The sequence below is a fragment of the Haloterrigena gelatinilytica genome (assembly GCF_013342145.1).
Classification (GTDB): Archaea; Halobacteriota; Halobacteria; order Halobacteriales; family Natrialbaceae; genus Haloterrigena; species Haloterrigena gelatinilytica.
The window spans coordinates 722977-779752 of sequence record NZ_JABUQZ010000001.1 but is presented as its reverse complement, the minus strand read 5'-3'; the positions used below and the strand labels follow the sequence as shown (position 1 = coordinate 779752).

53 protein-coding genes (1 of these 53 cut by a window edge) are annotated in these 56776 nt (G+C 67.2%); 34 read left to right on the top strand and 19 right to left on the bottom strand.

Translation table 11 applies throughout. The features are described from left to right. From HTZ84_RS03835 to HTZ84_RS03825, 3 genes are all read right to left on the bottom strand, one after another. A protein-coding gene (locus tag HTZ84_RS03835) for a GNAT family N-acetyltransferase (protein ID WP_174679468.1) crosses the window boundary here: on the bottom strand, positions 1-410 show its 5' portion. 115 nt of this gene lie to the left of the window's left edge; the window shows 410 of its 525 coding nt (coding positions 1-410); it begins with the start codon at positions 408-410; the stop codon falls past the left edge of the window. 124 nt (positions 411-534) lie between these two features. Further along, entirely contained in the window at positions 535-981 is a 447-nt protein-coding gene (locus tag HTZ84_RS03830) for a DoxX family membrane protein (RefSeq protein ID WP_174679467.1), read from the bottom strand. A 173-nt stretch (positions 982-1154) separates the two neighbouring features. Further along, positions 1155-1847 (bottom strand): MBL fold metallo-hydrolase, encoded by a 693-nt coding sequence (locus tag HTZ84_RS03825; protein ID WP_174679466.1) that lies wholly within the window; start codon positions 1845-1847, stop codon positions 1155-1157. Between the two features lie 140 nt (positions 1848-1987). Here HTZ84_RS03825 and HTZ84_RS03820 point away from each other — a divergent pair, with 140 nt between their 5' ends. Continuing rightward, positions 1988-2983 (top strand): terpene synthase family protein, encoded by a 996-nt coding sequence (locus tag HTZ84_RS03820; RefSeq protein ID WP_174679465.1) that lies wholly within the window; start codon positions 1988-1990, stop codon positions 2981-2983. Positions 2984-3034: 51 nt separating this feature from the next. Here the strand turns inward: HTZ84_RS03820 and HTZ84_RS03815 are convergent, their stop codons facing one another. Together HTZ84_RS03815 and HTZ84_RS03810 are read right to left on the bottom strand one after the other, a co-directional pair. After that, positions 3035-4240, bottom strand: coding sequence for a cystathionine gamma-synthase (locus tag HTZ84_RS03815; protein WP_174679464.1), 1206 nt, complete (start codon positions 4238-4240; stop codon positions 3035-3037). Between the two features lie 90 nt (positions 4241-4330). Next, positions 4331-5020 carry a helix-turn-helix domain-containing protein gene (locus HTZ84_RS03810; protein ID WP_012943548.1) on the bottom strand — a complete coding sequence of 230 codons (690 nt, stop codon included), beginning with the start codon at positions 5018-5020 and terminating at the stop codon, positions 4331-4333. Positions 5021-5242: 222 nt separating this feature from the next. Between HTZ84_RS03810 and HTZ84_RS03805 the strand changes: the two genes are divergently transcribed. The 9 genes from HTZ84_RS03805 to HTZ84_RS03765 all read left to right on the top strand — a co-directional run bounded on the left by HTZ84_RS03805 (position 5243) and on the right by HTZ84_RS03765 (position 12885). Beyond that, positions 5243-5551 carry a 50S ribosomal protein L21e gene (locus HTZ84_RS03805; RefSeq protein WP_012943549.1) on the top strand — a complete coding sequence of 103 codons (309 nt, stop codon included), beginning with the start codon at positions 5243-5245 and terminating at the stop codon, positions 5549-5551. Between the two features lie 6 nt (positions 5552-5557). Then, on the top strand, positions 5558-5914 hold the full coding sequence (locus HTZ84_RS03800; RefSeq protein WP_174679463.1) for an RNA polymerase Rpb4 family protein: 357 nt from the start codon (positions 5558-5560) through the stop codon (positions 5912-5914). Positions 5915-5960: 46 nt separating this feature from the next. Next, positions 5961-6557, top strand: a complete 597-nt coding sequence (locus tag HTZ84_RS03795) for a DUF655 domain-containing protein (RefSeq protein ID WP_174679462.1) — start codon at positions 5961-5963, stop codon at positions 6555-6557. Between the two features lie 459 nt (positions 6558-7016). Continuing rightward, positions 7017-7874: a 16S ribosomal RNA methyltransferase A gene (locus HTZ84_RS03790; protein WP_174679461.1), complete on the top strand. Its 858-nt coding sequence runs from the start codon at positions 7017-7019 to the stop codon at positions 7872-7874. Positions 7875-7971: 97 nt separating this feature from the next. Next, positions 7972-9174: a mechanosensitive ion channel family protein gene (locus HTZ84_RS03785; RefSeq protein WP_174679460.1), complete on the top strand. Its 1203-nt coding sequence runs from the start codon at positions 7972-7974 to the stop codon at positions 9172-9174. Further along, positions 9175-9756, top strand: a complete 582-nt coding sequence (locus HTZ84_RS03780; RefSeq protein WP_174679459.1) for a HemK2/MTQ2 family protein methyltransferase — start codon at positions 9175-9177, stop codon at positions 9754-9756. A 199-nt stretch (positions 9757-9955) separates the two neighbouring features. Beyond that, on the top strand, positions 9956-10957 hold the full coding sequence (locus HTZ84_RS03775; protein ID WP_174679458.1) for a 5-methyltetrahydropteroyltriglutamate--homocysteine methyltransferase: 1002 nt from the start codon (positions 9956-9958) through the stop codon (positions 10955-10957). Next, a complete protein-coding gene (locus HTZ84_RS03770; RefSeq protein WP_174679457.1) occupies positions 10954-12030 on the top strand; it encodes a methionine synthase in 1077 nt (358 codons plus the stop codon). The genes HTZ84_RS03775 and HTZ84_RS03770 overlap by 4 nt, the downstream gene beginning before the upstream one ends. A gap of 237 nt (positions 12031-12267) precedes the next feature. Beyond that, positions 12268-12885 carry a nitroreductase family protein gene (locus tag HTZ84_RS03765; RefSeq protein ID WP_174679456.1) on the top strand — a complete coding sequence of 206 codons (618 nt, stop codon included), beginning with the start codon at positions 12268-12270 and terminating at the stop codon, positions 12883-12885. Between the two features lie 150 nt (positions 12886-13035). Here HTZ84_RS03765 and HTZ84_RS03760 read toward each other — a convergent pair whose 3' ends face one another. Continuing rightward, complete coding sequence (locus HTZ84_RS03760) at positions 13036-13632, bottom strand: hypothetical protein (protein WP_174679455.1); 597 nt, start codon at positions 13630-13632, stop codon at positions 13036-13038. A gap of 188 nt (positions 13633-13820) precedes the next feature. Between HTZ84_RS03760 and HTZ84_RS03755 the strand changes: the two genes are divergently transcribed. The 6 genes from HTZ84_RS03755 (at position 13821) to HTZ84_RS03730 (ending at position 20923) form a co-directional block, all read left to right on the top strand. Then, entirely contained in the window at positions 13821-16385 is a 2565-nt protein-coding gene (locus HTZ84_RS03755; RefSeq protein ID WP_254611705.1) for a glycoside hydrolase family 3 protein, read from the top strand. 192 nt (positions 16386-16577) lie between these two features. Further along, positions 16578-17708 carry a Gfo/Idh/MocA family protein gene (locus HTZ84_RS03750; RefSeq protein ID WP_174679454.1) on the top strand — a complete coding sequence of 377 codons (1131 nt, stop codon included), beginning with the start codon at positions 16578-16580 and terminating at the stop codon, positions 17706-17708. Between the two features lie 157 nt (positions 17709-17865). Next, positions 17866-18309: an SHOCT domain-containing protein gene (locus tag HTZ84_RS03745; RefSeq protein ID WP_174679453.1), complete on the top strand. Its 444-nt coding sequence runs from the start codon at positions 17866-17868 to the stop codon at positions 18307-18309. Between the two features lie 83 nt (positions 18310-18392). Further along, positions 18393-19397, top strand: a complete 1005-nt coding sequence (locus HTZ84_RS03740) for a zinc-binding dehydrogenase (RefSeq protein ID WP_174679452.1) — start codon at positions 18393-18395, stop codon at positions 19395-19397. 111 nt (positions 19398-19508) lie between these two features. Then, positions 19509-20246 carry a creatininase family protein gene (locus tag HTZ84_RS03735; RefSeq protein ID WP_174679451.1) on the top strand — a complete coding sequence of 246 codons (738 nt, stop codon included), beginning with the start codon at positions 19509-19511 and terminating at the stop codon, positions 20244-20246. Then, positions 20243-20923, top strand: a complete 681-nt coding sequence (locus tag HTZ84_RS03730; RefSeq protein WP_174679450.1) for a class I SAM-dependent methyltransferase — start codon at positions 20243-20245, stop codon at positions 20921-20923. The genes HTZ84_RS03735 and HTZ84_RS03730 overlap by 4 nt, the downstream gene beginning before the upstream one ends. Positions 20924-20962: 39 nt before the next feature. On the opposite strand, the gene HTZ84_RS03725 is transcribed toward HTZ84_RS03730, so the two are convergent. The 5 genes from HTZ84_RS03725 to HTZ84_RS03705 all read right to left on the bottom strand — a co-directional run bounded on the left by HTZ84_RS03725 (position 20963) and on the right by HTZ84_RS03705 (position 27488). Then, positions 20963-22516 carry an ABC transporter substrate-binding protein gene (locus HTZ84_RS03725; RefSeq protein WP_174679449.1) on the bottom strand — a complete coding sequence of 518 codons (1554 nt, stop codon included), beginning with the start codon at positions 22514-22516 and terminating at the stop codon, positions 20963-20965. Between the two features lie 39 nt (positions 22517-22555). After that, positions 22556-24790 carry a dipeptide ABC transporter ATP-binding protein gene (locus HTZ84_RS03720; protein WP_174679448.1) on the bottom strand — a complete coding sequence of 745 codons (2235 nt, stop codon included), beginning with the start codon at positions 24788-24790 and terminating at the stop codon, positions 22556-22558. Between the two features lie 2 nt (positions 24791-24792). Continuing rightward, the gene (nikC, locus tag HTZ84_RS03715; protein ID WP_174679447.1) at positions 24793-25722 is read right to left on the bottom strand and encodes a nickel transporter permease; all 930 of its coding nucleotides are present in this window, start codon (positions 25720-25722) and stop codon (positions 24793-24795) included. Next, a complete protein-coding gene (gene nikB / locus HTZ84_RS03710; RefSeq protein WP_174679446.1) occupies positions 25719-26672 on the bottom strand; it encodes a nickel ABC transporter permease in 954 nt (317 codons plus the stop codon). The genes nikC and nikB overlap by 4 nt, the downstream gene beginning before the upstream one ends. 567 nt (positions 26673-27239) lie before the next feature. Beyond that, entirely contained in the window at positions 27240-27488 is a 249-nt protein-coding gene (locus HTZ84_RS03705; protein WP_174679445.1) for a hypothetical protein, read from the bottom strand. 107 nt (positions 27489-27595) lie between these two features. Between HTZ84_RS03705 and HTZ84_RS03700 the strand changes: the two genes are divergently transcribed. The 4 genes from HTZ84_RS03700 (at position 27596) to HTZ84_RS03685 (ending at position 31259) form a co-directional block, all read left to right on the top strand. Then, positions 27596-28828 carry an HD domain-containing protein gene (locus HTZ84_RS03700; protein ID WP_174679444.1) on the top strand — a complete coding sequence of 411 codons (1233 nt, stop codon included), beginning with the start codon at positions 27596-27598 and terminating at the stop codon, positions 28826-28828. Positions 28829-28947: 119 nt separating this feature from the next. Next, entirely contained in the window at positions 28948-29961 is a 1014-nt protein-coding gene (locus HTZ84_RS03695) for a zinc-binding dehydrogenase (RefSeq protein ID WP_174679443.1), read from the top strand. A 198-nt stretch (positions 29962-30159) separates the two neighbouring features. Then, positions 30160-30930, top strand: a complete 771-nt coding sequence (locus HTZ84_RS03690; RefSeq protein WP_174679442.1) for an NAD-dependent epimerase/dehydratase family protein — start codon at positions 30160-30162, stop codon at positions 30928-30930. 107 nt (positions 30931-31037) lie between these two features. Beyond that, complete coding sequence (locus tag HTZ84_RS03685; protein ID WP_049914498.1) at positions 31038-31259, top strand: DUF7535 family protein; 222 nt, start codon at positions 31038-31040, stop codon at positions 31257-31259. Between the two features lie 82 nt (positions 31260-31341). On the opposite strand, the gene HTZ84_RS03680 is transcribed toward HTZ84_RS03685, so the two are convergent. Then, on the bottom strand, positions 31342-32349 hold the full coding sequence (locus HTZ84_RS03680) for a glutathione S-transferase family protein (RefSeq protein WP_174679441.1): 1008 nt from the start codon (positions 32347-32349) through the stop codon (positions 31342-31344). A 184-nt stretch (positions 32350-32533) separates the two neighbouring features. On the opposite strand from HTZ84_RS03680, the gene HTZ84_RS03675 reads away from it, so the two are divergent. The 3 genes from HTZ84_RS03675 to HTZ84_RS03665 all read left to right on the top strand — a co-directional run bounded on the left by HTZ84_RS03675 (position 32534) and on the right by HTZ84_RS03665 (position 35542). Continuing rightward, a complete protein-coding gene (locus HTZ84_RS03675; protein WP_174679440.1) occupies positions 32534-34105 on the top strand; it encodes a Na+/H+ antiporter NhaC family protein in 1572 nt (523 codons plus the stop codon). Next, a complete protein-coding gene (locus HTZ84_RS03670) occupies positions 34102-34374 on the top strand; it encodes a DUF7513 family protein (RefSeq protein WP_174679439.1) in 273 nt (90 codons plus the stop codon). Before HTZ84_RS03675 ends, HTZ84_RS03670 begins: the two co-directional genes overlap by 4 nt. 76 nt (positions 34375-34450) lie before the next feature. Beyond that, the gene (locus tag HTZ84_RS03665) at positions 34451-35542 is read left to right on the top strand and encodes a DNA methyltransferase (protein WP_174679438.1); all 1092 of its coding nucleotides are present in this window, start codon (positions 34451-34453) and stop codon (positions 35540-35542) included. A gap of 249 nt (positions 35543-35791) precedes the next feature. Here the strand turns inward: HTZ84_RS03665 and HTZ84_RS03660 are convergent, their stop codons facing one another. Then, complete coding sequence (locus HTZ84_RS03660) at positions 35792-36454, bottom strand: potassium channel family protein (protein WP_174679437.1); 663 nt, start codon at positions 36452-36454, stop codon at positions 35792-35794. Positions 36455-36710: 256 nt separating this feature from the next. Between HTZ84_RS03660 and HTZ84_RS03655 the strand changes: the two genes are divergently transcribed. After that, positions 36711-38072, top strand: a complete 1362-nt coding sequence (locus HTZ84_RS03655; protein WP_174679436.1) for a GntP family permease — start codon at positions 36711-36713, stop codon at positions 38070-38072. Positions 38073-38128: 56 nt separating this feature from the next. Here HTZ84_RS03655 and HTZ84_RS03650 read toward each other — a convergent pair whose 3' ends face one another. Then, positions 38129-39496, bottom strand: a complete 1368-nt coding sequence (locus tag HTZ84_RS03650; RefSeq protein WP_174679435.1) for a glycerate kinase type-2 family protein — start codon at positions 39494-39496, stop codon at positions 38129-38131. 260 nt (positions 39497-39756) lie between these two features. On the opposite strand from HTZ84_RS03650, the gene HTZ84_RS03645 reads away from it, so the two are divergent. Together HTZ84_RS03645 and HTZ84_RS03640 are read left to right on the top strand one after the other, a co-directional pair. After that, the gene (locus tag HTZ84_RS03645; protein ID WP_174679434.1) at positions 39757-41169 is read left to right on the top strand and encodes an NCS2 family permease; all 1413 of its coding nucleotides are present in this window, start codon (positions 39757-39759) and stop codon (positions 41167-41169) included. An 81-nt stretch (positions 41170-41250) separates the two neighbouring features. After that, complete coding sequence (locus tag HTZ84_RS03640; protein ID WP_174679433.1) at positions 41251-41508, top strand: glutaredoxin family protein; 258 nt, start codon at positions 41251-41253, stop codon at positions 41506-41508. A gap of 165 nt (positions 41509-41673) precedes the next feature. Here the strand turns inward: HTZ84_RS03640 and HTZ84_RS03635 are convergent, their stop codons facing one another. Both HTZ84_RS03635 and HTZ84_RS03630 read right to left on the bottom strand, forming a co-directional pair. Beyond that, the gene (locus tag HTZ84_RS03635; RefSeq protein ID WP_174679432.1) at positions 41674-41877 is read right to left on the bottom strand and encodes a hypothetical protein; all 204 of its coding nucleotides are present in this window, start codon (positions 41875-41877) and stop codon (positions 41674-41676) included. A 103-nt stretch (positions 41878-41980) separates the two neighbouring features. Further along, the gene (locus tag HTZ84_RS03630; protein WP_174679431.1) at positions 41981-42952 is read right to left on the bottom strand and encodes a transcriptional regulator; all 972 of its coding nucleotides are present in this window, start codon (positions 42950-42952) and stop codon (positions 41981-41983) included. A 214-nt stretch (positions 42953-43166) separates the two neighbouring features. Here HTZ84_RS03630 and HTZ84_RS03625 point away from each other — a divergent pair, with 214 nt between their 5' ends. After that, the gene (locus HTZ84_RS03625; protein ID WP_174679430.1) at positions 43167-44459 is read left to right on the top strand and encodes a tRNA(Ile)(2)-agmatinylcytidine synthase; all 1293 of its coding nucleotides are present in this window, start codon (positions 43167-43169) and stop codon (positions 44457-44459) included. 9 nt (positions 44460-44468) lie between these two features. Here HTZ84_RS03625 and HTZ84_RS03620 read toward each other — a convergent pair whose 3' ends face one another. Continuing rightward, positions 44469-44750 carry a zinc ribbon domain-containing protein gene (locus tag HTZ84_RS03620; protein ID WP_174679429.1) on the bottom strand — a complete coding sequence of 94 codons (282 nt, stop codon included), beginning with the start codon at positions 44748-44750 and terminating at the stop codon, positions 44469-44471. Positions 44751-44944: 194 nt separating this feature from the next. Between HTZ84_RS03620 and HTZ84_RS03615 the strand changes: the two genes are divergently transcribed. Together HTZ84_RS03615 and HTZ84_RS03610 are read left to right on the top strand one after the other, a co-directional pair. Beyond that, the gene (locus HTZ84_RS03615) at positions 44945-46156 is read left to right on the top strand and encodes an outer membrane protein assembly factor BamB family protein (RefSeq protein WP_174679428.1); all 1212 of its coding nucleotides are present in this window, start codon (positions 44945-44947) and stop codon (positions 46154-46156) included. Then, complete coding sequence (locus tag HTZ84_RS03610) at positions 46153-46581, top strand: hypothetical protein (RefSeq protein ID WP_174679427.1); 429 nt, start codon at positions 46153-46155, stop codon at positions 46579-46581. Before HTZ84_RS03615 ends, HTZ84_RS03610 begins: the two co-directional genes overlap by 4 nt. A 37-nt stretch (positions 46582-46618) precedes the next feature. On the opposite strand, the gene HTZ84_RS03605 is transcribed toward HTZ84_RS03610, so the two are convergent. Next, complete coding sequence (locus HTZ84_RS03605; RefSeq protein WP_174679426.1) at positions 46619-47602, bottom strand: arsenic resistance protein; 984 nt, start codon at positions 47600-47602, stop codon at positions 46619-46621. Positions 47603-47798: 196 nt separating this feature from the next. Next, a complete protein-coding gene (locus tag HTZ84_RS03600) occupies positions 47799-48002 on the bottom strand; it encodes a VNG_1110C family protein (protein ID WP_174679425.1) in 204 nt (67 codons plus the stop codon). 237 nt (positions 48003-48239) lie between these two features. On the opposite strand from HTZ84_RS03600, the gene HTZ84_RS03595 reads away from it, so the two are divergent. From HTZ84_RS03595 to HTZ84_RS03575, 5 genes are all read left to right on the top strand, one after another. Continuing rightward, on the top strand, positions 48240-49349 hold the full coding sequence (locus HTZ84_RS03595; RefSeq protein WP_174679424.1) for an OBG GTPase family GTP-binding protein: 1110 nt from the start codon (positions 48240-48242) through the stop codon (positions 49347-49349). Between the two features lie 111 nt (positions 49350-49460). Next, entirely contained in the window at positions 49461-50657 is a 1197-nt protein-coding gene (locus tag HTZ84_RS03590; protein ID WP_174679423.1) for an MFS transporter, read from the top strand. 126 nt (positions 50658-50783) lie between these two features. After that, positions 50784-52454 (top strand): Na+/H+ antiporter NhaC family protein, encoded by a 1671-nt coding sequence (locus HTZ84_RS03585; RefSeq protein WP_174679422.1) that lies wholly within the window; start codon positions 50784-50786, stop codon positions 52452-52454. A gap of 48 nt (positions 52455-52502) precedes the next feature. Next, a complete protein-coding gene (locus tag HTZ84_RS03580; protein ID WP_174679421.1) occupies positions 52503-53297 on the top strand; it encodes a VOC family protein in 795 nt (264 codons plus the stop codon). A gap of 593 nt (positions 53298-53890) precedes the next feature. Then, the gene (locus tag HTZ84_RS03575; RefSeq protein WP_174682521.1) at positions 53891-56416 is read left to right on the top strand and encodes a BGTF surface domain-containing protein; all 2526 of its coding nucleotides are present in this window, start codon (positions 53891-53893) and stop codon (positions 56414-56416) included. The last annotated feature ends 360 nt before the right edge of the window (positions 56417-56776 follow it).

Below are 56776 nucleotides of genomic sequence, written 5' to 3'. Positions count from 1 at the left end.
GCGGCGGTCTGTGTCGGCCTCGTATCGAGGACGATCTGCGTCGCTCCCCGCTCGCGAGCGCGTCGCTCGAGTTCCGTCGCGACCCGCCGACCGTAGCCGCGGCGCTGATAGCCCGGATCGACGCGCATCCGGGTTAGTTCGACCGTCGACTCCGGGAGGTCGGGGAGGACCTGGGCGACGAAGTCCGTCCCGTCGACCGGCCGGAACGCGCCCATGGCGACGATTCGCCCCTCGCGCTCGCCGACGAGGAACTCGCCGCCGCTCTCGAAGTACGTCTCGGTGACGGTCTCGAGGTCCTCGTCCGGAACGTCCGCGACGTAGGCCCCGACGTCTCGCATGGCCGTTTCGTGTAGCTCCCGGATCCGATCGGCGTCCGCCGGTTCGAATCGGCGAACGCGGAGGGCGGACATCTATCGCTCCCGCCGCGACGGACGGAACGCGCGATCGACGGTGCGGCTCACGGATTGTTATCACCTCTCCAACGTGAAAAAGGGTGGATACTCGAGGCGTATCGCGTATGCGCGGGCGACGGGACTACGTCTCTCGCTGGCCGACCTCGAGGAACGCGAGGGCCGCGCCCAGCAGCGCGGTGTTCTTCAGGAAGTGGGTCAGCTCCTGTTGTTGCTGTTGGGGATCGTCCTCGTTCCAGAAGTCGTGCATGATCGGCGTCGTCCCGATCAGGAAGCTGGCGATCGCCGCGGCGCCGGCCGCCGGGGCCCGCCAGAGGGCGACGCTGATGCCGCCCAGCAGGAGACTCCCGCTGACCGAGGGCACCGTCACGCCGGGCAGCGGCGCGTCCTTGGCGTCGGCGTAGTCGATCCGCCCCTCGAGTTGCCGGAGATTGTCGACGGCCGTGAACGCGAGGACGCCGCCGAAGAGGACCCGCCCGAGGCGGAACAGCGGCCGCGCGGTTACGTCCGAGTCCGACGCCGATTGAGAGTCGCCGTCGCTCTGCTGTTCGGATTGGGGGAGAATGCTCATTGCCGATTCGAAACGCGGTCGCGAACGGGTTAGGTGCACTCGTAGCAACTGCAGGCGTCGGTCTCGCCGTCTCCGCCCGGCCCCGCACATGTTGTCCGCGCCATTTGCGGACGACCGACTGTGACAACCGCCGGTCGCGTCGGTCGTCCCGTACCTGCGGGCGGCGACGTCCGTCAGTCCTCGAGTCCGCGCTCGGAGAGTTCTCGGATCCGTTCGCTCCCGCTGTCGACGTAGCCGCCGTGGTAGCAGACCACGTGCTCGATCTCGCGGTCGGCCAGTTCTCCAACCGATTCGAGGGCGCGATCCGTGTCGGGGGTGAACTCGGGCTTCGGGCCCGACAGCGAGCCATCATCTCCGTCCGCGACGAGGGCGTCGCCGGCGATCAACAGACCGTCCTCCGGGAAGTGCAGGGAAATATGTCCGGGCGCGTGGCCCGGCGTCTCGAGGACCTCCATCGGGCCGGCGAGGGTCGGAATCCGGACGCCGCCGGCGAGTTCCAGATCGACGTCGGCGGGGGGATAGCGATCGCCGTCGCCCTTGATCGGGTCCCGTTCCCCGGCGATGTACGGCGCCTCCTCGCGGTGGGTCGCGACGACCGCGTCGACGGCCTCGAGCAACTCGTCGAGTCCGCCCGCGTGATCGGCGTCGTGGTGGGTGAGAACGACGAGCCAGATGTCCTCGAGGGCGTAGCCGAGCGACCGGAGGTGCGTTCGAAGGCCTTCGAGCGCGCCCTCCGGGCCGGCGTCGATCAGGACCGGTCCGCGCTCGGTCTCGACCAGCGTCGGGGTGAGCGTGATCGTTCGACTACCGTACTCGACCGTGATCGGGAGCGTGTGGACGCCCGCCTCGCGTTCGTCTGCCGGCATACTCGAGTCGTTCGCTCCCAGCACGAAAGGACTGTCCGTCCGATGTCCTCGCGTCGCTCGTCGTGGGGCGCCGACAGCATATTACGATTTAAACAATTAGCAAAAAACATTTTTAGTTTCAGTTATCTTTTGAGTGAACGATGGTAGCCGAGTCGCGGTTCCCCAGCCTCGAGGACGAGATTGATCCGTTTGCGAACGCACCGACGCGGACGCTCTCGGAGACGGTTCGGCCGCTGGCCGACGCCTACGACGACCGGATCGGCGATCGGGACCGATCCACGTGGCGGTGGTTCGACGCGGTCGAACCCGAGTTTCGCCTGTCGTGTGTCGACGACGAGCGCGGGCGGCGCGTTCGCGACGCGAAGGTGCTCGCCACGATGTTCATCACCGTCATCGACGACGTCGCCGAGCGACACGGCGACCGGGCGACCCTCGAGGAACTGCTGCTCGTCCCGTTCGACTCGCGGCCCGCCGATCCGACGCGCGACGGCGTCGACGGCGCGTACGTTCGATTCCAGCAGGAGCTCTGGGACGCGCTGCTGTCGCAGTTCAGGGAGAGCCCGCGGGCCGCGGAGTTCGAGCCGCTGTTCCGGTTCGACGTGCGGCAGGCGCTCCAGTCGGTCGACTACTCGGCGCTGCTGGCCCGGTATCCCGGCCTCGCCGGCGAGCGCGAACTCCGGACCTACGACGTCTACAACATGATGCTCTTCCCGTTCGCCGACATCGATCTCGCCAACGCGCCCGAGTTCGAGCGACGCGATCTCTCGACCGTTCGGGACGTCGTCGCCCGCGGCCAGCGGATGGCGCGAATCGGGAACTGGATCGCCTCCTGGGAGCGCGAACTCGCCGAGGGCGACTACAGCTCCGGCGTCGTGGTCCGCGCCCTCGAGTCCGGCGTCGTGTCGATCGACGAACTCCGTGCGCTCCAGCAGGAGCCGTCCGAGGAGGCGGTCGGTGCGATCGCCGACCGGATCCGCGACGCCGACATCGAAGCCGCGTTCGTCGATCGGTGGCGCCGCGAGTACGAGCGGGGCGCCGACTACTGCGGCGAGATCGCGTCCGTCGACGTTCGGGCGTACCTCGACGGGTTCGTCCCGATCTTCCGCTCGCAACTCGCCCGTCGGGGCGGGGCCTGACGGCTCGCGCGAGCGCGGCGCCCGGAAGCGCGACCGCCGGAATTCGGGCGGCTATTCCAGCGCCGTCTCGATCGCGCTCTCGAGGTCGCCGATCAGGTCGTCGACGTGTTCGATGCCGACGCTCGCGCGGATGAGGCTGTCCGAGAGGCCGGCCTCGAGCCGTTCCTCGCGCGGAATGGCGGCGTGGGTCATCGGCGCGGGCTGTTCGATCAGGCTCTCGACGCCGCCGAGGCTCTCCGCGAGCGTGAAGACCTCGGTGTTCGAGACGACCTCGCTGGCCTCCTCTAAGCTCGCGTCGAGTTCGAAGCTCAGCATGCCGCCGAAGTCGTCCATCTGCTCGGCGGCGATCTCGTGGCCCGGGTGGGACTCGAGGCCGGGGTAGTAGACCCGATCGACGTCGGGGTGGTCGTCGAGCCACTCGGCGACGGCGCGGGCGTTCTCGCAGTGGCGATCCATGCGGACTGGCAACGTCTTGGTGCCCCGGAGGACGAGGAAGCACTCGAAGGGACCCGGCGTCGCGCCGACGGAGTTCTGGTAGAACCCCAGCCGCTCGTCGAGGTCGGCGTCGTTGGTCAGCAAGGCGCCGCCGACGACGTCGGAGTGGCCGCCGAGGTACTTCGTCAGGGAGTGGGAGACGATATCCGCGCCCAGATCGAGGGGGCGCTGGAGGTACGGCGTCGCGAAGGTGTTGTCGATCGCACAGAGCGCGTCGTTGTCGTGGGCGATCTCGGCCGCGCCCGCGATGTCGACGATCGACATGAGCGGGTTCGTGGGGGTCTCGAGCCAGAGCAGTTCCGTCTCGTCTCGGAAGGCCGCCTCGATCTCGTCGAGGTCGGTCATATCGACGAACGAGAACTCGATGTCGTACTCCTCGTAGACCTGCGTGAAAATGCGGTGGGTACCGCCGTAGACGTCGTTGCCGGTGACGACGTGGTCGCCGGCCTCGAGGAGGTTGAGCACGGTGTTGATCGAGGCCATTCCGCTGGCGAACGCGCGGCCGTAGTCGGCGTTCTCGAGGCTCGCGAGGTTTTCCTCTAAGTCCGTCCGGGTCGGGTTCCCGGTCCGGGAGTACTCGTAGCCGCGGTGGTCGCCCGGCGCGTCCTGTTCGTACGTGGAGTTCGCGTGAATCGGCGTCATCAGCGCGCCCGTTTCGGGATCGGGCTCCTGCCCGGCGTGGATCGAGCGGGTTTCGATTCGGCGCGGCTCCTGCTCGCCGCGTTCGTCGACGCCGTCACCGTCGCTGTCGGAGTCGTCCATACCGGCCCAACGACCTCGAGCCGGGTGACTCTTGCTCCTTCGAGGCGGTCGCGACTCCGGCGGGCCGCCCTCGAGTGGCCGGGAGCCGCCTCACTGGAGCTGTCGTCGCTTCGGCGACTCCGTGACCGAGGCCGAGACGACGTGATCGACGAGTTTCGCCTCGATCTTCCGGAGGTGTTCGCCGACCGTCCCGCCCGCGATGCCGACCTCGCGGCCGATCTCCTCGTAGGTCGTCTCCCGTGGCGAGCCGTAGTAGCCGAGTTCGATCGCCGTCTCGAACAGCCGGCGCTGTTTCGGCGTGAGCGACGCGAGGAAGACGTTCTCCTCGGGTTCGAACGGCTGCTTCGTCTCGAGGGTGAGATCGACGGTGTCGGGCACGACCGACCGCGCCCGCTGGAACGACTCCTCGGTGGCGAACAACGACACCTTGAGGTCGCCACCGCGGACGTACGTCAGCGGCGGGTCGAGGAACACCTGAAAGTCCCGCGTCACCCGCAGGAGTTCGCTGACGGTGTCGTTGGGAACGAACCGCGAACAGACGAAGATTCGGTCGCCGAACTCCTCGATCCAGTAGCCGAGCGAGCCGAGCTCCTCGTCGACGAGCGCCTCGACGCGTTCGAACTCCCCCGCGAGTTCGTAGACCATCACCCCGAGCCCGTCGGGGCGGAGACGGATCCGGTGGATCGCCACGCGGTCGACCCCTTCGCGGCGATCGATCCGCTTTTCGAACGGATGAAACCACCCTCCCTGCGGCGAGAGCCGAAGTTCGTACTGACGCATCAATGCGTATGAATACCACAGGACCTCTTCAATAAACACCCACTACGCTCCCAGTGAGCGGGAACCGGCCGACCGACCACGCTCGCTCCGGCGATCAGCCCGCGGCGCCGTCCGGTTTCGCCGTCACTACCGCCCGACGGCGGGCCGATCGGCTCGTCGCCGCCACGTTCGTACGAATACGTGCGTTTTATAACGCCGACCGGACAACACCGTCGTACGACTATGCCGAACTCTAATGGCCCTCGTCAGGGATCCCGTAGAAAACTCTCGAACGAACCTCGAAACCGCGGCACCTCGTCGCCACAGCGCGCGATTCAGGAGTACGAGGAGGGCGAGAAGGTCCACCTCAAGATCGACCCGAGCGTCCCCAACGGCCGCTTCCACCCGCGCTTCGACGGACAGACCGGCGAAGTCGTCGGCAAACAGGGCGACGCCTTCAAGGTCCAGATCAGCGACCGCGGCAAGGAGAAGACGCTGATCGTCACCGCCGCGCACATGCGCGCCCAGAACCAAGAGAAGTCCCGGATCTGAGCGAGCATGACGATCTTCAAGGAGATCGTCGACGAGGAGTTCCTCACGGTCTCGGAAACGAAGGAGCTGCTCGCCGACATCGAAGCCGAACGGGCGTTAGACGAGGATCGGGAGCTGCCGTACGAGCTCGCACGCGCAGTCGAGCACGTCAACCGGTTTACCGTCCTCGAGCCCGCCGAGGCACAGGACCTCGTCGACCAGCTCCAGGAGTTAGAGAAGGTCGACGAACCGACGGCGTACAAGATCGCCAACCTCCTGCCGCGCAACCGCGACGAACTCCGCTCGGTGTACGCACAGCAACGGTACTCGCTGTCGGGCGACGAACTCGACGAGATCCTCAACGTCGTCGCCCAGTACGCCTGACCGCGGGCCGACTCTTTAAGTACGCCGTCGCCGTATGGTTATGACAATGACCGAATCCGATAGCGGCGAGGCGGACGTCCGTCGCGCAGTCGTATTGGACTATCTCGCGCACGGGCTCTCGGACGACAGCCGTCCGCAGTACGAGAAATCGCCGGCCGGCTACGCTCTCGAGACAGACAACTTCGAGCTCTATCAGGTCGCGTTCGACGAGGACGAGCGGCTCACGATCGGCAGCGAGGTCGTCGTCGAGCCCGCCAGCGAACGCGACGTCGTCACCGAAGCTCGGCGGGTCGAGTACGAGGACCTCTCCTCGGGCGCCCAGTCGGAACTCGAGTACGTCGTCGCAGACCTCGTCGAGGACGAGGAGGAGCGGTTCGTCGACTTCTACAACGACGCCCAGCCGATCACGCTGCGGCTCCACCAGCTGAACCTGCTGCCGGGGATCGGGAAGAAGCTCCGCAACGGCATCCTCGACGAACGCAAGCGAAAGCCCTTCGAGAGCTTCGAGGAGCTCTCCGAACGCGTCTCCGGGCTCCACGACCCCGACGAGATTCTCGTCGAGCGCATCCTGGAGGAACTGCGCGACGACGACCTGAAGTACCAGACGTTCGTCGGCCGGCGCGAACAGGAGCAGAACCAGTAGCGCGGTCGCGGTCTCGAGGATTCTTCCGGAGACATCTCCCGCCAGACGCATCTATCGCCGACCCAAGCTCGTATAGTGACCTGCAAACTGTCCGCGGAATCGATCGGCACGGCGCGGTTCCGATCCTGCGACGACTGTGGAGCGACGCCGCTCCCGACGAGGTGCTCGAGTACTATGAAGGAGTACAAACGATCCCTATACAACCGCTATCGCAGTCGTACAGGTGGAGGCGGTACCACAGCGGTCAAGTCCGAGCGTTGCACCCGCGAACGAACGAAGCGAGTGAGCGGCCTTTTTCATCGAAGTTTTTGCGCCTGCGAGGGACGTGGGTCCCTCGAGCCGTGCGAACGGGAGCTGCGCTCCCGTGAGCAGAGAGTGGTTCGCCTGCGGCGAACCCGACGCGGAAAAAGTTCGTGGGAAGACGGTGCGTTTACACCCGTCCCCGCGCAACCACGGGCAATGAGAGACCCAGACGGACTGATCGCGCGGGCGGGCGTCCGCGGCGATCCGGACCGGGACCAGCACTTTCTGGTCGACGACCGGGTGCTGGACCGACTGCCGACCTACCTGCAAGAGATCGACGCCGACACGAACCACGTCCTCGAGATCGGCGGCGGGACGGGCGCGCTGACGGACCGCCTGCTGGCGATGGGCGACGAGGACGACGAAGTCACCGTCGTCGAACGCGACCGGGAACTCGCGGAGTTCCTCCGCGAGGAGTTCGCCGACGAGATCGCGGCCGGCGACCTGACGGTGATCGAGGGCGACGCCCTCGAGGTCGACCTGCCCGAATTCACGGCCTCGCTTTCCAATCTCCCCTACGGCGTCTCAAGCGAGATTACCTTCCGCTTACTCCCCGAGGGACGCCCCCTCGTCCTCATGTTCCAGCGGGAGTTCGCCGAGCGGATGGTCGCCGAGCCCGGCACGTCCGAGTACGGCCGGCTCTCGGTGTCGACCCAACACTACGCGGCGCCCGAAATCGTCGAAACGATCCCCAAGGAGGCGTTCTCGCCGCCGCCGGCCGTCGAGAGCGCGGTCGTCAGACTCGAGCCTCGCGACCCCGACTACGAGGTCGGCGACGAGGCCTTTTTCCTGCGGTTCGTGAAGGCGCTGTTCACCCAGCGGCGGAAGACGATCCGGAACGCGATCCGCAACACGGCGCACATCACCGGCCTCGAGGCCCCCGACGCGGTCGTCGAGGCGGCCGACGAGGAACTCCTCCGGAAGCGGGCCGACGCGATGGCGCCCGCGGAGTTCGCGGCGCTGGCCGAACTCGCGGCCGAGGTGGGCGAGCCGAACGAGGCCCGAGCGCAGTGAGCGCCGCGGCGGGAGCGAAGCGGCCCGGTTCCGATCGCGCTCGACCGACGGATACTCAAGCCTGCGCGAACCAGTCGCTCGAGAGACGCGTGATCCCATGTCCGTGCCACTGACCGTTTTCAATCGGTTGTCGGACGCGTTCGGGACCGAGTTCCAGATCGCGGCGACGATCGCGGTGGTCGCCGCGCTGCTGGCCGTGCTGCTGTCCTATCGACGGCTCCAGGACTGGCTCTGCGAGCGGTCCAAGCCGCTGTACGCCGACATCGCGTCGACGGCCGTCCTCATCGCGACCTGCGTGATCACCCTCAGCGTCGTCCTCGAGGTATGGAACCTCACCGGCGACGCCTACACGCTCTACTCCGAAGGGCTGGGGCTCGATGAGACGGTCTTCGTCCAAGCGGCGGTCACGTTCATTCTCGTCATCGGGACGCTGATCGTCACGCGGTTCGTCAAGCGAGTTATCGCGGAGGTGCTGAGTTCGGCGTCGGCGGTCACGGACCACCAGCGCGAGGTCACCCACCGGATCTCGCAGGTGATCATCTGGTCGGTGTCGCTGGTCGTCATCCTCGGCGTCTGGGTCGACGACCTCGGCGGCCTGCTGGTCGGGGCCGGGTTCCTCGGTATCGTCGTCGGTATGGCCGCCCGCCAGACGCTCGGCACCGTCCTCGCGGGCTTCGTCCTGATGTTCGACCGGCCCTTCGAGATCGGCGACTGGGTCGAGGTCGAGGACCACGAGGGGATCGTCACCGACATCTCGATCGTCAACACCCGCATCCAGTCGTTCGACGGCGAGTACATCATGATCCCCAACGACGTCATCTCCTCGAGCGCGGTCACGAACCGCTCGCGGCGCGGTCGGCTTCGCATCGATATCGACGTCGGGGTCGACTACGCGAGCGACGTCGAGCGGGCCGCCGAAATCGCCAGGACGACGGTCGAGAACCTCGACCGATCGCTGACGGCGCCGTCGCCCCAGGTCGTCAGCAAGTCCTTCGGCGATTCGGCGGTCGTCCTCGGCGTGCGGTTCTGGATCGATAACCCGTCCGCCAGACGCCGCTGGCAGGCCCAAACGGCCGCGATCAACGAGATCAAGGCGGCCTTCGAGGACGAGGGGATCAAGATTCCGTACCCGCAGCGCGAACTGTCCGGCCGGGCCGAAACGAACGGCTTCCGGATCAACGACGGCGAAACTCGAGCGAGCGATCCCGGACAGGCGGGCGACGGTGACGAAACGGACGCACGCGACGGCGACGGCACGGAGCGGGAACCGAAACGGATGCCGCCGACGGAGGACGATTAAATGGGACTCGAGGATCAGCGCGACGTGGAAACGGACGTCTATCAACCGGCCGAGGACTCGCACCTCCTCGCGGACGCGGCCTGCGAGGCCCTCGCCGACGCCGACGAGGGCTCGGTCGTCCTCGAGGTCGGCACCGGCTCGGGCTACGTCGCGGGCCGGATCGACGACGAGACGCCCGCGCGCGTGATCGCCGCGGACCTGAACCCCCACGCGGTTCGGCAGGCCCGCCTCGCGGGCCTCGAGGCGGTCCGAGCCGATCTGGTCGCCCCCTTCGCCGACGGCGCCCTCGACGCGGTCGCCTTCAACCCGCCGTACCTGCCGACCGAGCCCGACAACGAGTGGGACGACTGGATGGAGCGCGCCCTCTCGGGCGGCGAGGACGGCCGCGCGGTCATCGATCCCTTCCTCGCGGACGTCGGCCGCGCGCTCGCGCCCGACGGCAGCGTCTACCTGCTGGTCAGCAGCCTCACGGGAGTCGACGAGGTGGTCGAGGAGGCCGGCGCACACGGCTTCAGCGCCGCCGCCGTCGCCGACGAGTCGTTCCCCTTCGAGACGTTGACGGTCCTCGAGTTGTTCCGGTAACCGAGACTACTGCGACCGTTCTCGGCAGTCGCTAACGGCTCGAGACTCGGCGATCGAACGGACCGAGACGGGTTTGCGGATTCTTCACAGCCAACGCGATCCGAACGGACGGGTGGACGGGCTCACCGGGAAGAATTACTCCAGTGTATTAGCAAGGATGGAAAATATTAAGCGTCGGTATAGCCTAGCCGATTCCACGATGACTGAGTACGTTTCGACCACGCCGGGGCTCTATCCGCTCCCGGACTGGGCGAAAGACGACCTCTCGGACCTGAAAGGCCACCAGAAACACGACCTCATCAGCGGCGACGAGGGCGAGGAGATCACCGCGGCCTACGAGGAGGCCCGGGAGGAAGTGATCGGCGTCCAGGAGGAGGCCAGCCTCGACCGCATCGTCGAGGGGCAACTGCGCTGGGACGACATGCTCGCCCACCCGCTGGCCGTCCACGACGCCGTCGAGACCCGCGGCATCGTCCGCTACTACGACAACAACAACTTCTACCGGGAGCCGGTCGTCCAGGACGACCTCGGCTTCTCCGGCGACGTCGCCGAGGAACTCGAGGCGACCGCGGAACTGACCGACGGCGACCTGCAGGCCGTCCTCCCCGGTCCGTACTCGCTGGCCGATCTCGCCACCGACGAACAGTACGGCGACGAGGCCGAGTTCCTCGGCGCCATCGCCGACTTCCTCGAGGGCGAGGTCGACGCCTTCCCCGAGATCGAGACGCTGTTCCTGCTCGAGCCGTCGCTGGTCGAGTCGGCCCCCGAGGACGGCCAAGACGAACGCGCCAGCGAGGCGATCGATCAGGTCGCGAGCGCGACCGACGCCGACGTCGTCGTCCAGCCCTACTGGGGGGCACTCGAGGAGAAGGTGTACGCGCACCTGCTCGACGCGGACATCGACGCGGTCGGCTTCGACTTCGTCGCGAACCAGGACGACAACCTCTACAACATTCAGGAGTACGGCGCGACCGACGACGTCGCGCTCGGCCTCGCCGACGGCCAGAACACGCTCGTCGAGGACCCCGAAGCGATCCGCGACCGGACCGAGTGGGTCGAGGGCCAGCTCGGCGTCACCGAGTTCGAGACGGTCTACCTGACGACGAACACGGAGACGTTCTACCTGCCCTACAGCAAGTACCAAGAGAAGCTCGCCGTCCTTGCCGAAGCCGCGGACCTCGCGGAGGTGACCGCCGCATGAGCGCGAGCGAGAACAAGGATCAGTTCCGACCCGAGAACCACGAGAACGACCACTTCCTGCTGACGACCGTCGTCGGCTCCTACCCCAAGCCCAAGTGGCTCAACCGCGCGAAGGAGCTCTACCAGGACGACGACCACGGGTTCGACGAGGACGACTACCAGGAGGCCAAGGACGACGCCGCCCGGCTCATCACGAACGAACACGAGCGCGCGGGACTGGACGTCGTCGTCGACGGCGAGATGCGGCGCAACGAGATGGTCGAGTTCTTCGCCCACCGCATCGAGGGCTACGAGTTCAACGGCCCCGTCAAGGTGTGGGGCCACAACTACTTCGACAAGCCCAGCGTCGTCAGCGAGGTCGAGTACGACGAGAGCTGGCTCGTCGACGAGTACGAGTTCACCGCCAGCGCCACCGATCGCCCGGTCAAGGTCCCGATCACGGGTCCGTACACGCTCGCGAGCTGGGCGTTCAACGAGGCCTACGAGGACGACGAGGAACTCGCCTACGCCCTCGCGGACCTCGTCAACGAGGAGATCGAGAAGCTCGTCGACGCCGGCGCCCGCTACATCCAGATCGACGAGCCCGCGCTCGCGACCACGCCGGACGACCACGCGATCGTCGGCGAGGCCCTCGAGCACATCGTCGCCGACATCGACGACGACGTTCGCATCGGGCTGCACGTCTGTTACGGCGACTACTCCCGCATCTATCCCGAGATCCTCGAGTTCCCCGTCGACGAGTTCGACCTCGAGCTCGCCAACGGCGACTACGACCAGCTCGACGTCTTCAAGGACCCCGAGTTCACCGCCGACCTCGCGCTCGGCGTCACCGACGTCCACGTCGCCGAGGTCGAATCGGTCGAGCAGATCGAGGAGAACATCAAGAAGGGCCTCGAGGTCGTCCCGCCGGAGCAGCTCGTCGTCTCGCCGGACTGCGGCGTGAAGCTGCTGCCCCGCGAGGTCGCCTACGGCAAGATGGAGAACATGGTGCAGGCCGCCCGCAACGTCGAGGCCGACCTCGACGCGGGTAACATCGACATCGAACGCGGCACGCCGACGCCCGCCGACGACTGACGCGGATTCCGCGGCGAGTCGCCGGTCGTTCGTTCCCTGCCGGCGACTTCGCCCGCGATTTCTTCGCTGCGCTCCGGTTTTGAGAATCGAACGCGGCCCCATCTCGTGGGAGAGGGTCACACCCAAATTTCCCGAAGGCCGACTGTTTAATCAATAGACACGAACACGACACGAGTGTTACCTGGTGACCCTCACGTCCGATAATATATACATAGTACGGGTTCGAATAAACTGTCGATGCAAGACACGTCCGAGAGCCGGCGCGAACTGCGCGACTCCGTCGCCGAACACCGCGATCCCGCCCACGATATCGACCCGCTGTTCGTCAACCGCTGGTCGCCGCGCGCGATGACCGGCGACTCGCTCGACGAGGAGGAGTACCTCCCGCTGTTCGAGGCCGCCCGCTGGGCGCCCTCGGCCTACAACAACCAGCACTGGCGGTTCCTGATCGCCGACCGCGAGGACGACGAGTGGGAGACGTTCACCGACCTGCTACTCGGCGGGAACGAGGAGTGGGCGACCGACGCCGCGGTCCTCGCGGTCATCGTCTCGAAGACGACGTTCGACCACAACGGCGAACCGGCGCCGGTCCACTCCTTCGACACCGGCGCGGCCTGGGAGAACCTCGCGCTCGAGGGCGCGCGCCGAGGGTTGGCCGTCCACGGCATGGCCGGCTTCGACTACGAGCGCGCGGCCGACGAACTGGACGTCCCCGAGGAGTACGCGGTCGAGGCGATGGTCGCGATCGGCGAGCGCGCCCCGCCCGAGACGCTCCCCGAAGAACTGCAGGACCGCGAACAGCCCAGCGACCGGAAGCCCCTCGAGGAAATCGTCCACCGCGGCGGCTTCGAGTAGCGACTCGAGCCGCGGAGCCACCTGTTTTCGTCGGGGACAGCTGATGCCGCCGAATCCGTCGAGAATCCCTCGGCTCCGCCGAGATACCGTCTGATGCGTCGAAATTCTCAGACGCCTCGAGACCGGCGAGTGGCCGAACGCTTACGGATCTCAGTCGAGGTCGATGGTAACCAGCGAGTCGGCGTTCCCGACGACGATCGAACCGTCGCGGCGGACGACGATCCCGTAGCCGAGCAGGGACAGTTCGAGAATTACGTCGTCGCCACCGCCGCCGTCGCTCCGGACCGACTCGTCGGCGGCGAACGTCACTGACTCGAGGCTCGATACGTCCGCCGGAAGTGCCGCGACCGTCTCCGACGGCACGTCCCGGATCTCACCTTCGACGGTGAACGAGAGCACGTCGGGACGGGAGTCGACCGACTCGCGTCCGTCGTTCGCGGACGACCGAAGCGCGTCGATCCCGTCCGCGAGATCCTCCCGGTCCGGCGCCGCGACGCCGACGTCGACGGTCTCGAGGCGGAGGGTCGCCGGGCCGGTCAGATCGAGCGCGACGGAGTCCGCGTCGCCGCCCGACACGGTCACGCGGACCGGGTTCACCGTCGTTCCCTCGAACTCGCCGAGCAGCGCCTCGGATACGCTCAGATGGCCCTCCACCGCGAATTCGAGCCCGTCGGGCGGTCGCGTTTCCACGACGACGTCCGACAGTCGAATGTGCTTCGCGTCGTCGAATCGGACTGTGTTGTTCATCCTCCCTCGGTGAGCGTACGGTCCGAGCGGGGGAAACGGTACCGCCGAGACTCGACGTGTACGGCGTACTCTTCCGCACACGAGCGCCTCCCCGATCGCTACCCGCAGTCGAATGCGATATAGCCACCTGCTACCTCGCGTGTAGCTAGGAAATATTTATACAATATAGAGTAATATGAACAGGTCGTATGACAGCTGATAACAATGGTGATGACGTCGACGAATCGCGCCGAACGTTCATGAAGGCGACCGGTGCAGCGACGGCTGCGGCCGGGCTCGGAGCCACCGGTGCGGCGGCCGGCGACGGGAAACGATCGAAGCGCATCGAGGACCTGCTCGAGGCGATGACCATAGAGCAGAAGGTCGGCCAGATGACTCAGGTCGCGATCGACGACCTCGGCGAGGGGTTCGACCCCGACACCGCGTTCAACGATCACGACGACGCGGACACGCTCGGCGACCTGTTCGCCGAACTCCACGTCGGATCGATCCTCAACGGCGGCGCCACGGGGCCGACGTACGACGGCGAGGAGTTCGTCGAGGGGCTCAACGGCCTCCAGGAGTACAACCTCGAGGTCAACGAGCCCTCGATCCCGTTCGTCTGGGGCTGTGACGCCCTCCACGGAAACTGCCTGCTCGAGGGGTGTACGAGCTTTCCGCAGCGGCTCAACATGGGTGCGACGCGCGACGTCGACCTCGTCGAGGCGGCGGCGACCCACACGGGCGATTCCGTCGCGGCGATCGGCGGCCACTGGAACTTCGGGCCGACGCTGGACGTCCTGCGGGACATGCGCTGGGGCCGCTACTTCGAGGGCCACAGCGAGGACGCGATGCTGCTCGGCGAGATGGGGAAAGCGCGAGCCCGAGGCTTCCAGCGGAACGGCCGGGTCGCGGCGACGGTCAAGCACTTCGCCGGCTACGGCACCCCGAATACCGGTTCCGATCGGACGCACGCTCGGACCTCGATGCGGGACCTGCGGACCCGCCAGTTCGAGCCCTATCGGCGCGGTCTCGAGGAGGCCGAGACGGTGATGGTCAACAGCGGCGCGGTCAACGGGAAGCCGGCCCACGCTTCGCCGTGGTTGCTGACGACGGTACTGCGAGGCCGGTTCGGCTTCGACGGCGTGGTACTGACCGACTGGGACGACTTCGAGCGGATGCTCTCCAACCACGAGTACCTGCCCGATACCGACGCGGGCTGGCGCGAAGCGGTCCGACAGGGCATCGAGGCCGGTATCGACATGCACATGTGCGGCGGCGAGACGGCGCCGACCGAGTTCATCGACACCGCGATCGACCTCGTCGAGAGCGGCGAGCTCTCCGAGCGGCGCATCGACGAATCGGTCCGTCGCATCCTCGAGCTCAAGGCCGATCTCGGGCTGTTCGAGGATCCCCTCGCACCGGAGGACGAGATCGGCGACATCGTCGGCGGCGCCGCCGACGTCTCCGAGCGACTCGCCAAGGAGTCGCTGGTCCTGCTACAAAACGAGAGCGACGCGCTCCCGCTCGAGGACGTCGACGACCTGCTGCTGACCGGTCCCGGCGTCCACGAGGGGACGGAAAACCGGTTCCTGATGCAACACGGCGGCTGGACGCTCGGCTGGCAGGGGATCGAGGACGGCGAGCTGACCCCGGACGGCCCGCGACCGCGCCAGAACACGATCGAAGGCGAACTGGAAGCCCGGCTCGGCGACGGGCTCGCGCACGTGCCGACGGAGTACAAGCCGGCCGCCTACGAGAGCCTCTACGAGAACTTCGATAACGGCTTCTTCGACGTCACCGACGAGCAGGCGGCGGCGATCCGCGAGGCCGCACCTGGCTCCGACGCCGTCGTCGTCGTCCTCGGCGAGGGAACGCACAACGAGGGCTTCGGCGACCGGGACAAGATGCGGTTCCTCGAGGCCCAGCGGGAGCTCGTCGAACTCGTCGACGCCGAGACGGGCGACGACGTTCCGCTCGTCGGCGTCATCCTCGCCGGAAGCCCGCGCGGCACGGCGGAGACGTTCCGACACCTAGACGCCGTGCTCTTCGCCGGCCAGCCGGGCAGCGATACCGGCGTCGCGGTCGTCGACACGCTCTTCGGCGACTACAACCCCTCGGGGAAGCTCCCGTTCACCTGGGAGTCCCACGTCGGGCACGTCCCGCAGATCTACGACGAGTATCCGCCGCGTCACCCCGACGGGGCGGGCGATCAGATGGTCCAGTTCGAATTCGGCCGCGGACTCTCCTACACCGACTGGGAGTACGCGGACCTGTCGCTGTCGACCGACTCGGTCAAAAACCCCGCGTCGACGTCGACCGTGAGGGCCCACGTGACCGTCGAGAACGCCGGCGACACGGCGGGTGAGCACATCGTCGAGGTCTACAACACCGAGTCCTACGGCTCCGTGCTCCAGCCCCACCGTCGCCTGATGGGCTTCGAACGGGTCGCCCTCGAGCCGGGCGAGTGCGAGACCGTCGCCGTCGACCTCGACCTCTCGACGCTCGAGGTCGTCCCCGGCGACGTCCCCGGCTGGGGGCCCCGGGTCGTCGAAGCCGGCGAGTACGAACTCTGGGTCGGCACCGACTGGGGCGTGAACGCGGACGACGAGGACGACGGCGAGACGGCGACGCTGACCGTCGGGAAGACGGCCTCCATCACCGACCCCGAGCCGACGCCGGGCCGCTACGACATCGACGGCGACGGCAGCGAGGACTTCGAGGACGTGATGGCGCTCCACCGGCGGCTCAAACACCGAAGACGGCGACGGTGACGCGACGGGACACACCGCAACGGTGACCGTCGCGGCTGCGGCCGTCGCGGGCGGGTAGACGCGACTCCGGCACCCGTTTCGACAACGAGCGAACTACCCCGCCCCACTCGCTCCGTTCGGTCGCTCGTTGCGGACGGGGGGCTTGGAACCCTCACCGCAACCGCTAACTGTCGGCTCGATGAACGGGCGTCTATGTCCCTCGAGATCGGCGTTCTCGGCTATCGATTCATGGGTAAAGCACACGCGAACGCGATGGCGCGGCTGCCGATGTTCTTCCCGGAGGCGCCCGACGTCGAGCGCAGCGTGCTCGTCGGCCGGGACGAGGACGCGCTCGAGGACGCGGCCGACCGACTCGGGTTCGACGCGATATCGACCGACTGGGCCGAAGTCGTCGACGAGGTCGACGCCTTCTACAACCTCGGACCGAACCACGTCCACGCCGAGCCCTCGATCGCGGCGCTCGAGGCCGGCACGCCGGTCTTCTGCGAGAAGCCCCTCGCCCCGACGCTCGAGGACGCCCGGGCGATGGCCGACGCGGCCCGCGAGGCCGGCGACGACGTGCCCGCCGGCTGCGCGTTCAACTACCGGTTCGTCCCCGCGATCCGGTACGCGAAGCGGTTGCTCGAGGACGGCGAACTCGGCGAGATCCGCCACGTCCGCGGGCGCTACCTCCAGGACTGGCTGGTCGACCCCGAAGCGCCGTGGTCGTGGCGCAACGACGAGGAGCTGGCCGGCTCGGGCGCGCTCGGGGACCTCGGTGCGCACACGGTCGACCTGCTTCGGTTCCTGGTCGGCGACGACGACCTCGCGGGCGATATCGACCGGCTCAGCGGCCACCTGCGGACGTTCGTGGACGAACGTCCCGTGGAGGGCGAGGGCGGTGAGACGCGACCCGTCACCGTCGACGACGCCTACTCCGCGCAACTCGAGTTCGAAAACGGCGCGATGGGTACCCTCGAGGCCTCCCGCTTCGCGACCGGCCATAAGAACGACCACGCGATCGAGATCCACGGCTCGGAGGGGAGCCTGAAGTTCTCCCTCGAGCGCCTGAACGAACTCGAACTGCTGCGCCGGAACGAGAACCGCGGCTACGAGACGATCCTCGTGACCGACGCGGACGACCCCTACGTCGATCACTGGTGGCCGCCGGGCCACGTGCTGGGCTGGGAGCACACGTTCGTCCACGAGAACTACGAGTTCCTGAGCGCGGTGGCCGACGGGGGCGAGTTCGAACCGAGTTTCGAGGCCGGCCTCGAGGCCCAGCGCGTCCTCGCCGCGATCGAGGAGAGCGACGAGCGCGGGGAGTGGATCAGCCTCGAGTAGGGCGATCTCACCGCGTTCGAGAGGCGTTCGGTCCACTTCTCGTTCGGTCGAATCGATAGCGCGCCACCGCGGGATCGCATTCCACTCAGCTCTCCGATCGACCGACGTCCAGCGCCGCGGAATTTTTTGTAGCTCCGTTGAGAACAACGAGGGAGAGATGGACGAGAGGATCAGAGACGCCATCGCCGACGAGGGATGGCTGTTCGTAGCGATCCTGACGCTCGCGCTCACGAGCCTCGCCGGACTCGCCGGCCTCGGGGCGCTCGCGGGCGTGATCACGATCGTCGGCTGGTTCGTGCTGACGCCGATCCTGCTGTTCTGGGGTGACGAGGTCGCGCTGATGCTCGGAGACGACGAGCCGACGGGCGCGACCCGTACCGGCGACCCCGACGCCGAAGCGGACCCGCTCGAGGAACTGAAACGCCGCTACGCGGCGGGGGAGATCGACGACGCGGAGTTCGAGCGCCGACTCGAGCGGCTCGTGGCTGTCGACGAGATTCCGGACGACGCAATCGGAACCGGGACGGCCGACGCTGCGACCGAGACCGAGCCGCTCGAGCACGCTCGAGATCGCGAACGGGAACGGGAACGGGAACGTTAGCCGGGGACGCTCGGCTGTGACACCCGCTTTCGATTGCCGCAAGCGTCGCGTATTCCCGGTGGACGACCCAATCGGCGAGCGCTATGTCTTCGGAGATGACCGCCTACGTGATCGAGGAGTTCGGCGAACCGGACGCCTTCGAGCGAACGACCGTCGACGTCCCCGAACCCGGACCGGACGAGATTCGCGTCGAGGTCGTCGCGAGCAGCGTCAACCCAGTCGACTACAAGATCCGGCAGGGAGCGATCCCGGACTTCGCGCCCGAGCTCCCGGCGCGGCTTCACTGCGACGTCGCCGGCGTCGTCGACGCGGTCGGCGAGGACGTCGACGCCTTCGAGGCCGGCGACGAGGTCTACGGCATGCCCGGCGGTGCCGGCCGACAGGGCGCGCTGGCCGACTACGTCGTCGGCCACGCGGGGACGTTCGCCCGCGCGCCCGAGTCGCTGCCGCTTTCCGACGCCGCCGCGCTCCCGGTCGTCGCGCTCACGGCCTGGGAGATGTTGGCCGACAAGACGACCGTCGACGACGGCGACGACGTGATCGTCTACGGCGCCAGCGGCGGCGTCGGTCACGTCGGCGTCCAGCTCGCCGACCGCTTCGGCGCCGCGGTCACGGCGACCGGCTCGAGCGAGGACAAGCGCGAGCTCGCCGAACGGCTCGGCGCCGACGCGACCGTCGACTACACGGAGACGGACGTCGAGGAGTACGTCGCGGAACGCGCCGACGGGACCGGCTTCGACGTCGTCTTCGACCCGATCGGCGACGACCACCTCGAGACGGCCTTCGAGGCGGTCCGACCCTACGGCACCGTCGTCACCACCGAGTCGAGCGCGGCCCAGGATGTCGACCTCGCACCCATGCACGAGAACTCGCTGGAACTCGGCGTCGTACTGGTCATCCTGCCGGTGTTGCTCGGCGAGCAGCAAGACCGGATCGGCGAGGAGCTCGCCGAGATCGCCGAACTCGTCGACGACGGCGCCGTCGAACCCCACATCGACGACCGCTATTCGTTCGACGAGGTCGCCGAGGCCCACCGACGCGCCGAGGAGGGGAACTTCCTCGGAAAGCTCCTGGTGGTCAACGAGTAACGAGCGACGCCCGGTCTCTCCGGTCCCCGCTTTCGATACCGCTCGCGCCCTCTCCCCGACTCCGTCCGAAGATCGATATTTCTTATGCGCGACCGCGAGTAGCGACCGAGCATGCGACTCGAGACGAGTTCCTGGACCGACGTGGACGAGGCGTCACCGACGACCGCGCTGCTCCCCGTCGGCAGCACGGAACAACACGGCCCGCACGCCCCCGTCGGAACCGATACGTTCGTCGCTCGAGCGATCGCCGACGCGGCCGACCGAGAGAGCGACGCCGAGTCGATCGTCGGCCCGACGATCCCGGTCGGAATCGCCCCCTACCACGGTAACTTTCCGGGGACGTGCTCCGTCTCCGCGGAGACGTTCCGGCGCTACGTCCGCGACGTCGTCGAGTCGATCGCCGACTCGAGCGTCGAGACGGTCGTCTTCGTCAACGGCCACGGCGGTAACGGCGAGACGCTCTCCCATCTGGCCCGCGAGGTGACCGCGGGGGACACGATCGACTGCGAGGCGTACCTGTGGGAGTGGATGCGCGCCGTCGACGAGCACGTCGGTCACGCGGGCGAACTCGAGACGGCCGTGTTGCTCCATCTCCGTCCCGACGACGTCGGCGACCCGGTCGCCGGCGACGCGGCGACGTGGGCGGATACGGTCGACGGCGGGGTCGTCCGCCAGTTCACCGACGAGTTCAGCGAGAACGGCGCGGTCGGCGACGCGACCGAGGCCTCCCCCGAACAGGGAGAACGGGTGTTCGAGACGGCCGTCGACGCGCTCGTCTCGTTCCTCGAGCGGGTTCGGTCCGCCGACGGGGACGAGGGGAGAGAACCGGGAGGGAGCGCCCAGTCGTGACGCGCTCGTCGAACGGCGACGAGGACGTCAAGGAGGTCGTCCGCCGGTACTGGAACGGCCGCGCCGACTCGTACGACGACGACGGAATCTCCGGCGTCCGCGCCGACGAGCAGCGCGAGGCGTGGCTGGCGGTGCTCCGACGGTGGACCGGCGACCCGCCCCGACGCGTGCTCGATCTCGGCTGCGGGACGGGGACGATCTCGCTGCTGCTGGCCGAGTTGGGCCACGACGTCTCGGGCGTCGATCTCACGCCCGAGATGCTCGAGCGCGCCCGAGCGAAGGCCCGAGAGGCGGGCCTGTCGATCGACTTCGGTCTCGGCGACGCCGAGGCGCTCCCGGTTCCCGACGACGCCTACGACGTGGTAACGGCGCGACACCTGATCTGGACGCTACCGAACCCCTCGAAGGCGATTCGGGAGTGGCGACGCGTCGTCCGACCCGGCGGCCGGATCGTCCTCCTCGAGGGTCACTGGGACTTCCCGGAGCCGTGGGAGGAGTACCGGGAGATCCACGACGACCTGCCGCTGTACCGCGGTCGGCCGCCCGGTGAGCTGGTCGATTTTCTCGCGGATCACGGACTCGAGCGGCTCGAACGCGAACCCCTGATGGACGCGACGCTCTGGGGCGAGAACCCGGAGCAAGAGCTGTACGTCGTGGGAATCGACGTTCCCAAATGACCGTCGCGGCGGGACTCGCGACGTGCGTCGGGCCCCGAGTTACTCTTCGTCCACCGTAATCGACTCGAGCCCGTACCGCGATTCCGTCGGGTGCGGCTCGTATCCGTCGACGTCGGCCGCGGTGGCGACGACGTTCGTGAAGTTCGTCAGGACCGCGATCGGCGCGTCCTCGAGAACGATCGACTGGACCTCGTGATAGCGCTCGCGTCGCGCGTCCCGGTCGGTGAGTTCCCGGGCCTCCTCGAGCAGATCGTCGACCCGGTCGTTCTCGTAGCCGTGGTGGAGGGTCGCGTCCGTCGAGTGAAACATCTGTGTGAGTCGATCCGGATCCGGGTACCGGAACGTCCCCCACGACGTGAGGTAGCCGTCGAACGAGCCCTGGCTGACGCGGTCGACCATCGAACTGTACTCCACCGTCGTCACGTCGACGTCGATCCCGACCGCGGCGAGGTGATCCTGCATCGCCTCCGCGATCAGCGGGAGGCTCCTGGCGTCGTAGGTGAGGAACTCGACGGCCAGTTCCTCGCCGTCGCGGGTGCGGACGTCGCTCGAGCCGGTCGTCCAGCCGGCGTCCGACAGCAGGGAGCGAGCGCGTTCCGGATCGACCGCGTGCTCGTCGGCGTCGACGTCCGGATTCGCCCAGTCGGTGATCGACGACGAAAACGGGCCGACCGCGGGCTCGTCGAGTCCCTCGAGAATCGACTCGGCGATGGCCTCGCGGTCGATCGCGCGGTGGACCGCTCGTCGAACGCGCCGGTCGTCGAACGGCGCCGACGCGGTATCGAACGTGAGGAACCTGATCCGCGGCACCTCGTAGGTGTGGACGGCGATATCGTCGTCGGACTCGAGCGGGTCGACCGTCTCCTGGGGGAGGATACGAGCCATCTCGAGTTCGCCGCTCTCGAGTTTCATCCGGCGCGTCTGGTCGTCCTCGACGACCTCGTAGCGGACGGACTCGAGCGACGGCTCCCGGCCGTGGTACTCGTCGTGTCGAACGGCTCGGATCTCGGCGCCGGAGCGAAACGACTCGAGAGCGAACGGGCCGGTACCGACCGGGTCTTCGATCGACCCGTCGTCGCCGATCGCGTCCGGGCTGAGGATGACGGCCTCGTCGCGCGAGAGGTGGGCCGGCAGCGGGGCGAACGGCGTTTCGGTCTCGACGACGACGGTCTCGCCTTCGGCCTCGATCGCGTCGATCGGAACGTCGGTAAACGCCGTCGCGTCGGCGGTTCGGCGAAGCGACGTGACGGCTGCCGCCGCGTCGAGCGACGTCCCGTCGTGGAACGTCACGTCCTCGCGGAGGTCGAACCGCCACCGGCGCTCGTCGACCCGTTCCCAGTCGGTCGCGAGGCCGGGCGCCGTCGTCGCGTCGTGGTCGACGCTGACGAGCGCCTCGGTGATCCCCAGTCGGCGAAGCACGCTGCCTCCGTCGAGGGGGTCCCGGTTCGGTTTCCACGGGGTCCCGATCCGAAAGTCGGCCGCGTCGGGGTCGTTCGAGAGGCAGCCGGCGACGGTCAGGGACAGGGTCGCGGCTCCGAGCGTCGTCTTCAGCGCGGTTCGTCGGGTCGTAGCGTATCGCGAGTCGCGTGTCATGTGGGTGGTGGGTTCGTGGGCGGAAGTCGGTCGGTCGGGCTATTCGTCGTCGACCCCGAGATCGGGCGCATCGACGTCGGACGGCGGGTCTGCGCCCGCTTCGATCCACTCCGGCGCGTACAGACACCGGGAGCGCGGCCCGGGCGCTCCGTCGCCGACGGCCTCGAGGGGCGGCTCGCGGCGACGGCACTCCTCGGTGGCGACGGGACAGCGGGGATGGAACGCACAGCCGGCGGGCGGATCGGTCGGGCTCGGCGGGTCGCCCGCGAGCGCGTCCCGATCCTCGACCGCCGTCGGCACCGGGTCGCCCCGGTCGCCCGGAAGCGACGCCAGTAACGTCGCCGTGTACGGATGGGTCGGATTCGAGAGCGTCCGTTCGGTCCGGCCGACCTCGACGAGACGACCGAGATACATCACCGCGACGCGGTCCGCGACGTGGCGAACGACGTCCAGATCGTGGGAGACGAACAGGCACGCGAGCCCGAGTTCGTCCCGGAGATCGGCCAGCAGGTTGAGGATCGTCGCCTGCGTCGAGACGTCGAGCGCCGCCGTCGGCTCGTCGAGGACGAGCACGGACGGCTCCAGCGCGAGCGCGCGAGCGATCGCGACCCGCTGGCGCTGGCCGCCAGACAGCTGACGCGGGAACCGGTCGGCGTACTCGAGCGGGAGATCGACGAGCGAGAGGAGTTCGTCGACGCGGTCCTCTCGCCGAGTTGTGCCCCATCCGGCTTCGACCAGCGGTTCGGCGATCGACTCCCCGACCGTCCGCTTCGGATCGAGGCTCGTGCCGGGGTGCTGGAAGACGACGCCGATCTCGGCGCGCTGGTCGTCGGTCCGCGCGTCGACGCCGCCGACGGCGGTCCCACGGAGCCTGACCGCGCCGTCGGTCGGTTCTTCGAGGCCCGCGATCAGTCGCGCGAGCGTCGACTTGCCGCAGCCGCTCTCGCCGACGAGGCCGACGGTCTCTCCCGGCTGCAACGCGAGCGAGACGCCGTCGACGGCCGGCACGCGCTCGTCGGTTCCGAGGAGTCGATCGAGCAGCGCGTCCGATCCCCGGAACGACTTCGCGACGTCCTCGAGTTCGACGATCGGCGCCCCGTCCGTCGGATCGTCACCCTGTCGAACGCGCTCGCCCGTCCGCGCGTCCGCGCCGCCGTCGACGGCCAGCGCCGTGTCGGCGGTCGTCGCCGTCACCGTCGACCCTGTCGTCGGTTCCGTCGCCGCGTTCGCAGCCGTCCCCTCGAGCGTCGCCTCGCGAGCGTCCGGAACGCCACAGGCGACAGTGTGGTTCTCACCCACCGAAACGGTCGGCTGCGCGGTCGAATAGCAGTCCTCCCGCGCGAACGAGCAGCGATCGGCGAAGGCGCAGCCGTTCTGCGGGCGAGAGCCGTCCGACGGCGAACCGTCGATCGTCGGCAGTCGCGTCCCCGGCTTCGACCGACGGGGGAGACAGCCCAGCAGCGCCTTCGTGTAGGGATGGGCCGGGTTCGACCGCAGGTCGTCGACCGGTCCCCGTTCGACGACGGTCCCGTCGTACATGACGACGAGCCGGTCGCACAGCTCCGCGACGACGTCCAGATCGTGGCTGATCAGCAACACGCTCATCTCCCGCTCCTCGTTGAGCGTCTCGAGCCGCTCGAGGATCGCCGCCTGCGTCGTCGTGTCCAGCGCCGTCGTGGGCTCGTCGGCGATCAGCACCGAGGGGCGGCGAGCGAGCGCGATCGCGAGCATCACTCGCTGGCGCATCCCGCCGCTGAACTGGTGGGGATAGTCGTCGATTCGCTCCGCCGGCCGGGGGATGCCGACCGTCTCCATCAACTCGAGGACGTCCGATCGCAGCGCCCGCGAGCGGAGCCGCGAACTCGCGCCGAGCGCCAGTTCCCTGAAAAACGGCTGCCGGTCCGGATCGTCGCGCACGCGCAGCGCCTCGGCGATCTGTTCGCCGACGGTGTAGACCGGGTTGAGCGACGTCGAGGGGTCCTGAAAGACCGTCGCGAGCTCCCGGCCGCGGAGCCGCCGCAGCGTCCGGTCGTCGGCGGTCGTCAGCTCCCGACCGTCGAACCGAATGCTCCCGTCGACGATCTCGCCCGGCTCCTCGATCCGAACGATCGATCTCGCGGTGACGGACTTGCCGCAGCCGCTCTCGCCGACGAGACCGACGATCTCGCCGGGTTCGATTCGGAACGACGCGCCGTTGACCGCACGGACGGGAGCCGATCCCGCCCGGGAACTGAACCGAACGTGTAAGTCTTCGATCTCGAGCGGTGCGTTCATGATCAGGTCCGCCTCCGATCCGCGTCGTCTACGTGATCAGGATCCAGTACGTCCCGCAGTCCGTCGCCCAGGACGTTGAAGCCGATAACGGTCACCGCGATCGCGACACCGGGCGCGGTGATGAGCCACGGCGCCGACCGAAGGTAGTTGCGGCCGTCGGCGATCATGGTCCCCCACTCCGCCGTCGGGGGCTGTGCGCCCAGTCCGAGGAAGGACAGGCCCGCCGCCGCGAGCACGACGGTCCCGAGGTTGAGCGTCGCGAGGACGAGCACCGGGCTCACGACGTTCGGGAGCAGATGCCGCGTGACGATCCGTCGCCGGGGCGTTCCGCAGAGCCGCGCCGATTCGACGAACGGCCGATCCTTGACCGCGAGGACGCTGCTGCGCACGACGCGTGCGTACGTGGCCCAGCCGACGGCCGAGAGCGCGATCACGACGTTGCGCATGCTCGGGCCGAGCGTCCCGGCGATCACGAGCGCCAGCACGAGCCCCGGGAAGGCGAGCTGGACGTCGACCAGCCGCATCAACGCGGCGTCGACGAGTCGGTTCCCGGTCGCCGCGAGCAGGCCGATCGCCGTCCCGACGACGAGGCGAACGAGCGTCGCGCCGACCGCCAGCGCGAGCGAGATCCGGGCGCCGTAGACCAGCCGCGTCGCGACGTCGCGCCCGAGCGCGTCGGTTCCAAGCGGATGGGCGAGCGACGGGCCCGCGAGGCGCCGCTCGAGCGCTTGTGCCGTCGGATCGTAGGGAGACAGTATCGGACCCACGACCGCGATGATCGCGAGGAGACACACGACGGCGCCGCCGAGCCGGATGTTGCCGTTCGATCGATACCGTCGGCCGAGCCGGCGCCGAACGAGGCGTCGCCCCCGCTCGCGGAGCGCTCGCAGCCGGCGCGTCGGTCGACGGCGTTGCGTCTCGCGGTCACTCATCGGCGATCGCTCCCTCCCCCGCCGCGTTCGATCCGCGGGTCGAGCGCGACGTACGCGAGATCGACCAGTTGGTTCGTCGCGACGAAAGCGAACGCCGTCACGAGGACGACTCCCTGCACGATCGGATAGTCGCGCGCGAAGATGGCGTCGACGAGCAGCGTTCCCAGTCCCGGTCGTTGAAAGACGACTTCGACGACCACGGCGCCGTTGAGGACGAAGCCGAACTGGAGGCCGACGATCGTCACGACGGGAACGAGCGCGTTTCGCAGCGCGTGCTTGTAGACGACGAGCCGTTCGCGGACGCCCTTCGAACGGGCGGCCGTCACGTACTCGGCCTCGAGGACCTCGAGCATCGACGCGCGAACGAGGCGCGTGATGACCGCGGCCATCCCGGTACCGAGCGTGATCGCGGGGAGCACGAGGTGAGAGAGCGTGCCGGCGCCGGAGACGGGCGTCACTCCGAGCCGGAGCGAGCAGACGAGGATCAGCAGATAGCCGAGCCAGAAGTTCGGCATGGAGACGCCGACCAGCGCGGCGATCTGACCGGTCCGGTCGATCCACGTCTCGTGGTGGACGGCGCTGACGACGCCCAGCGGGACGGCCACTACAAGCGCGACGGCCGTCGCCGCCAGCGCGAGTTCGAGCGTGTTCGGCAGGTGCTCGACCAACAGCGACGTGACGGGTTCCGACTGGTAGTACGACGTCCCGAGGTCGCCCCGAACCGCGTCGCCGAGCCACGAGAGATAGCGGACGACGAACGGCTCGTCGAACCCGTGTTCGGCGCGGAAGGCCGCGACCTCGCGCTCCGACGGCGGGCTCTGTCGCTGCTCTCGGAGGATCGTGTACGCCGGATCGCCGGGCGTGAGGGAGACGAAGCCGAACGTGACGAACGAGACGGTCGCCATGACCGCCGCGAGCGATCCGAGTCGGGCGAGGAGGGCTCGTATCATCTCAGTCTCCGGCGCTCGAGGACGAGGGTTTCGAACGACTAGTCGATCGCCGGGACGTGAGCGTTGCGGACGTGCCGCCGTTCGGCGGTCGGCCCCAACCCCGAATCGGCGGCACGGGACACGACGGAGCCGTCTCTCGTCGCGACCGCCGCGTCGCGTTGGCTTCCTCGAGTCGCGCTGCGTCGATTGACACGGTGATCAAATCCACTTTAGTTAACTAAACTTCACCTGATTATATTGAACACTTTGGTCGAATTCTCGATTCGTCGTCTCGTGAACACGGATCCGATTCGGATGCATCTGGTTGTGAACTCGAAAGACTATGTTAATAAAAACTACTATTTTAATATTGTCCTTATCAATCGGGTGGGAGCGGTCTCAGCGCCGAGCGACACAGCAGACGAGATTCGAAGCGTGAAGTGTAGAGCGCGGGCGAACGGGCGCGGAAGTCGCGAAGAATGAACGCGTCGCTGAGGACCACCGCGCGTCTCGTCTGGACAAACGAGTCGGACGCGGAGTCGCCTACGGTTCCACACTGAACACCTCGCCGTCAGGGCGAGGCGGATATCACGCTGGCTCGACCCGGGTTACCGTCCCGATTCGGTCGTAGCGGACGCTCCCCTCGCCGGGCGGTTGGCCGTCGAGCTCGAGGTAGCCCGGTTCGATACCCGTCACCTCGCCGACGACCTCGGGATCGTCGCCGCCGGTTCGGTCGCGCTCCCAGACTTGGACGACGTCGCCGACCGTCACGTGGTCTCGGACGAGCTCCGCGGCGCGCTCCTGATCGGCGTCGCGCGGAACGGTGAGTTCGGTCATGTAGCGGGGAAACTACGGCCACGCGGGTAAGTACCCCCGCATCAGGTGACGGCTCCTTATAACGCTTCGAACGACGGTTTTTGTGTAATCGGACCGAACGGAAGGGTGTGACGACCATCAAGGACAGCGTCCACGACCACATCCGAATCGACGGAGTCGCGCGTGATCTCCTCGATACGCCCGAACTCCAGCGACTCCGCCGGATCCGCCAACTCGGGACCGTCTCCCTCGTCTATCCCTCCGCGAATCACACGCGCTTCGAACACAGCCTCGGCGTCTACCACCTCGCCTGCGAGGCGCTGGAGCACCTCAACGTCGACGGGCGACAGGCCGAGCGCGTCCACGCCGCCGCGATCCTCCACGACATCGGCCACGGCCCGTTCAGCCACAACCTGGAGCCGCTGACCCACCGGCGAACGGGCCGGTACCACGACGACGTGCACGATCTGCTGACCAACGGCGAGATCGGCTCGGTGCTTCGCGACCACGATCTGGCGCCCGACAGGATCGCCGACCTGATCGCCGGCGAAGGACGATTCGGCCAGCTGGTCTCGGGCGAACTCGACGTCGACCGGATGGATTACCTCGTGCGGGACGCCCACCACACGGGCGTCCCCTACGGAACGATCGACCACGGCCGGCTCGTCCGCGAACTGACGTTTACGGACGGCGAACTCGTCCTGGACGAGGGGAACGTCCAGACCGCCGAGAGCCTGCTGGTCGCGCGGGCGCTGATGAACCCCGCCGTCTACAGCCACAGCGTCGCCCGGATCAGCAAGGCGATGCTCCGGCGGGCCGCCGAGCGCCTGCTCGACGCTCCCGAAACGGACGTCGACGCGGCGACGCTCCAACGGATGGACGACCACGACCTGATCGCCGCCCTGCGCTCGTGTTCGGCGACGGAGACGTTCTCGCGCCGGCTGGACCAGCGGGATCTGTACAAGCGAGCGGTGTGGGCCGAGATCGACGACGTGCCGGGCGGAATCATCGAGGCCGACCACGAGGCGGTCCGCGAGTTCGAGCGGGAGATCGCCGACGACGCCGCGGTCGATCCCGAGTGCGTCATCGTCGACGTCCAGAGCCGACCGTCGATGAAGGAGTCGACCTCGAGGGTGGTCGTCAACGGCGATATCCGCCGGCTGGGCCAACAATCGCCGCTGGTCGAGGCGCTGCGCGCGGCCCAGTACTCCCAGTGGCGACTCGGCGTCTACTCGCCCCCCGAGATGCGCGAGCGAGTCGGGCGGGCGGCCGTCGACGTCCTCGGACTCGACATCGAGGGCGCGCTGGTCAGCGAAGTTCGGAACGGCCTCGACGCGACGCTGGATCAGTTCGTCGACTGAGCCGAATCGACGACGGGTTCGAGGCCGCCGCCGCACGTGTATCCGTCCCGAGTCGAGGACCAGGACCCAAACCGCCGGGACCGGTGGGTTGAACGGACTCGAGGCCGATTCCTCGCCCGATGCGAGCCGCAGCCTTCACCGATCTGATCGGTCCCGAGGGAGTGAGCGTGATCGAGCGAGACGAGCCCGATCCCGGCCCCGGCGAGGCCGCGGTCGACGTCGACGCCTGTGCGATCAACCGCCACGATCTGTGGATCCTCGAGGGCGATTCGGCGATGGTCGACGACGACGACCTCCCGTTCGTGACGGGGCTGGACGTCGCCGGCGTCGTCGGCGCGGTCGGCGACGACGTCGACGACGTCGCGCCGGGCGACAGGGTCGTCCTCTGTCCGAATCAGACCTGCGGGTCCTGTCGGTTCTGCCGCGAGGGGCCGGAGAACCGCTGCGAACGGTTCTCGCTGTACCACGGCGGGCTCGCGGAGACGGCCCGCGTCGAGGCCGATCGGCTCGTCGCGCTTCCCGACGGCGTGAGCGCGACGACCGCCGCGGCGATTCCGACCGCCTACATGACCGCGTTCCACATGCTCCGGCGAGCCGACGTCGGGCCGGGCGACCTCGTCTTCGTTCCCGGCGCGACCGGCGGCGTCGGCGTCGCCGCCGTCCAGCTCGCCGACATCCTCGGCGCCCGGACGATCGGAACCTCCTCGTCGGCGTCGAAACTCGAGCGCGTCGCCGAACTGGGGCTCGATCACGCGATCCGGGCGACCGAGCCCGACGCGATCCGCGAGGCGGTCGAGGCGATCGGTACTCCCGACGCGGTGATCAACCACCTCGGCGGCGAGTACACCCGGCTCGGTCAGGAGGTCATGCGCCGCGGCGGGACGATGGTCGTCTGCGGCCGCACGGCCGGCGGCGAGTCGACGATCGACGTTCCGGACCTCTTCCTCGGTCACAAGCGCGTCGTCGGCTCCACGATGGGGACGCAGGACGATCTGCGCCGCCTCGTCGAACTGACCGCCGACGGCGACCTCTCACCGGTGATCGACGAGACGTTCCCGCTCGAGGCGACCGGTGAGGCGTTCGCGACGATGCAGGATCGGGATAGCGTCGGCAAACTCGTCGTCGAGCCGTAGTCAGTGGTTTCGCCCCCGACCTGTTTCGGCCGACCGGTCGATCAACCATCGAGCGGGACTGAAAGGGGCGGCCCGTCGGCGTAAGCGCCGACGGATCGGGGCTTTCGCTGGGGCTGAACGGGGTGTCCGAGCTCGAGTCTAGAGCCCGGCGGGGCTTTCAAGCCGGGACTATTTCCCCGCACTCGGTGTCCGTCGACTATGACCGAGATCGCCATCACGGGCGCATCGGGGCGGGTCGGCAGGCAGTCTATCGAGGCGTTCGACGACGAGACGCTCGCGCTCTTCTCTCACAGCGAGAGCGAGGATTTAGACACCGAGACCCTCGAGATCGCGAACCGCGACGAGTTCGTCGACGCCCTCGAGGGCCAGGACGTCCTGATCCATCTGGCGGCGAATCCGAGTCCGCGAGCCGAGTGGGACGAGGTGCGAGGGCCGAACGTCGACGGCGTCTACAACGCCTTCGAGGCCGCCGCGGAGAACGACCTCGAGCGGGTGGTCTTCGCGAGTTCGAACCACGCGGTCAACATGCGGAACGTCGTCTCGCCCATTCGTCCGGAGTCGACGATCGGCAAGCCCGACATCGTCCGGCCGGACGACGAGATGGATCCCGACACCTACTACGGCGTCACCAAGGTCTTCGGCGAGGCGATGGGTCACTACTACGCCAACCGCCACGGCCTCGACGTGGTCAACCTGCGGATCGGCTGGCTGCTCTCGGAGGACGAACTCGAGGAGGAAGTCGCCGACCGCGACGGCGCCGGCGAGCGGTACGCCCGCGCGATGTGGCTCAGCCCCGACGACTGCCAACAGGTGATTCGCGCGGCCGCGACGACGGCCCTCGAGTCGACGCCGCTGACCGCCCACGGCATCTCCGACAACTCGGAGCGGTTCCTCTCGCTGTCGGAGACGATGCTCGAGCTGGGGTATCGGCCGCGGGACGACTCGGCCGACGTCTTGGGTGGCGAGTAGGTCGTCGAGCTCGAGTTCGCGCTATCGACGGCGCGTTCGGGGACGGAGCGACGATCGTCCGTCGCGGGACCGTAAGACCGATTAGCGACAGGTTCCTACCCTGATGTATGGCCACAGACGTCGCCGATTCCACGGGGATGGGCCCGAACCTGCAGATGTCGCTGTTCGGGTACGTGATGGCGGCTATCCTCGTGATCGTCATGATCCCGTTGTTGCCGGTGCTGATCCCGGCGTATCTCGTCTGGCGGGCGTTCTTCGCGCCCGACGAGTTCGAGCACAGTTTCGAATCGTGGCGCCGCGAGTCGGGCAAGCCGCCGAGCGGGTCGTAAACCGCTCGAGCGTCCCGATAGGGACCGAAGAAGAATCGTGTGGTAGAACGCGTATGCGAGCGGTCCGCTGCGTTTCGGGCGGTTAGTCGTCGGCGCTGGCCGCGGTCAGATCCGCCGGCGTACTACCCGGCAGTTCGTCCCGGTCGTGGGGCGCCTCGAAGTCCAGATCGGGGCCTCGAGCGACGATTCGGTGGGGATTCACGTCGGGATGGGTCGTGTAGTAGTGTTCCTTGATGTGGTCCATGTTCACCGTCTCCGCGACATCGTCCGTCTGATACAGATCGCGCAGGTACGGCCAGAGATTCTCGTACTCGCGGATGTACTGGACGTTACACATGAAGTGCGTGTGGTAGACGTTGTCGAACCGAACCAGCGTCGTGAACATCGCGACGTCGGCCTCGGTCAGCCGGTCGCCGGCGAGGTAGCGCTGGTCTGCCAGCACCTCGTCCCAGTGATCGAGCGCCGAGAAGAGGTCGTCGACGGCCTCGTCGTAGGGTTCCTGTCTGGTCGCGAAGCCGGCACGGTAGACGCCGTTGTTGATCGGCTCGTAGATCTCGTCGATGATCCGGTCGACCTCGTCGCGGTACCCCTCGGGGTAGAGGTCGACGTCCCGGTTCGCGTAGTCGTCGAACTCGGTGTCGAGCATCCGCATGATCTCTTCGGACTCGTTGTTGACGATGGTGTCCTCCTCTGTGTCCCACAGCACCGGCACCGTCACGCGACAGGTCGCGTCCGGATCGGCCTCCACGTACAGCTCTCGGAGGTAGTCGGCGCCGTGGACGTGATCCGGCGTACAGCCCTCCTTCTCGGGCGTGAACTGCCAGCCGTCGTCGTCGCGATACGGGTCGACGACCGAGACCGAGATGGCGTCCTCGAGTCCCTTCAGCGCCCGGGTCACGAGCGTCCGGTGGGCCCAGGGACAGGCGGAGGAGACGTAGAGGTGGTAGCGGTCCGCCTCGGGCTGAAAGCGGGCATCTGGGTCGTCGCGGACCCGGTCGCGGAACGTCGTCTTCTGGCGCTCGAACGCGCCCTCCTCGTTGGTGGTCTCGTAGGCGTCCGTTCGCCACTCGCCGTCGACGAGCATGTTCATGGTCGACGGAAGGGGCTCGATGCTCAAAGACTCCCGCTAACACCGGTGTTACCGCGGCGGACCGTCGACGAGCGCGTCGCCGCCCGTCGCGGTTATTCGGGAAATCCGTCGTATTCGGTCCGTTCACCGGTTCCGTAGTAAGACTTTTCAGCTATCGTTGGATTAGACCGTATCGTGACTTTCGATGAGTGGCGGTAGTGACGGTCCACCGGACGGCGACCCGACGGACGCGTTCGTCGAGGGAACGGGCGACGAAGAGCCGCGGATAACTTTCTACGGCGGGCGGGGCATGAGCGCGCTTCCGATCGCCGTCTTCATCGTCTGGGCGATCGTCCAGACGGCGCTGTGGCGCATCTCGGATACGGGCGGGCTGATCGTCGGGATGCTGCTCGGACTCGTCGTCGGGATGTTCTTCGTCCGCGGGGACTGGGCGTCCTACGCCAACACGATCTTCGAGGGGATGACCCAGCCGGTCGCGGTGACGGCCATCGTGGCCTGGATCTGGGCCGGCATCTTCGCGCAGCTGTTACAGGACGGCGGCTTCGTCGGCGGCCTCGTCTGGCTCGCCGATCTGGCCGGCGTCGGCGCGGCGCTGTTCCCGGCCGTCACGTTCGTCCTCGCGGCGCTGTTCACGACGGGCATCGGGACGGGATACGGCGCGGCCGTCGCGTTCGTCACGCTGTTCTTCCCCACCGGGCTCCTGCTGGGAGCGAGTCCGGTCCTCACGTTCGCCGCGATCCTGTCCGGTGCGATCTTCGGCGACAACCTCGCGCCCGTCAGCGACACGACGATCGTCAGCGCCGTCACGCAGGACTCAGACATCGGCGGCGTCGTCGCCTCGCGGTTCAAGTACGTCATCATCGCCGCCACGCTAACGTTCGTCGGCTACGTCGTCGCGGGACAGACGATGGGCGGCGTCGAGACCGGCGCGGCCGCCGCCGACCTCCTCGCCGAGGCGAGCGATCCGATCGGACTCGTCCACCTCGTCTCCATGGGGATCGTGATCGGCGCGGCGATCGCCGGTCGACACATCGTCGAGGCGATCTCGTGGGGGATCGTCGTCGCCATCGCGTTCAACCTCGTGCTCGGGCTGTCGGGCATCGGCGATATCGTCACGTTCTCCGCGCCGGAGGACGCCCCGCTGGCGGCCCCGCTCGCGGATCTGCCGATCCTCGAGATCGTCGACGATCCGGACGCGGTCGGCGTCTCCGGCAGCGTCATGCAGGGCGCGGCCGGCTTCTTCGAACTCTCGATTCTCGTCTTGCTGATCATCGCGGCCGCCCAGATCATGATCCGGGGCGGCGCGTTCCAGGCGATCCTCGGCTGGTCGCTCGAGAACCTCGCGACGAACGTCCGCAACGCCGAACTCACGATGGTCGCCTCGGCGGCCCTGATCAACGCGATCATCACGATCAACACGGCCGCGGAGGTCGCGATCGGACCCTACATCTCGAAGATCGGCGAGCGGTTCAACTTGAACGGCTACCGCCGGGCGAACATCCTGGACGGCCAGACCGCCGCGCTGGGGTACATCTTCCCGTGGTCCGGCGGCGTCCTCGCCGGCTACCAGGCGATGGAGGGGCTCCCCGGTGAGTACGAGTGGCTCGATCAGGCGATGCTCGTCACTCCGATCGACGTCGTGCCCTACGTCTTCCAGGGCTGGCTGCTGGTGGCGGTGTTCGTCGTCGCGGCGATCACCGGCTTCGGCCGCGAGTACGTGACCGACCGCGAGAGCGAGGAGGTGGCTCGCGTATGAGCCTCTTTAGCAAGTACCTCGAGGGCTGGCGGTTCCGCAGTTCCGAACCGACGTTCGAACCCGGCGACGAGATCAGCGTCTTCGTCGCCGAAACCAACGGGACCGACGGCCGCGCCTACGTCGGCGATACCCGCCTGACCGTCGAGGGGGCCGGTCCGGAGACCGTCGAGAAACGCGTCCGGGTCCGCGTGACCGAGTTCGACGACTCGTCGGCGACCGGCCGCGGCGAGTTGCTCGAAGTCGTCGGCGAGAGCTCCTACACCGGCTGACGACCGTCGACGGGGTCGGCACCTCCTCCCGGGAGAGAGACGCGCTTTTATCATCCAGCGGTTCCCACCGAGGAATATGGCAGAGGACGAGCGGGAGCAGCACCGCCAGAGCCGCCTGTTCACGGACGACGACGGCGAGTTCGACGCCGAACGGGCCCGCGAGGAGTCGCTGCCGGTCGAGGACGGCGAAGTGATCGACACCGACGAGCTGGCCGATCACCAGCGCTACGTCGAGGGGCGGGGGATCTACGACGAGCGCAACCGAGTCAACGACCTCACCGGCAAGGAGTGGAAGTACGCGACGAAGTCCGTGATCGCCGAGGGGTACCCGCCGGCCCTCCAACACGACCTGCGCAGCGAACACGGCGGCCAGAAACCGCCGCGGCTCTGTGCCGAGCTGATCGGCCGGTTCAGCAAGACCGGCGACACCGTCCTCGATCCGTTCGCCGGCGTCGGCGGCACGCTGCTCGGGGCGAGCCTCTGCGAACACGAGGGAACCGGGCTGCGCGAGGCCATCGGCTTCGAGCGGAACCGCCGGTGGGTCGAAATCTACGAGACCGCCCTCGAGCGCGAAAACGAGGAGCGCCGCGAGCGCGGCGAGCCGCCGCTTGCCGACCAGGACATGCGCCACGGCGACTGCGCGGACCTGATCGCGGAGGTTCCGGACGACTCGGTCGACCTCCTGTTGACCGACGTTCCCTACTGGCACATGGACGAACTCGAGCAGACGCGCAACGAGCGCGCGACCCGAGAGAGCAAACTGGGGGCGTTCGACGCGGCCGCCGTGCCCGACGAGGGCGACGGCGACGGCGAGGAGTCACCGACCGACGAGGGGCCGGCGACCGAAGCGGACGCGGAGACGGAAACCGGAACGAAGGCGGAGTGGCTCGACGACATGGCCGCGAAGTTCGAGCGCTTTACCGACGCGGTCGCGCCGGACGGCCACCTCGTCGTCTTCATCGGCGACATGTACCGCGAGCAGTCCTACGAGTTCCTTTCCGCCGACCTCGCGCGAGCGATCGAGTCGACCGCGCCGGTAACGCTCGCGGCGAACCTGATCTGGTACGATCCGACGAAGGACCTCCACGTCTACGGCTATCCGTTCTCGTTCGTCCCGTCGATGGTCCACCAGAACGTCCTCGTCTTCCGCCCCGAAACCGACAGCTAATTCCGGTCTGACTATCGTCATTCGGCCGTCTGACGGGATTTTATGCCGTCAGAGTGTGTGGTCGAAACCGGCGCGCTTGCCGGACGCTCCCCATCCCACTTCCACCCATCCGCGCGCCAGCCTTCCTTCCCACTCGCTCCCCCTTTGGTTTGGTGCGAGAGCTCGACCGTACTCCCAGCGTTGCCGCCGACAGCGTTCGGTATCGCCGCTACCAGTGTCCAGCACCGCCGCTCCACTGCGGTGTGTGCCTCAAGCGCTGGCGGGCAAGAGCGTCTCCCGGACCTCTTCGGCGCGGTCGGTCTCTGTGATGACCGCGATCTCGTCGCCGGCGGCGAGTTCGGTTCCCGGTAGCGGGATCGTCAGCGAGTCGCGTGCCCGTCCGTGGGCGTAGATCCGCGCGCCGCCGGGGAGCTCGAGTTCGCTCATTCGCTTGCCGACCGCCGGCGAGTCGTCGGCGATCTCGAGGACGGTCAGCTGCAGGTTCGACGCGATGTCGGCGACGACGTTGAAGTCGCCGCCGAGCATGGCCGTCTTGGCCCCGGCCGCGCCGAGGCGCTCGGGGTAGATGATCTCGTCGACGTCCGCGGCGTACTTCTCGTAGATGTCCTGGCGGTAGTCCTCGTCGATCCGGAGGACGGTCCGGCAGCCGTGGTGGTCGCCGACCATGCAGGCCGCGAAGTTGACGTTCAGGTCCGGCGTGAAGGCGCCGATGGCGACGGCGTCCTCGATTCCCGCGTCGACGAGCGTCGCTTCGTCGGCCCCGTCGCCCCGAACCGTCTCGAACCCGTCGGACTCGGCTCGATCGATCCGATCGGGGTCGTTGTCGACGACGACGACGTCGTGTCCCTCCTCGGTCATGATCCGAGCGGTTCGCGACCCGACCCGTCCGTACCCCACGATGACGAATCTCATGGTGCGTGAGTACACGCCCCGAGGTAAAATACGTTGGCTCGCGGAAACGGGCGCCGGCCGCGGACGATCTCGCCAGTACCGGGCTCGTTCGTGTCTGTTTTCGAAATAGACCGGTGTTGAAGTATCGGGATTTGTAGGTCAGTCGACGAGATCCGGGCGGAAGCCTGGACTATCGGTACTTCTCTGGGTTTGCGAACCAATCTCCCGACCGAGTAATCGGAGACCTTATCATAATTCATGAACGTCCGTGCAGTACATGCTCGACGGAATCGCACTGGTCGTGTTGTTGCTCGCGGCGGTGGCGTTTATCATCGTCGCGACGGCGAAGTTGGAGTTACACGCGTTTCTCGCGCTGTTGATCGCGGCGTATCTGACCGGACTGGTCGCCGGGCTCGATCCGGCCGAAGCCGCCGAACTGGTCACCGACGGCTTCGGCGGCATCCTCGGCTACATCGGGATCGTCATCATCGCCGGCACGATCATCGGCACCTGCCTCGAGCGCTCGGGGGCCGCGATCGTCATCGCGGAGACGATCCTCGACTACGTCGGCGAGAAGTACACGACGCAGGTGATGGCGGTCACGGGCAGCGTCGTCAGCATTCCCGTCTTCTGTGACTCCGGGTTCGTCATCCTCTCGGGGCTCAACCGCTCGCTCGCCCAGCGGTCCGGGCTCTCGCTGTCGACCCTGAGCGTCGCGCTGGCCGGCGGCCTCTACGTGACCCACGTCTTCGTTCCGCCGACGCCCGGCCCGATCGCGGCCGCGGGGATCATCGGCGCCGACATCGGCCTGGTGATGCTCGCCGGACTCGTGGTCAGCGTCCCCGTCGTCTTCGTCGCCGCGATCTGGGCCGACCGCGTCGCGTCGAACTACCACATCGATCCCGACCCCGAGATGACGATCGACGAGATCAAGGCCGAGTACGGGACGATGCCCTCGCGGGCGGCCTCGTTCGCCCCGCTGCTCGTCCCGATCGCGCTCATCGCCGTCGGCTCCATCGCGGCCTACCCCGAGGCGGAGGATCCGGCCTTCGTCACCGGAACGCTCCAGCGCTGGCTCCTGTTCCTCGGCGACCCCGCCGTCGCGCTGCTCATCGGCGCGTTCGCCGCCTTCGCGATCGTTCCCTCGTTCACGACCGAGGTCACCGACGACTGGGTCTCCGACGGGATCACCAACGCCGCGGTCATCCTCGCGGTCACCGGCGCCGGCGGCGCGTTCGGCGAGGTCCTCTCGGCGCTGCCGCTCGAGGACCTCATCACCGGTGCGCTCGGCGATCTGGGGATCGGTCTGTTCGCCGCCTTCCTCGTCGCCGCGGCGATGAAGACGGCGCTCGGCTCCTCGACGGTCGCGATCCTGACGACCGCCAGCCTGATGGCGCCGCTGCTCGGCTCGCTCGGACTCGACACCGAGATCGGACAGGTCTTTACCGTCCTCGCGATCGGCGCCGGGGCGATGACCGTCAGCCACGCCAACGACTCCTACTTCTGGATCATCACGGAGTTCTCGGACATGGAGACGGCGACGGCCTACCAGGCCTGGACCGTCGGCACACTCGTGCTCGGCGTCTCCAGCATCGTCTGGATCGCCCTCCTCCAGCAGCTCGTCACGCTGGCCTTCTGAGGACGCCGTCGGCCTCGAGTCTCGGCTCGCGGCCGTTCGTCGACCGTTCCCGGTTCTTACTCGACGACGATCACGCGCAGGTCGTTCAGGTTCGTCCCCGTCGGACCGGTGCGGATCAGGTCCCCGCGCTCGTCGAGGTACGAGTAGACGTCGTTGTCCGCGAGCATCTCGCGGGCTCGCTCGGCGTCGTCGACCGTCGTCTCGTCGACGACCGCCCCCGCGACGTCGGTCGCGCCGTCGATCCCGTCCGTGTCGACGGCGGCGACGGTGATTCCGTTCCCGCCCTCGAGGTCGAGGGCGGCGCTCGTCGCGAACTCCTGGTTCGGCCCGCCCGTGCCGTCGCCACGGACCGTCACCGTCGTTTCGCCGCCCGAGAGGATCACCGCCGGCGTCGAGACCGGGGTCCCCGTCGCCTGCGCCTCTTCGGCGACGGCGACGTGGGTCGTGGCCGCGTCCCGGGCCTCCCCGCGGACCCGCGAGGAGAGGATCAGCGTCTCGTACCCCCGCTCGGCGGCCGCGTCGCGGGCCGCCTCGAGGACCGTCAGGCCGTCGGCGACGACGTGGTTCGACACGGTCTCGAAGGCGGGATCGTCGGGCCCCGGCGTCTCGTCGATTTCGCCGGCCGCGCCGCGCTCGAGGCGGTCAGCGACGGCGTCGGGAACGTCGATCCCGTACCGGTCGACGACCGCGAGCGCGTCCTCGTAGGTCGACGCGTCGGGCGCGAGGGGGCCGCTGGCGATCACGCTCAAGTCGTTGCCGACGACGTCGCTCAGGAGCAGCGAGACGACCGTCGCGGGGGCCGCCCGGCGGGCCAGGCGGCCGCCCTTCAGCGCCGAGCAGTGTTTCCGGACGGCGTTGATCTCGCGGATGTCGGCGCCGCTCTCGAGCAGCGCGTTCGTCGTCTCCTGGAGCGCCGCGAGCGAGACGTCGCCCGCGGGGGCGGGCATGACCGCGCTCCCGCCGCCGGTGACCGCCGCCAGCACGAGCGTGCCCTCGTCGGCCGCGTCGGCGGCCGCGAGCAGTTCCCGCGTGCTCTCCACGCCGCGCCGGCTCGGAACCGGGTGGTCGCCCTCCCGGACCGCCACGCGCTCGGTGTCGACGGGGTCGTCCGTGACGACGACGCCGCCGTCGATCCGATCGCCGAGGACGTCCTCGAGGGCCGCGGCGACGTGTGCGGCGGCGTTGCCGCCGCCGAGGACGAGCACCTCGTCGTAGGCCGCGAGATCGTAGGCCTCGTCTGCGATGCGGAGGGTATCGCCGGCGGCGGCGCCGTCTCGAGACTCCGCCTGCGTCTCGCTCCGCTCGAGGGAGACCGCCTCGCGAATCACGCGCCGCGGCCGACCGGCCTCGATGCCGGTCTCGACGCACTCGAGGGCGAGGTCGCGCGCGTCGGTGGTCGCCACCCGCTCGCGGTCCTCGATCACGCGCTCTCACCCGACGGTCGTCCGACCGTTCGATCCGTTCCGACTCTCGGCCCGGTCGTCGCGTCGACGGACGACGGGACGGCTCGCTGGCGTCTCATAGCGGTGTGTTTTCCAGAGGGCGATAAGAGGATTCGGGTCCGTCGCCCGCTGCTCTCGAGAACCTACCGCTTGGTGGACGTATCCACGAACATGTATCGATGCGCGGCGAGGACGGACGAGAACCTTTAACTAATCCGTATGGCTATGCTCGAGCATCCAATATGGGGGTATCCGATACGCTCGACGACTACTTCGGGGTCGGCGAACGCGACTCCGACGTCGGTACCGAACTCGTCGCGGGGATCACGACGTTCCTCGCGATGTCGTACATCATTCTGGTCAATCCGTTCATCCTCGCGGACGCGATTCAGATCCAGGGATACGAATACATCGAGGTCGTCCAGATGGTCGCCATCGGGACGATCATCGCGTCGGCCGCCGCTATCTTCGTGATGGCCTTCTACGCGAATCGGCCCTTCGGGCTCGCGCCGGGAATGGGGCTGAACGTCTTCTTCGCGTACACGGTCGTCCTCGGGATGGGCGTCCCGTGGGAAACGGCGCTCGCCGCGGTCTTCGTCGAGGGGATTATCTTCATCGTCATCACGGCCGTCGGCGCCCGCGAGTACGTGATCCGACTGTTTCCCGAGCCGGTGAAGTTCTCCGTCGGCGCCGGGATCGGGATCTTCCTCCTGTTCATCGGGCTGCTCGAGATGTCGGTCGTCGTTCCGGATCCGGACACCGCAGTCACGCTCGGCGATCTCGCGACGAGCCCGGCGGCGCTGCTCGGTCTGTTCGGCCTGTTCCTGACGTTCGTCCTCTGGGCGCGCGGGATCACCGGCGCGATCATCATCGGAATCGTCGCGACGACGGTCGTCGGCTGGCTCACCTATCTGACGGGAATCGCTGGCACGGCGGTCCTCCCGGCGGCGCTCGTCGGCGAGGGCGGCGACCTCTCCTTCGCGGTCGTCACGTCGCCCCAGTACGACATCTCGCCGCTGCTGTTCGCGTTCGTCGACGGCCTCCAGGGCGTCGATCCGCTCACGTTCGTCCTGGTCGTCTTCACGTTCTTCTTCGTCGACTTCTTCGACACCGCCGGCACGCTCATCGGCGTCGCCCAGTTCGGCGAGTTCCTCGACGAGGACGGGAACCTCCCCGACATCGACCAGCCGCTGATGGCCGACGCCGTCGGGACGACCGTCGGCGCGATGGTCGGTACCTCGACGGTCACGACGTACGTCGAGTCCTCGACCGGCGTCGAGGAGGGCGGCCGAACGGGGCTGACGGCGCTGGTCGTCGGCCTCCTCTTTCTCGCCACGCTCGTGCTCATTCCGCTGGTCGCGATGATCCCCGCCTACGCCTCGTTCATCGCGCTGGTCGTCGTCGGGATCATCATGCTCGAGGGCGTCCTCGACGTCGAGTGGGACGACCCGGCGTGGGCCGTCTCCGCCGGGCTGACGATCACCATCATGCCGTTGACCTACTCGATCGCGAACGGACTCGCGGCCGGGATCATCACGTATCCGCTGATCAAAGCCGCGACCGGCGAGTTCGACGACGTCCGGCACGGACAGTGGCTCATGGCGCTGGTCCTCGTCGGCTACTTCTACGTGTACACGAGCGGCATGATCGGCTGACGCCCGCTCGAGTCGATTTCGCCCGCCCGGACCGTCGCAACCACTGCGTTCTTACGACTCGAGGCCCGAGCCTAGTACAGCATGGCCGACATCACGATGTACGAGCTGCCCGGCTGTCCGTACTGCGCGAAAGTCCGATCGAAACTCGACGAACTCGACCTCGAGTACGACGTGATCGAGGTCCCCCGCTCGCACGACGAGCGGACCGAAGTGGAGAAGGTCAGCGGCCAAACGGGCGTCCCCGTCATCAGCGACGAGGAAAACGGCGTCGAGGGGATGTCGGAGAGCGACGACATCGTCGAGTACTTAGCGGAGACGTACGGCGAAGGCGCCGCGTAACGGTTGCCAGTCCCGCGGTTCCCAGTTTTCCCGGTCGAGCGGTCGATCAGCGGCGCTCGCGAGGGGCGTTTTCGGGTTTTCACTGGTCGTCAGGACTAATTCGGCGACGGTGCGCTCGAGAGCATCGGGAGCGTCAGGAACGCCCGGAACGTCGACACTGCTCGGCTACGGATAGACGAACCGATCGAGAATCAGATCGGCGACCGTGAGGGTCAGATAGCCGACGACGAGGAAGCCGACGGCGGCGATCGCCGCGTCGATCGGCGAGCCGAAGCGAGAGCGGTTGAACACCACGAGAAGCGCCGCAACGCCGACGGCCAGGATCGCGCGCTGTCTGCTGACCAGCGCGACCGGAGACTGCTCGAGCATCGTCGTTACCTCGAGCTATCGGCTCAGTGATCGGTAGTTCTATCGGAATCGATCGGTGACCGAGAACGACGCCGCGAACCGCCTCGAGGACCGACCGATCTGTTTAGGCCGCCTCTTCGTGTTCGGCGCGCTCCCGGATGACCTTCCGCAGTTCGGCCGCGTCGCGGAGTTGCTCGAGTTCCTCGCGTTCGACCAGCGCGGTGCCGTCGACGGACTCCTGTTTGGCGCGGTCGACGACGTAGACCGAGTGGGTGTGGGTGACGTGGCCGATCGAACTCATGATCCGGGCGCGCTTCTCCGCGGCCTTCGTGAACTCGGAGTGGCCGGTGAGCACGACGTCGTCGTCCTTCTCCTCTTCCTCGTGGCTGACGGCCTTGAACGGCGAGCGAAGCGTTGGGTGGACCTCGTAGCCGGCCCGCGTGAGGACGGCGACGACCTCCTCGTCGTCGGGGTCGGCTTCGGGATCGTCCGGCGTCGCCTCCGTCTCGTGGACGTCGTCGGCCCCCTCGAGGACCGAAACCGGGCTCGTCAGCGGCGCGTCGAACAGGTTCTCGAGTTCCATCGCGACCTCGACGGAGGCGTTCATGCCGTCCTCGTACTTCGAGACGGTCCGGCGGGAGACGCCGAGTTCGTTGGCCAGTTGGCCGAGGCTCCAATCCCGATCCTGGCGTTCGTCGGCGAGCAAGTCGCCGTCGATGTTGACGTAGAGGCCGCCGGGGGCCGCGTAGATCAGCGGCGGCACCTCCTCGATGAACAGGTTGTACGCCGTGTCGGGGCTGAGGACGGGGACGCCGTGTCGGAAGTAGACCACGTCGGGTTTGAGGTCCTCGTCGCGACTCCGCAGGCCGATGACCAGCGGCGTCGCGTCGAGGTAGGTTCCGAGCCGTCGCATCTCGTGGCCCGTCGCCTCGTTGAACGCGTCGATGTTGCCGAGGATCTTGACCAGAATGAGGTCCTCTCCCCGGCGCGCGGCGATGTCGAAACTCTTCGGCCGGATCGCACACCGGTCGCTGACCACGAATCCCGCGTCCTCTAACATCGCGGTTACGTTGCCGACCAGTGCGGAGCGGGACATAGGGGGATGTAAGCTATTCCTCGTATAAGACGTTTTCCCCGGGATGTCCGGGTGCCGTGTCGCGGTTCGCCCCCGTACCGACAGTATACTTATATAGGGGTTTCCGTTCTTCGGGGGCAATCGGTCCGCCGCCTGATTCGATTCGCCGCCCGTCGCGGCGTCGGTGCTGCTCCGTCCCGAAAGGCGTTACTCGACGCCGGCCCAATCGCCGGCGATGACCGTCGTCGGACTCGACGATACCGACTCCCGCGACCGCGGGATGTGTACGACCTACGTCGCCGCGCGGGTCGCCGAGCGGCTGCGCCGGGAAGGGTGTGCGGTCGAGCGCTGCCTGCTCGTGCGGCTCAATCCCGCCGTCGAGTACAAGACGCGGGGGAACGCCGCGCTGGCGATTCACACCGACGCCGACCCCGACCGGGCGTTCGACCTCGCCCGCGAACGCCTCGAGGCGCTGGCCGAAACCGCCGACGAGCGAACCCATCCGGGGCTGGTCGTCGCCGACGGCGCGCCCGCCGCCGTGGCCGACGAGGTAAGCGCGTTCACCCGGCGGGCGATCCGGGACCACCTCGAGATCCGCGACGCCGTCGAACTGCTCGAGCGCCGCGGCTACCGCTCGTGGCACGTCGGCGACGGCCGCGGTCGGATCGGCGCGCTGGCCGCCGTCGGCGCCTGGAACGCCCTCGAGGAGTGGACCTACGAGCACATCTCCTACCGCGAGTCCGACCGCTGGGGGACGCCCCGCGAGGTCGACCGCGAGAGCGTCTTCGCCGCCGCCGATCGGGGCTACCCCGAGATCTGGGACACGGTCGACCGCGGCGAGGACGAGACCGTCTGCGTCCCCCACACGCCCGGCCCGATCCTCCACGGGATTCGCGGCGACGACTCCGACGCCGTCCGCGGCGTCGCCGACCGCATCGAGGGCGAACCCGTCGCCTCGAGCCAGCTGTTCGTAACCAATCAGGGGACGGACGTCCACCTGCGAGACGCGAACCTGGCGGCCGTCGAGGACGGCCGCGCCTATCGGATCGAGGGTCGGGTCGCGAGCGAGCCCGAGACGCGCCGCGGCGGGCACGTCTTCTTCGCGCTCGAGAGCGCGGCTGACGATCGCGCGGACGATCAGCGGCAGCGCCTCGAGTGCGCCGCGTTCGAGCCGACGAAGCGGTTTCGCGACCGCGTCCGGGCGCTCCGGGTCGGCGACCGGCTCACCGTCTGCGGCGAGGTCGCGCGAGGGACGCTCAAACTCGAGAAGTTCGCGGTTCGGGACCTCGTGACGACCGAGCGCGTGACGCCGACCTGTCCCGACTGCGAGCGCCGGATGAAGAGCGCCGGACGGAATCAGGGGTATCGGTGCCGGGACTGCGGGACGAGCGCCGACGGGAAGGCGGAGCGCCCGCTCGAGCGCGACCTCGAAATCGGCTGGTACGAGGTGCCGCCGTGTGCGCGCCGCCACATCGCGAAGCCGCTGGTTCGCGGCGGGTTCGACGCGCCGACCCATCCCGAGCGGTAGCCCCGAGCGTCAGACGATGCCCCGTCGACTGGGGGCGGCGCTCGAGGCGGTTCCGACGGCGGAGCCCGGGAGTTCCTCGACGCAGTTCCGACAGAACCTGTAGTCGAGGTCGTTTTCGGCGCCGCAGTCGGGACAGACGACCGTCTCCGCGTCCCGGTCGACGGTCGCCGTCCGCTCGGCGTCGAGACCGATCCCCGCCGAGCCGGACAGGTAGCGCCTGAGGGCCCCGGCGAGCGATAGGTGGACGGCGAACAGCAGCACGGATCCCAGGACGACGGTGGTCGGGTCCATACCTATCAGGAGATAGCGTCGAAATCCATTTGAATGTGACGCCGAGGGAGTGATTGCCGACGATCGGAACACCGATGCTCGCCGCTTCGATCGATTCCGCCAGTTATCAGTCCCGTTCGATCCGAGCAGTTATTTCGACGTCTGACACGGTTCGAAAGAAGAAATGATATACTAGCGATATCTATGTGCCGAGTATGGGTTCAGTACTAACCCGCCGGCGACTCCTCGGCGCGGCGGGCGGGTCCTTGCTCGGCGCCTTCCTCCTCGGTCCTCGCGTCGGCGGCTCGGGTCACGTCGATCCGGACCCCGGGTCGGGGTGGCACCAGCCCCGCACGGACGCGAGAAACGTCGCGCGGACGGCCGATCCCGGTCCCGGGTCGGACGGACGAGTCGGGTGGGCCCACTCGCTCGATGCCCACCGTCGGTTCGAGCACGCCGGCCTCGCCCTCGTCGACGGGACGCTCCTCGTTCCGACCCACCGGTCGCTTCGGGCGATCGACGTCGAGAGCGGCGCGGAACGATGGCGGTACGCGTACCGGGATTTGCCGGTCGGCCCGTTCGACCGTCCGCAACTCGATACGGCGCCGCGGATCCGCGACGGCGTCGTCTACCTGGCGTTTCAGGCCGACGTCTGCGCGCTCGAACTCGATTCGCAGCGACTTCGCTGGCGCTACAGTCTCGACGGCAGCGTCGACGGGCTGCACCTGTTCGGGAACACGGCGTACGCGACGGGCCGCCTCGACGGCGAGGACCGACTGCTCGCCATCGACGCGAACACCGGCCTCGAGCGCTGGCGAAAAACCGGACGCGTGATCCCGTTGACCGCCCGCAGCGGGCTGCTCGTCGGCGCTCGCTACGAGAGCGGACGGCTGCTCGGACTCGAGCCCGAAACCGGCACCCGGCGCTGGCTGAGCGACGCCGCGATCGGCGCCGCGACGCTGAACCGGGGCTCGGTCGCCGCGGTCGACGATCTCGTCGTCGGGATCGAGTCGAACGGCGACCTGACCGCCCTCGAGGCGGACACCGGCGAGCGTCGCTGGACCGTCTTCGACGACGTCGGCGAGCCGAACACGTACCGGCGTTCCGTCGCCGTCGATCCGTCCGATCGAGCGATCTACCGGTCGCGTCCGGACGCGAGCACGATTTCCCGGATCGATTTCGCGGGCGACGAGGAGTGGCGGATCGACGAATCGGCCCTCGAGTTCGGCGTCAGCGTCGGCGGCGGGACCGTCTACGCGTCGACGACCGGCGGCCTGCTCGCGCTCGAGGCCGACGCCGGCGACGAGCGGTTCCGCGTTTCGGTCGACCCCGACGGAACCGACCCCCTCGGCGGTACGCCGTTGATCGCCGACGACCGCGTCTACCACCTGCTCGGCGAGACGGTCTACGAGGTGACTCCGCGGTGAGCCGCGCAACCGCGGCCGCGAAGAAGGCCGGATGGACGCTTCTGTTCGCGTTTCTCGTCGCGCCGGCGGTCGCGCCGGTCCGGGACCTGCTCGAGTCGGCGGCCGAACTCGCGGGCGGACCCCGGTTGGACTGGCTCGCGATACTCCTCCTGTTGCTCGTCGGGTTCGTCCTCGCGGAAACGTACGACGGGCCGATCGCGCTGTTGCTGCCGACCGCGTTGCTGGTGGCGGTCCTGTACGTCGCCGTACAGTGGCTCGTCGGGCTCCGGGGAGCGAACGCGATCTCGCTGCGGCTGCTGGCGGCCACCGGACTCGGCTACCTCGCCGCGCTCACCGGCGCGATCGCGATCGTGTTCGAGACGGATCTCCGCCACCGTCTCGCGGCGTACCTCGGGGACGAGACCGTCGACCCGGACGCGGAGTGACCGCTCGCCGCGCGAACCCTCGCTCGGCGCCCCGAGATCACCCCGGCGCCCGGTCGAGGCGATCCCAGCCGCGGGCCTCGATTCGGCGCAACAGGTTCGCGACCACCGACAGCAGCGGCAACTCGAGCAGCGGGCCGATCACCAGCGCGAGCGCGATCAGCGGTTCGTGCGGGAAGGCGACGACGGCGATGGCCAGCGCCGTCGGCGAGTTTCGCGAGAGGACCGTACAGTTGAAGCAGGCGACCTCGCGATAGGAGAAGTCGAGCAGCCGGCCGATCGCGAGCCCGAGCGAGAAGTTGACGGCGTAGAACGCGAGCAGCGGCGCCGCGAGCAGGACCAGCACGTCCGGCCGCTCGAGGACGAGTCGTCCCTGCGAGGCGAACATCGCGGCGACCGCGAGCGCGAGAAAGACGATCTGGACGGGCCCGAGTTTCGGCAGGAAGACGTCCGTCAACCACCGGCGACCCCGCAGCGCCGTCAGGCCGTACCGCGCGACGGCGGCGAGGACCAGCGGGACGACCAGCACCAGCGCGATCCCCTCGAGGAGGATCCTCAGTCGGAGGTCGACGAGCGTGCCCGCGAACGCGTAGAGGTAGACCGGGAGCAAGACCAACTGGAGCACGAGGTTGTACGGCAACAGCGACGTCGCCAGCGGGACGTCTCCGTTGGCCAGATCGGTGAAAACGAGGTACCAGTCTGTACAAGGGGTGACGAGCAACATGAGCAGCCCGACCCACAGCGCCGGGCGATCGGCGAGGAAGACGGCGCCGAGCGCCACCGCCAGCAGCGGGTTCCAGACGAAGTTCACCGCGAGACTCGAGCCGACGACGCGGCGGTTCCCGAAGGCCCGCCGCAGCCCCTCGAGGGGGATGCCGGCGAAGGAGGCGAACAGCATCACCATCAGGAACGGGAAGATGAGCCGGTCGGCGAGGGCGGGGACGCCGGACACCTGTGCGGCTCCGAGACCGACGGCGATCCCCGCCATCACGAACAGCGTCTGAAACCGTTCGAAGACGTTCACGACCGCAGCTACGGCCGGTTCCACCGAATGCGTGTCGGTCTCCCTCGAGTCCGCTCGTAGAGCGACCGCGAAACTGAGAGGGGGCGAAAAGCGGGGCGTGAAGACGCGAGCAGCGAGACGAACACCGGGGAACAGCGGACGAGAGACGACAAGAGAGGCGAGAGACGAGGATCGGAGTTGCGACCGTGACGCGATCTTAGCGCATCGTGACGCCGCGGCGCGCGAGGTACTCGCTGGCGGCCTTGATCTCGACGGGGCTCCCGATGACGCGACACTGGCGGTCTCCCTCCGGGACGACCGTTACGGTAAACTCGTCAGAAAGCGGTGGCTCGACGGCGTCGAGGGTCTCCCGAGGGAGGACGATCTGCGTGCTGTCGCGAAGCCGCGCCGCGTCTGGCATTACCGAAAGGTCAGCCGGGTATCGTTTATACCCGTCGAAACCGCCGCCGGTAGTCCCACGGGTCGGCCGACCGGCGTCGATCGAATACGCACGAGGGCCCGTCATACGACGGCGTCCGTGCCGTTTGCCGATCGGTCCGGACACCGGTCGACCGGTTCGAACGCTCGACGGGAACGGCGACCGTACGACGGCGCGCATGGAAAGTGTTTTTCGGCGCGGGCGGTTGGATACTGACAAATGGGGCTCGAGGAGGAGATCGAGGAGATCGAAGAAGAAATCGCCAACACGCCCTACAACAAGTCGACGGAGGCCCACATCGGCCGGCTGAAGTCAAAACTCGCGGAGAAAAAGGAGAAGCTCCAGAACCAGAGCTCTGCCGGGGGCGGCACCGGCTACTCCGTCGAGAAACACGGCGACGCCACCGTCGCGCTGGTCGGCTTTCCGAGCGTCGGCAAGTCGTCGCTGCTGAACTCGCTGACCAACGCCGACAGCGAGACGGGCTCCTACGAGTTCACGACGCTGGACGTCAACCCCGGGATGCTCCAGCACCGCGGGGCGAACATCCAGATGCTGGACGTTCCCGGGTTGATCGAAGGCGCGGCGTCGGGGCGTGGCGACGGGCAGCAGGTGCTGGCGGTCGTGCGCAACGCCGACCTGATCGTCTTCGTCCTCTCGGTGTTCGAGATCGACCAGTACGACCGCCTGCAGGAGGAACTGTACGACATCAACATCCGCGTCGACCGGGAGCCGCCGCGGGTGACCGTGCGGCCGAAGATCAAAGACGGGATCAAGATCACCTCGAGCACGGACCAGGACCTGGACGAGGAGACGATCAAGCACGTCCTCCGGGAACACGGCTACGTCAACGCCGACCTGAACCTCCAGGAGAACGTCACCATCGACCGGCTGGTCGACGGCCTGATGGAGAACCGCGAGTACATCCCCTCGATCACCTGCGTCAACAAGGTCGACCTGATCGAACCCGACTACAAGGAGACGGTCGACGAGCAACTGCGCGAGCGCGACCTCGACCCCGAGGAAGTCACGTTCATCAGCGCCGCGAAGGAGAAGGGCCTCGACGCGCTCAAGGACCGCATCTGGGACAACCTGGGGCTGATCCGCGTCTACATGGACAAGCCCGGCCGCGGCATCGACTGGGAGGAACCGCTGGTCATCGAGCAGGGGGCGACCGTCGGCGAGGCCATCGAGAAACTCGGCGGCGAGATGGAAGAGCGGTTCCGCTTCGCCCGCGTGAGCGGCCCCAGCGCCACCCACGACGAACAGCAGGTCGGCACGGAACACGTCCTCGAGGACGAGGACGTGCTGAAACTGATTCTGCGCCGGTAGGTTGTTTCACAGGAACGCCGACGCGACGCACCGTTATCGCGAGCCGGCGTCCGGATAACAACACTGAAGAAGGCGACCGAGAACCCACACCATAGGTGACGCTTACTGCCCGTGCGCTCTATTTCGAAACCGAAACGCGTTATTAGCGACCTCTCGAGCGACGGCCGCGGAAAGATACTCCTCTCCGTCGCCTTCGGCTGGTTCCTCTCGATCAGCGTCCGGATGATCTACCCGGCGTTGTTGCCCCATATTCGCGGCACGTACTCGCTTACGCTCACGACGTCCGGCCTGCTCCTGTCGGTGCTCTGGATCGCCTACGCGTTCGGGCAACTGCCGGGCGGCATCCTCGCCGACTGGATCGGGGAGCGTCTGCTGTTGATCGCGGGGTCCCTCCTCGCGGCGGCGATGCTCGCGCTCGTCATCGTCGTCAACTCGACGATCCTCCTGTTCCTCGCGACGGCCCTGTTCGGCGGCGGAACGGCGCTGTACGGCGTCTCTCGGTTCACGATCCTGAACAAGATTTACCCCGACCGACTCGGCACGGCGACGGGCGCGACGATGGCCGCCGGCGACGTCGGGAACGCGGTGATGCCGCCGGCCGCCGGGTTCATCGCGACCGCGCTGGCCTGGCAGTACAGCTTCGGCGCCGCCGTTCCGCTCTTTCTGATCGCGGCTCTCAGCCTCTGGCTAACGCTTCCGAAACAGCCGTCGACGTCGACGTCACTGAGCGAGTCCCTCGACCTCGAGGGCATCGTTCCGACGCTGTCGCAACCGACCGTCCTCCGTGGGACCGCGCTGCTCGTCCTGTGGGCCGTCATCATCCAGGCGTTCATGGGGTTCTACCCGACGTATCTGATGGACGTAAAGGGGCTCTCGGCGCGGGTCGCGAACGTCCTGTTCGGCTTCTTCTTCGCGCTCGGCATCCTGATGAAGCCGGTCGCCGGACGGGCCTACGATAGCATCGGCGTTCGGGCGCCCCTCCTCCTGATCATGGGATCGGCCGGTCTGGCGCTTCTCGCGCTCCCCTTCGTCGGGGAGGTGTGGCTCTTCGGTCTGCTGACCGTGCTCGCGAGTAGCCTCCTGGGATTCGAAACGATCGTGATCTCCGATCTCACCCAGCGGCTGCCGGACGGCACGCAGGGGACGAATCTGGGCGCGCTCCGGACGGTCTACCTCGCGCTCGGCGCGCTGAGTCCGCTTCTCTTCGGAGCGATCGCCGACTTGGGGTACTTCGACGAGGCGTTCGTCGGTATCGCCGCTCTCGCCGGCGTCGTCGTCTGTATCGTGTTCGTCTCGGTCGATTACTAGCACGGCGCGTGGAGCGGCGTCCTCGAGGAAGCGTCCTACCAATCACCGAGAGTTCAAAACTGCGTACTATTATCGGATGATACTACAATCAGTGGCATTATCACGCAGTCGACCTACCGATAACGTATGTCCGACTTCGGAGCGCTATCGCTCATTCCGCCGCTGCTCGCGATCGGGCTCGCGATCGCGACGCGGCGACCGATGCTCTCGCTGTTCCTTGGCATCTGGTCGGGTGCGGTAATCTACACCGAGAGCCTCGGCATCGCACAGACGTTCGACTGGATCACCGGCGCGATCATCGCCGACGACGGCTTCCACGTCCAGATCCTGCTGTTTACCATCCTGCTGGGATCGGGCGTCGCGCTCATCTGGCGCCTCGGCGGCGCGACCGCCGTCCGCGAGTGGGCGACGGCCCGTCTCGGCTCCCAGCGGGCGGTCGGAGTGACGACCTGGGGGCTCGGGATGGCTATGTTCTTCGACGACTACGCCAACACGGCCATCGTCGGCTCCACGATGCGCGAGATCTCCGACCAGCTGCACATTTCCCGCGAGAAACTCTCCTACATCGTCGACTCGACGGCCGCCCCCGTCGCGACGATCGGGCTCTCGAGCTGGGTCGCCTTCCAGCTCTCGCTGATCAGCGAGGCCTACGACGGACTCGGGGCCGAGGGAGCGCCGACGGCCTTCGAGACGTTCTTTCGGTCGATCCCGTACAACACCTACGCCCTGCTGGCGATCGTGATGGTCGGCATCATCGTCATCACGCGCCGGGACTACGGCGAGATGCTCGACGCCGAACACCGCGCGTACTCGACCGGCGCGGTCAGCCGCGAGGACGCCCAGCCGCTGCAGGAAGTCCAGAAGGACCTCGGCGAACCGATCGAGGATCGGCCGATGCTGCGGACGTTCTTCGGGCCGGTGGTCGTGCTCATCGCGGTGACGCTCGCGGGCGCGTTCTGGACCGGGTACCAGTCGTGGACGTCGACGCAGGCCGAGGCGGGGGCTCCGACGACGATCGAGGGTGCCCTCGGCGAGGACGGGTTCGTCCAGGTGTTCGTCGACATCGTCGGCGCCGGGGACTTCGCCGCGGCGCTGGTCTGGGGCTCGTTCGCCATGGTCGCGACCGCCATCGCGATCGGGATCGCCTACGACCTGTTCGATCTCGGCACCGCCGTCGACACCGTCCTCGACGGGTTCCGGCTCATGCTGACGGCCGTCACGATCCTCGTGCTCGCGTGGACGATCAGCGCCGTCGCGGAGGAACTCGGGACGGGCGACTACGTAACGGGGATCGTCGGCGACGCGATCCCGGTCGAGTTGCTTCCCGTCGTGATTCTGTTCGTCGCCGCCTTCATCGCGTTCACGATGGGCTCGTCGTGGGCGACGATGGGGATCGTCACGCCGATCGCCATCCAACTCGCCTACGACCTCACCGGGACGTTCGATATCATGCCGGTCGTCGTCGGTGCGGTCTTCTCGGGCGCGATCTTCGGCGACCACGCCTCGCCGATCTCCGACACGACGGTGCTCTCGGCGACCTTCACCGGCGCGGACCTGATCGATCACGTGCGCACCCAACTGCCCTACGCCGCGACCGTCATGTTCGTCGTCGTGATCTGCTACCTGCTCAACGGCTACCTCGGCCTCTCGCCGCTGTTCTTCCTCCCGCTGGGCGTGGCCCTGCTCGTCGTCCTCGTCCGCGGCCTCTCGGAACTCGACGCCGCCCGCAAGGGACTCAACCCGGTCGCCGCCGACTCGCTCAAGGAGGGCGCCGAGTCCGACCGTCGGACCGAGTAGACCGCCGCCTTCGCCACGCTTTTTGGGGTCGCAGGCGTCGTTTCGCGTATGGACGGAACGCTCGACCACACGATGATCCGCGTCTCGGATCTCGAGGAGTCGCTCGACTGGTACCAGACCCACCTCGAGTACGAGGAGAAGGATCGCTTCGAGGGCGACGGGTTCACGATCGTCTACCTCGGCCCCGAGGAGATGCACGACGAGGGCGCCATGCTCGAGATCACCCACAACGAAGGCGAGGAGCCGGAAGTGGGCGACGCCTGGGGGCACATCGCCGTCCGCGTTCCCGACGGCGAACTCGAGGACTACTACCAGCAGCTGCTGGACGAGGGCGTCGACGATTACCGCGATCCCGAGTCCTGCGGCGGCGACTACGCCTTCGTCAAGGATCCCGACGGCCACGAGATCGAAATCGTCCAGCGCGACCCCGACGAGGGGGCGCTCTGGTCGATCGACCACACCATGATCCGCGTCGAGGACGCCGACGAAGCACTGGGCTTCTGGACCCGCAAGTTCGAGTACGACGAGGTCGGCCGCTGGGAGGCCGACACCTTCGCGAACTACTTCGTCGAGCCCCGCGACGCCGCTCCCGAGGCGATGTCCGTCGAACTCACCTACAACTACGACGGCCGTAGCTACGACACGGGCGACGCCTGGGGCCACCTCTGCGTCCGCGTCGACGACCTCGCCGAGGACTGGGAGGCCCTGCTCGAGCGCGAGGCGCCCGACTACCGTGACCCCGAGAGCAACGACAACATGTACGCCTTCACGAAAGACCAGGACGGCCACGAGATCGAACTGATCGAGCGCGACCTCGAGGCCGACTCGCTGTTCCCGTTCTGAGGGCGTCGCGGTCCGCTACGGTCTCGCATCCGCTGGCCGAGTGACTGTTGAGTTCGGATTCGCTTTTTATTCGGTGCTGGGTCCGACTGGTTTCTGATCGTTATTCTGGTCCGCTTGAATTTCGTTCTTCAGATAAATCATTCGCGCGCTACGCGTGCAACCGGAATATGGAACGGTAACTTGTGCCAGCAATCAGCTGCTACGGGAGTAATAATCCCTTACGAAGAAGTTCGCCGAATTTGATTTGAACTGTGCCGGGTATCGTTCGCTCTCTCCGTCAAGGACACCGCGGGCGAGTAGCAATCACCCCGGTAGCAGGACGCTGCGGGACGGCATTTATAAGTAATATTCTGTTAGAGCTGTAATTCAGAGATCGATTGGTATCGCGAGCCGATCGTCGAAAGTCGACGCCGTCCCGCGATTTATCTCGGATTACTCAATATAATGGACCAATGACTCATACAGAAAACTTATTACGGGGTACTTTATAGATGGAGATACCCCTACCCGGCGCGGACAGTACGAGCATCGTGCTGTCCGTATCCGTCCGCATCGCACGCTAACCAACCCGACAAAACAACAAGACAACATAAATGACAGACAACGCAACCATTCGCGAAAAGGGACGCGCAGTAGTCCTGGCCGCGCTTATGGTGTTCTCCGTTGTTGCCATGTCCGCTGCATTTGCAGGCGGCGCGGCAGCAGCACAAGATAGCTACGGTGACGATGGTGACGTAAACGATGGTAACACACAATTAAACAACAGTGACCGACTCTTCCAGGGTCAGGTCGGCTATGTCCTCAACGATAGCGTTGGTGTTAGCACTGATCTATCGAACGCTAGCACTGTCGAACTCCACGACGAGGACGGCAACTGGGTCCGTGACCTCGACGTGAAAAAGGCCGGTGCCGATCATGACTTTGTCGCGGAAGATGAACTGTACATCGAGGTCTCGACTGAGATCCTTGATGGCAGTTCGTACAATGTGACTGACGAGGACGAGGTTAACGTCCAGTTCGATGTCAGCACGCACACGCTGACCTCGGAGTTTACTGACGATTCCGTCACTAATGCTAACTCCGGTACCAGCACCGAGCTGTCGATCGACTCCGAGCGCTCGGGCATCACGACCGAAGTGAGTGCCGAGGGCCTCGACCACAAGGACCTCTGGAGCATCTTCGGCGACGGCAGTACGCTCGACGACGGTAACGTTACCGCTGCAGAGGGTGTTGCTTACGTTGACGCCGAAGAAGATTCGATCGTTCTTGAGGGTCGCGAAGACTTCAACGCTGACTTCGACGGCATCGAGGCTGGTGAATACGAGTTCACCGCATCGGTGACTGACACGACGGCCGAGGACACGGCGACGATCCAAGTGTCCGAGATCGACGAAGACTACTACTTCAGTAACGTCGAATCCGTCTCCGAAGGCGAAATTGCAGAGATTACCCTCGGTCTCGAGGGCGCCGACACTGCATCCGTTGTCCTCGGTGAGGACGACACCTTCGCTGCAGCAGTCACAGTGAACGACGTCTCCGGCGACGAGATCACCCTTGAGTACAACACGTACAATAACGAGTGGGACATCGCCGACGACGACTCTGACGCATACCTCACTAACGAGAAAACCAACGACGCGCTCGACAATGGTAACGACTCCCTGCCCGCATGGAACTGGGATCTGACTCTCGGTCAGGGCCTTGATACCCAGAACTTCACGCTCAACGAGGAACACGACCGTGACGTCCTCACCGTGAGCGATTACGCGGGTGTCGGTGACACGACGAGCTACACTGCACCGGCTGATGCCGGTATCCACGGCGACTACGAGGCCTACGACGAGGCAACCGTCACTGAGACGGACACCTTCGCCGTCGAAGATGGTATCGTCGTTGCCCTCGAAGACTTCGGCGCTGACGGGGCCGTCGCGGCCAACGGCTCGGACCTCCTCGACAAGGAAGGCGTCAACATCGACGTTGCTGAGCAGACTTCCGGTCCGATCAACAACGCAGAGAACTGGAGTACGAACGCAGGCGACCTCGACGCTGAACTGATCACGACTGATCTGGACAGCTACGATGGTGACCTGCTGGTCACGCTCGACCCTGCTGGCAACGCCAGCTTCGCAGCTGACCAGAGCTACGACGTGACGGTGACCATCGACGCTGAGACCAGTTCCTTCATGGACGCCGACGAGGATGACGACTACGAGCAGGAGTTCGAAATCTCCTTCGAGGACCGTGAACTCTCCTGGGACGAGATCGACTCGCTCCCGGCTGAAGACGGCGCAACCGCGTCCGGTACGACGACGGTCGCCCCCGGTACGGACCTCAGCGCAAACGCTGACTCGCCGAGCGACGAAGGCGGCTTCGTCGACTACACGAGTGCTGTCGTCAACGACGACTACACGTTCGACGCTGAATTCGACCTCGCAGGCGAAACCCCTGGCGTTCACTTCGACCTGACCGCCAACGAGGACACCTCGGTCGCCTCCCCGGCTGACGCCGCTGTCCTCGAGGACGTCCAGCTGACCGCTGCCGACGAGCCTGAACCCGAAACGGACGTCGACGTCTCCGCTGAGTACGACTCCCCGATCACGACCGAGGAGTCCACCGACATCAGCGCGGTCGTTACCAACAACGGTGACACCGCGCAGACCGTCGACGTTGAGCTCACCTTCAACGGTGAGACCTACACCGAGGAAGGCGTCGAAGTCGGCGCTAACTCGAGCGAGACCGTCACCCTCACCACCGTCAACGGTGAGGACCTCGACGCCAGTGACTACGATCTCACGATCTCCGTCTCCAACGAGAACGTTGACGCATCCGCCGACGGTACGCTGACCGTCGAGGACGCATCCGAGAACGGTGCCGAGAACGGTGCCGAGAACGGCGACGAGAACGGTGCCGAGAACGGCGACGAGAACGGTACCGAGAACGGCAACGAGAACGGTGCCGAGAACGGCAACGAGAACGGCGACGAGAACGGCAACGAGAACGGCAACGAGAACGGTGGCGAAGACGATGGCGAAGACGACGGTACGCCCGGCTTCGGCATCGCTGTCGCCCTCGTCGCGATGCTCGCTGCCGCCATGCTCGCGCTCCGCCGCCAGAACTAATCACCGCTAACTAACTACCGGACTTCGTCCGGTCCTTGACGCACATTCCATTTTCTTTCGCGCGCTACATCCGATAGCGACGGCAGTCGCCGAATCAACGGCCCGTTTTGTCTCACTGTTAGACGAGCGCTCATCCGAGATGTGTAACCGAAGGTCCGAGTGACGCTATCGAGAATTCGCCGAACTGACGACGCGCTACACGATATAGCGCTGCTATACGTATCTCGAGGGGAATTAGCTGAATTCTACACACGCTGCGACGGTCGCCACTGAGATCGAACTCGAGTGGCTCATTATCGAACCGAGCACCAGCAGAGACTGACCGAACAGCGACCACCGTCGGCTACTTGCTGGAAACCG

Bases quoted from the DNA above. Each gene is read 5' to 3' on its own strand.
- HTZ84_RS03600 (WP_174679425.1), bottom strand. From the start codon at position 48,002: ATGCCAGACGCGGCGCGGCTTCGCGACAGCACGCAGATCGTCCTCCCT.
- HTZ84_RS03695 (WP_174679443.1), top strand. From the start codon at position 28,948: ATGCGAGCCGCAGCCTTCACCGATCTGATCGGTCCCGAGGGAGTGAGC.
- HTZ84_RS03660 (WP_174679437.1), bottom strand. From the start codon at position 36,454: ATGAGATTCGTCATCGTGGGGTACGGACGGGTCGGGTCGCGAACCGCT.
- HTZ84_RS03790 (WP_174679461.1), top strand. From the start codon at position 7,017: ATGAGAGACCCAGACGGACTGATCGCGCGGGCGGGCGTCCGCGGCGAT.
- HTZ84_RS03705 (WP_174679445.1), bottom strand. From the start codon at position 27,488: ATGACCGAACTCACCGTTCCGCGCGACGCCGATCAGGAGCGCGCCGCG.
- HTZ84_RS03685 (WP_049914498.1), top strand. From the start codon at position 31,038: ATGGCCACAGACGTCGCCGATTCCACGGGGATGGGCCCGAACCTGCAG.
- HTZ84_RS03780 (WP_174679459.1), top strand. From the start codon at position 9,175: ATGGGACTCGAGGATCAGCGCGACGTGGAAACGGACGTCTATCAACCG.
- HTZ84_RS03585 (WP_174679422.1), top strand. From the start codon at position 50,784: ATGTCCGACTTCGGAGCGCTATCGCTCATTCCGCCGCTGCTCGCGATC.
- HTZ84_RS03815 (WP_174679464.1), bottom strand. From the start codon at position 4,240: ATGGACGACTCCGACAGCGACGGTGACGGCGTCGACGAACGCGGCGAG.
- HTZ84_RS03830 (WP_174679467.1), bottom strand. From the start codon at position 981: ATGAGCATTCTCCCCCAATCCGAACAGCAGAGCGACGGCGACTCTCAA.
- HTZ84_RS03630 (WP_174679431.1), bottom strand. From the start codon at position 42,952: ATGTCCCGCTCCGCACTGGTCGGCAACGTAACCGCGATGTTAGAGGAC.
- HTZ84_RS03665 (WP_174679438.1), top strand. From the start codon at position 34,451: ATGGCAGAGGACGAGCGGGAGCAGCACCGCCAGAGCCGCCTGTTCACG.
- HTZ84_RS03680 (WP_174679441.1), bottom strand. From the start codon at position 32,349: ATGAACATGCTCGTCGACGGCGAGTGGCGAACGGACGCCTACGAGACC.
- HTZ84_RS03775 (WP_174679458.1), top strand. From the start codon at position 9,956: ATGACTGAGTACGTTTCGACCACGCCGGGGCTCTATCCGCTCCCGGAC.
- HTZ84_RS03745 (WP_174679453.1), top strand. From the start codon at position 17,866: ATGGACGAGAGGATCAGAGACGCCATCGCCGACGAGGGATGGCTGTTC.
- HTZ84_RS03735 (WP_174679451.1), top strand. From the start codon at position 19,509: ATGCGACTCGAGACGAGTTCCTGGACCGACGTGGACGAGGCGTCACCG.
- HTZ84_RS03575 (WP_174682521.1), top strand. From the start codon at position 53,891: ATGACAGACAACGCAACCATTCGCGAAAAGGGACGCGCAGTAGTCCTG.
- HTZ84_RS03760 (WP_174679455.1), bottom strand. From the start codon at position 13,632: ATGAACAACACAGTCCGATTCGACGACGCGAAGCACATTCGACTGTCG.
- HTZ84_RS03690 (WP_174679442.1), top strand. From the start codon at position 30,160: ATGACCGAGATCGCCATCACGGGCGCATCGGGGCGGGTCGGCAGGCAG.
- HTZ84_RS03580 (WP_174679421.1), top strand. From the start codon at position 52,503: ATGGACGGAACGCTCGACCACACGATGATCCGCGTCTCGGATCTCGAG.
- HTZ84_RS03740 (WP_174679452.1), top strand. From the start codon at position 18,393: ATGTCTTCGGAGATGACCGCCTACGTGATCGAGGAGTTCGGCGAACCG.
- HTZ84_RS03770 (WP_174679457.1), top strand. From the start codon at position 10,954: ATGAGCGCGAGCGAGAACAAGGATCAGTTCCGACCCGAGAACCACGAG.
- HTZ84_RS03820 (WP_174679465.1), top strand. From the start codon at position 1,988: ATGGTAGCCGAGTCGCGGTTCCCCAGCCTCGAGGACGAGATTGATCCG.
- HTZ84_RS03620 (WP_174679429.1), bottom strand. From the start codon at position 44,750: ATGGACCCGACCACCGTCGTCCTGGGATCCGTGCTGCTGTTCGCCGTC.
- HTZ84_RS03765 (WP_174679456.1), top strand. From the start codon at position 12,268: ATGCAAGACACGTCCGAGAGCCGGCGCGAACTGCGCGACTCCGTCGCC.
- HTZ84_RS03785 (WP_174679460.1), top strand. From the start codon at position 7,972: ATGTCCGTGCCACTGACCGTTTTCAATCGGTTGTCGGACGCGTTCGGG.
- HTZ84_RS03625 (WP_174679430.1), top strand. From the start codon at position 43,167: ATGACCGTCGTCGGACTCGACGATACCGACTCCCGCGACCGCGGGATG.
- HTZ84_RS03595 (WP_174679424.1), top strand. From the start codon at position 48,240: ATGGGGCTCGAGGAGGAGATCGAGGAGATCGAAGAAGAAATCGCCAAC.
- nikB (WP_174679446.1), bottom strand. From the start codon at position 26,672: ATGATACGAGCCCTCCTCGCCCGACTCGGATCGCTCGCGGCGGTCATG.
- HTZ84_RS03615 (WP_174679428.1), top strand. From the start codon at position 44,945: ATGGGTTCAGTACTAACCCGCCGGCGACTCCTCGGCGCGGCGGGCGGG.
- HTZ84_RS03645 (WP_174679434.1), top strand. From the start codon at position 39,757: ATGGGGGTATCCGATACGCTCGACGACTACTTCGGGGTCGGCGAACGC.
- HTZ84_RS03800 (WP_174679463.1), top strand. From the start codon at position 5,558: ATGACGATCTTCAAGGAGATCGTCGACGAGGAGTTCCTCACGGTCTCG.
- HTZ84_RS03655 (WP_174679436.1), top strand. From the start codon at position 36,711: ATGCTCGACGGAATCGCACTGGTCGTGTTGTTGCTCGCGGCGGTGGCG.
- HTZ84_RS03725 (WP_174679449.1), bottom strand. From the start codon at position 22,516: ATGACACGCGACTCGCGATACGCTACGACCCGACGAACCGCGCTGAAG.
- HTZ84_RS03675 (WP_174679440.1), top strand. From the start codon at position 32,534: ATGAGTGGCGGTAGTGACGGTCCACCGGACGGCGACCCGACGGACGCG.
- HTZ84_RS03750 (WP_174679454.1), top strand. From the start codon at position 16,578: ATGTCCCTCGAGATCGGCGTTCTCGGCTATCGATTCATGGGTAAAGCA.
- HTZ84_RS03635 (WP_174679432.1), bottom strand. From the start codon at position 41,877: ATGCTCGAGCAGTCTCCGGTCGCGCTGGTCAGCAGACAGCGCGCGATC.
- HTZ84_RS03670 (WP_174679439.1), top strand. From the start codon at position 34,102: ATGAGCCTCTTTAGCAAGTACCTCGAGGGCTGGCGGTTCCGCAGTTCC.
- HTZ84_RS03795 (WP_174679462.1), top strand. From the start codon at position 5,961: ATGACCGAATCCGATAGCGGCGAGGCGGACGTCCGTCGCGCAGTCGTA.
- HTZ84_RS03825 (WP_174679466.1), bottom strand. From the start codon at position 1,847: ATGCCGGCAGACGAACGCGAGGCGGGCGTCCACACGCTCCCGATCACG.
- HTZ84_RS03805 (WP_012943549.1), top strand. From the start codon at position 5,243: ATGCCGAACTCTAATGGCCCTCGTCAGGGATCCCGTAGAAAACTCTCG.
- HTZ84_RS03755 (WP_254611705.1), top strand. From the start codon at position 13,821: ATGACAGCTGATAACAATGGTGATGACGTCGACGAATCGCGCCGAACG.
- HTZ84_RS03810 (WP_012943548.1), bottom strand. From the start codon at position 5,020: ATGCGTCAGTACGAACTTCGGCTCTCGCCGCAGGGAGGGTGGTTTCAT.
- HTZ84_RS03720 (WP_174679448.1), bottom strand. From the start codon at position 24,790: ATGAACGCACCGCTCGAGATCGAAGACTTACACGTTCGGTTCAGTTCC.
- nikC (WP_174679447.1), bottom strand. From the start codon at position 25,722: ATGAGTGACCGCGAGACGCAACGCCGTCGACCGACGCGCCGGCTGCGA.
- HTZ84_RS03640 (WP_174679433.1), top strand. From the start codon at position 41,251: ATGGCCGACATCACGATGTACGAGCTGCCCGGCTGTCCGTACTGCGCG.